Raw genomic sequence first — 57671 nt, 5'->3', positions numbered from 1 at the left:
GACAGTTTCTAATGGAAACGATTATGATAGGTCAGTTTGGCGGTATACTTGGAATTATTCTGGGAATAGCCATCGGAATTCTCATATCTTCTGTAGCTAATTTTAATTTCACCACACCCTGGCTGGCTATGTTTTCGGCTACCGCAGTAACGCTGATTGTAGCGATTATTGCAGGCCTCTTACCTGCAGTTAAAGCCGCAAAATTAGACCCGGTAGAATCGCTGCGCTACGAGTAATCTAAATTTGAATTTAGGAATGAGATTAGGTAAGCTAATCTACTTCAACAAATTTCTCAAACCACTTGTACAGATCGCCCTGTGTGATATTTGCACCTTGCCGTATTAAGACGAAAATATCATTGTTGCGATCATCAGAAAGCAGCTTACTCGAGGTGTACAGATTTACATCGTCTTTCATGAAATTTTCCTGAAGCCATTTGTAACCAGCAGCTGTGGTTATGTCGATGCTTTTATTTTCGACTTCAATAGAAATCATACTTATTTTAACAGCACCTACTTCAAAGAGAAACATATGCTGGGCCGAAAAATGCTCGAGATACTGCACTTTGCTTAAAACACCTTCCCAGATAAGATCGCTAAAGACGTCCAGTTCCTGCTCTGCAACCTCGGGCTTATCGCGTTTTATAGACTCCCACTCGTCTGCGGTGATTGACTGTGTTGCCAGAAAATTTATAAACTCCTGGTGCATTTCATCAAGTTGTTCTTTAGTAAGTCTGATGTATTTCATTACTGAATTTTTTAAATAAAAAAAGCTCCCGCGATAGCGGAAGCTTTTTAATATAATTCAAAAGTCTTAAGCTTCTGCTACAACGTCAAAAGTAAGATTTGTGATTACATCACGGTGAAAACGAAGACTGGCTTCGTATTGACCTAAACGCTTGATGTTACCACCAGCGATAGTGATGTATTTTCTATCGATTTGTACTCCTTCTTTAGCCAAAGCTTCAGCAAGGTCTGCATCTGTAACAGAACCGAAAAGTTTGTCAGCCTCACCTGCTTTAGCAGTAAGTTTAATTTCAAGACCGTTTGCTTTTTCAGCCTGTGCTTTTGCAGCATCGACAGCTTTCTTCTCCTTATAAGCGCGTTGCTTTAGGTTTTCTTCCAATACCTTTTTTGCAGAAGGAGTTGCCAAAATAGCAAAACCCTGAGGTATTAGATAGTTTCTACCGTAACCGTTCTTAACAGTTACTAAATCATCAACAAATCCTAGATTGTCGACGTCTTTTTTAAGAATAACTTCCATCTCTTATCTAGTTTTTATTTGTACAAGTCAGTTACGTAAGGCATAAGAGCCAGGTGACGTGCGCGTTTAACGGCAACACTCACTTTACGCTGATACTTTAAAGAAGTACCGGTAAGACGACGAGGTAACAATTTACCCTGCTCATTTACAAATGACGCCAACCAGTCTGCATCTTTATAATCAACATACTTAATACCTGAACGCTTAAAACGACAGTATTTTTTAGTTTTAGAGGTTTCAATATTTAACGGAGTTAAATATCTGATTTCCCCATCTTTTTTAGCTTTTGCTTGTTGCTCAATAGATGATGCCATAACTATGCTTTTTCTTTGTTTCTTTTTCTACGTTTTTCGGCCCACTCTACGGCATATTTGTCAAGCTTAACAGTTAAGAAACGCATAATGCGCTCGTCACGTCTAAGCTCAAGCTCAAATGTTGCAACTGCCTCACCGGGCACCTGGAATTCGAAAAGATGGTAAAAACCACTTTTCTTGTTTTGGATTGTGTAGGCTAATTTTTTAAGCCCCCAATCTTCTTTAGAAATCATCTTGGCACCGTTAGAAACAAGTAAATCTTCAAACTTCTTTACTGTTTCCTTTACCTGATCATCAGATAAAACGGGATTCAAAATGAAAACAGCTTCGTAATGATTCATATTTATAGTTTATTTAAAAGGAGTGCAAAAGTAGTCTAATTTATAGAAAATACAAAAGTTAGTTCATATAATTCGACCACTAACCTCCTCTTTTGACGTACGAATTATCATAAATGCAAAATAATCGATGAACTACACAAAAAAGTTGGTTTGTATGGTATTTCTAATTAGATTTGTCTGTATTAACATTTTTTTAAATAACAACATTGGAAGAACTTATACTTGACTGCGCTGTAGTTGATGATTCCAGCCTGCAACGGCTTGCCATCGTCAAGATGATTAAAGATCATCCTAACCTGAGACTGGCGGCTCAATACAACAATGCTATTGAGACCAAAAATGGTCTTTTGGAAACCAAGGTAGATCTGATCTTTCTCGATATTGAGATGCCTATACTTACAGGCTTTGATCTTCTGGATGATTTAGTACATAAACCACAAATTATATTTGTTACCGGAAAGACTAAATATGCCTATAAAGCATTTAATTACAATGCGATAGACTATTTAAGGAAGCCGCTTACCAAAGATCGTTTTTTAAACGCTGTGCATAAAGCGATAAACCTGCACCGTCTTAAAACCGAAGGAAATGTGGAGGATGATGATTATATCTTCGTAAAGAGTAATCTTAAGAAAAAGAAAGTGTTCCTCAATGACCTGAAGTTTATTGAAGCTTTGGGCGATTATGTGAAACTGGTTACTTATAATGAACCCATCATCGTTCTTTCTACCATGAAAGCTTTTGAATCTCAGTTACCCGCTGAGCGATTTATGCGTATACACAAATCGTATATCATTAATCTGGATAAGGTTGAAAAATACAACAGCCGAAACATAGAGATTGAAGGAGATAAAATTCCTTTAAGCAGACATAAGAAAACCAAACTGATGGAAGCCCTCTCAAACTAAAAGGTTCTCCCGTAAAGACTTAAAATCCCGCTTATTGTGGGATTTTTTATGCCTAGTAGTTATCTACATTCAGCATAATTTTCACACTGCGGAATTGAGCTATGCTCGAAAACGTAGTTCGCACTTTCAGGATTGCTTTTTTGGTTTTTTCAAGGCTTTGCTTTCGGGGTATTTTTACCAGAATGTTGCGATGGTATTCATTGCGTATACGTGAAATAGGTGGTGGTTCGGGGCCAAGAATCTGTTCCTGAAATACATTCTTAAGAGCTTGTCCCATCCAGATTGAAGCCTCTTCTATTTTTTGAAAATCACGATGTTTAAGGGTAATTTTTATCAAACGACAAAACGGCGGATACTTATAAATGTGCCGCTCTTCGAGCTGCTCGTGGTACATAGCCTCATAATCATTAACAGAAACCTGCTGCAAAATCTGATGATGTGGATTGTAACTCTGTATCAACACCTTGCCGCGCTTTTGGGTACGCCCTGCCCTTCCCGACACCTGCTGAATCAATTGAAAACTGCGCTCGTGCGCTCTAAAGTCCGGGATGTTAAGCATATTATCTGCATTTAAAATCCCCACCAGGGTAACATTCCTAAAATCGAGGCCTTTGGTAAGCATTTGTGTTCCTACAAGGATGTCTATTTCTCCCTGTTCAAATGCGGTTATTATCTTTTCAAAGCCAAATTTTCCCCGGGTGGTATCAGAATCCATCCTGCCAATATTATGATCCGGAAACAATTGACGCAATTCGCCTTCTACCTGCTCCGTCCCAAAACCCTTAGTATCCAGTTCAATGCTTCCGCAGGCCATACACTTCTCGAGCATGGCGATGTGATACCCACAATAATGACAGCGCAACTGCCCGCGGTGCTTGTGATAGGTAAGGCTCACATCACAATTGGGACACTGGGGCGCGTGACCACAGGTCTTACATTCGAGTACCGGAGAATAGCCCCTTCTATTCTGAAATAAAATAACCTGCTCTCCTTCCTGAAGAGCTTCCTGAATAGCCAAAATCAAATCTTCACTAAAATGACCGTTCATTTTTTTCTTACGATGACGATCCTGAATATCAATGATGGTATTTTCAGGCATTAAAATATTACCGTAACGCTGCTTAAGTTCTACCAAAGCGTACTTGCCTACAGATGCATTATAATAGGTTTCAAGAGAGGGCGTAGCCGAACCCAACAACACCTTCGCGCCTTGCTGATATGCCAGCACAATAGCGGCATCCCGCGCCTGATAACGGGGTGCAGGATCGTATTGCTTGTAGCTATTCTCGTGCTCCTCATCTACCACAACCAGCCCAAGATTGCTGAAAGGCAAAAACAATGCACTACGGGCACCCAGAATGAGCTGGGCTTTATCCTGTTTATTTAAAACATTATTCCAGACCTCTACGCGCTCGTGAACGGTATATTTTGAATGATAAACCGATAATTTATTACCAAAATATTCCTGGAGCCTCGAAACCAATTGGGTTGTAAGAGCAATCTCAGGCAATAAATAAAGTACCTGTTTTCCTTCATCGAGATAAGACTTTATGAGATTAACGTAAACTTCAGTCTTGCCTGAAGCTGTTACACCGTGCAGCAGGCATACGTCATGCTGCTCAAAGGAAGCATTGATAGCTGCTAATGCAGCGCTCTGCGCATCGTTAAGATTTTTTACCTGAGTATCATCTGCACCTTTATAGGATATGCGATCCTGTCGCAGTTCGAAGAGCTCAAAAATACCTTTATCTACAAGGGCTTTTAATTGCGCGGAGGAAGCCTGAGCCTGGGCCTGTAATTCTTTGGCCTTTAAAGGCTTTTTAGACCTTGCCTGCAACGAAAAATAAGTAAGTAGTAATTCCCGCTGCTTCGGCGCCCGATCTAGTTCATCTAGAGCCTCGTGCATTTTATCCTCGACCTTATAGGAATCTGCTAAACGAACATACTTGACCAGTTTGGGTCTGTAAGCTTCATAAATCTCCTGATCGAGGGCTACCAAACCTTTATCTATAATGGTATTGATGATGGGCAGAACTTTTTTTCTATCGAGTAACTGCATCACTTCGCTGATGCGCAATACGGTACGCCCCTCAAATGCCTGAAGAATTGCAAGGGCCTCCTCATCTTCCAGCTCGATGTCCTCGGGAATAGTTTGAACCAATCGCTTGATGATAGTCTCGCTTTCGAGGAGAAAAGCTCCCGGCAATGCTGCACGCATCACCTCCCCCAGAGTAGCCATATAATAGGTAGCCATCCACTTCCAGTAATTGAGCTGCTCAGGATTAATTACCGGGGTCTCATCGAGGATTTGCTCGATTTCTTTAGCCTCATAAATGCGGGGCTCTTCCTGATGTACGCGAATAGCAAGCGAGGTATAGATTTTGTTTTTACCAAAAGGAACAGCCAGGCGCATTCCCGGCTTAATAAAACTGTATTCAGCCTCGCTTATACTATAAGTAAATGCTTTCTCTACAGGAATTGGTAAAATTACGTCTACAAAATACACCGGGTAAAGATAAAAAAAAGGCTGTCTTCAGGATTGAAAACAGCCTTCTCTTTAATGTATTTTATAAGCTTACTGAACGCGCGTCCAGTACTGAGTTCTTCCTAAAAGAGAGAAACCAATATAGCCACGTACTTTAAGTTTGTTTGCATTTTCGAGTTCGATAAGACACTTGTATTCTTTTCCACTCTGTGGATCTAAGATTGTTCCACCATTATACTCATCGCCATCCTTTTCTAATCCATTCATGATGACCATACCCATAATCGGCTTGTTCTTGTTTGCGCCGTCACACTCGGTACATTTAGCATCCTGACGATCCTTGTTAAGGATTTCTACGATTTTTCCGTATACTTTTCCGTCTTTTTTGTAGATCTCGATGATTGATTTTGCTTCTCCGGTCTCATCATCAATTGACTTCCACTTACCGGTTACCTCCTGGGCAAAAAGCCCGGCTGTAGCAAACAAAGCAAACATTAAAAAAGCAGTTATTTTTTTCATATTTAATAATTAAGAGTTAAAGAAAATTCTAAAGTTTTATATTCTGTATAACAATTATACACTATTTTAAATTATTCTCAACGGCTTCATTTTGCTTTGCTAAAGATTTTTTTGAATCTCTTCGCCTTTTGAGTCTGTACATTGCTGCATTGAGTTCAAAACCCAGTAAAAGCAAATTGGAGTTGAGCCAAATGTAAACCATCAAAATAAGCAGGGCACCCAGCGAACCGTAGAGTTCGTTATAGGTTGAAAAGTTATTGATGTACAAGCCAAATAAATAGGTCGTCAGTATAAATAAAAACGTGGTCACTGTGGCTCCTATTGAGAAAAAATTCCAGTGCTTTCCTTCTTTGGTTCCGAAATAGTACAGATTGGCTACCACGCCATAGATTAAAATGAGCAATCCTAAAAAACTTCCCAACTGAGAAATTAACGTCAATGAACTCGTATCTGCTGCTTTATCCCTGTTTTTAAGTTCTTCCATCGAGAAAAGCTCCTGCAAATAAAATTGGAAATACAATATTCCTATTACTACAATTAACAACAACAGTGCCAACATTATAGAAACCCCTAAGGCCACAACATATTGCTTAAACAAATCCCGCTTCACTACGGTATGAAAGCTATATTCAAAGCCGGTAAAAATTGCGTTTACCCCGTTGGCCATAAGGAAGATGGCAAACACCAGGGTGAATGATAACAGACCCGCCCTTGGGTTTGCCGCGATATCAAGCAAAATGGGTTCGAAAAAATCCTGAGTCTGAGGAGGTAGCAGTCGATCTATAAAACTCAACAATTCTGTTTGAAACCCGTCGATGGGTACATAAGGAATGAGGTTCAGGATAAATAAGAAAAAAGGGAAAAGCGCCATAAAAAAGCTGTAGGCAATCGCACTGGCGCGGGTTGCAAAAGTGCCTTTAAGTATACCTACCGCGTACAACTCCCAAAAATCATAGAGCGATAAACCTTCAAAGCCGGGAATGATGACCGTTTTCGCCCATTTCACAACGGGCAATAAAAATTTTATGGTAAGCAGCTTGTCATCAAACTCGTCACTCATCTAGACTGCTTTAAGACTTAAATCCATATTGTAAACCGAATGGGTGAGCGCTCCGCTTGAGATATAGTCTACCCCACATTTTGCGTACTCAACCAGGGTTTCTTCATTGATCCCCCCACTTGATTCGGTGAGGCATTGATCACCTATAAGCTCAACTGCCTTACGGGTAGCTTCATAGTTAAAGTTATCGAGCAAAATGCGGTAAACCCCACCTGCTTTAAGGATTTCCTGTACTTCTTCAAGATCGCGGGCTTCCACAATAATTTTAAGATCCAGATTGTGGGTCTTTAGGTACGTTTGCGTTTTATGAATCGCTTTGATAATTCCACCTGCAAAATCAATATGATTATCCTTTAGCATCACCATATCGTACAGCGCAAAACGATGATTCTCCCCTCCTCCTATCTTAACTGCCATTTTTTCTAATGCCCTGAATCCCGGAGTGGTTTTTCGGGTATCTAGGATTTTGGTTCCTGTGTCTTTCAACAAATCGGCGTAATGTCTGGTTTTAGTGGCAATGGCACTCATACGCTGCATCGCGTTTAAAACTAAACGTTCGGCCTTTAAAATACTCTGAGAACTTCCATTTACGTGTAAAACGATATCACCTACGTTTACCAGACTACCATCTTCAATATGAATTTCTGTTTTTAAGTCTGAATCTACGTAAGCAAATACCTTTTGGGCGAAAGCAACCCCGGCAATCACCCCGGCTTCTTTAACCAACAACTTGGCTTTGCCAGTTGCCTCTTCAGGAATGCAGGCGAGCGAACTGTAATCACCGGGGCCTACATCTTCACGGATGGCGTTTTCAATTATTCTATCTATCTCTAAATCAAGTTGAGCTGCTGTAATCATTACCGGTATTCTATTTGTGCTAAGTTAGGGAAACGAGTCCTCAATTTACAACTCCGCTTTCTAATTTAGCCTACTCTCGCTTTTATTAGCTACGCCAAAAGCTAAAATACCTCGAGGATTGTCTTGATAAAGGCTTTGTTTGCTTTGGATGCCGCGCAGCCTTGCCCGAGAAAGTTTACTTGGCCTCCCAAAATTGAAAAATAGTATTTTTACCCAATGAACATTAAACTGCTTTGCATCGGTAAAACCGACGACCGCAATCTGGAAGAACTCATCGCTGTTTATACCAAACGGCTGAAGTTTTACGTGAATTTTGAATTTGAAATCATTCCCGATCTTAAAAAGACCAAAAACCTTTCGGAAGAACAACAAAAAGAAAAGGAAGGCGAACTTATTCTGAATAAACTGCAATCGCAAGACGAACTCATATTGCTTGATGAAAACGGAAAGGACTTTAGCAGTGTAAAGTTTGCCGATTATCTTCAGAAAAAAATGAACAGCGGGATTAAAACTCTGGTCTTTGTAATCGGCGGACCTTATGGTTTCTCTCCTCAGGTTTATGCCGCCGCCCGCGGAAAGGTATCTCTGTCAAAAATGACGTTTTCCCATCAAATGATTCGGCTTTTTATGACCGAGCAGGTGTATCGGGCGTTTACGATTTTACGGAATGAACCTTACCATCACCGGTAATTGCTATTTCTATTCCTATTGTTATTGAAGCCAAAAGTTTTGCAGGCAAAACAGTTATTGATTATTAGGTTATTTAAAACAATTTCAGCGCAATCGGAAAAGATCTGGTAAAAGTTGGGAGTCTCAGTGGGAAGTATGAGTAGGCAGTCGCAGTTGGCAGTCTAAGTAGGCAATTAGCAAAAATTAGATTCCAGTGGTTTAACCTTAAACTAACTCAATAACGCAATAACTCAATAACCCAATAACCCAATTAACTTATAACATTAAAATCAACCTTTCCGCTCAACTGGAACCCAGATTTCCTCCTCAGACTCGGGATGTTCGGGACCGTAGTACTTTTCTCCCAGGCGTTCAAAATGCGCGCGATCGTCAAGCTGGTAACCCGATTGTGGAAGCCAGGTACCGTAGATGTAATTGGAAGTTTCTACAAATTGTTTAACCGGCCCCACGTGCGTAAAAACAGCGTAAAGTCCGCCGGCCAAAACCTTAGTCTGCATTCCTTCAGGCACTATGTTGAAATTCTCAACCTCAACAGCTGCCCAGCGCTCAAACTCCGTCTCCCGGGTAAATTCTTCCACTTTAAACCCAATAGGATACACCTGCATCGAGTAAAACCCGGAATCTACACGATTGACAATTTCTTTATGACTGCTCATAAAATCCTTCCACAAAGCTGCGGTATTATCAAAGGAAAGTGTGGTGGTAATGCATTTGCCAATGAGTTTACGAGGTTCCACTTCGACGAGCTTGGGAGTCAATTTTTTAGATGGATTGGTCATAGCTGAAAAATACTGATTTTCTTTCAATTTCAAATTGTTCAATTGGGTCTACCATTGAGAACTAGTTTAAAACTTGGCCTTTCTTTAACCTAAAGACTGATTCTAAACTCCTAATATTGAATGAACAAAAAATCCATACTATGGAAGGCCACAAACTCATCAAACGCTTTTTCCTTTTTACCACAGCTATGCAAATAGGCTATTACGCCGTGAGATATGCTGATAAAAACAAAGACCTGATCAAAAAGAAGTACAAGGAACTGAAGGCTAAAAAAGCTTAATTACATCTTTTTAATCCCGTGCTCCAGCACTTGTTTAATCCCTTCCAGATTTTCTGAAAACTGCATCATTTGGGCTAAAACCTGCGCCATTTCATTAGCATTACCAAAGCCCTTGAGCTTGTTGTTTTTTACAAAAGTTTCTTTGATCGAAGACCAGCGTGCAAGCTCTTCCGCAGAGATTGATCCAATCAATTCTTTATATTTCAGCAAATTAGCTTCTGCCGAAGCGGTAAGCGTTTGCGACTCACTCTCGTAATGGGACAGCAATAAGGTCTGTAACTCTTTCTCATTCATAATTGGTACCACTTTGGCCACCAGCTTATTCATATCCCGGTATGAGCCCTGCAGTTTAAAGGCAGGCTCGGTACGGTATGCATCTTCCATCGCTGCAGATTTGATGTAGGCAGCATTTACTTTGAGCACCGTATCCCGAATTTTTAAAACCTTATCAAGTATCGAATTGTATTCTTCAAGTTCGCGATTGCTATGATTTCCTTTAAGCTGAAGCTCTTCATTTCCGGTTTCCAGGCGTTGAAGCAGCGTATATACATCGTCAAAATTCTTACTGCTTAGCTGTTGCAAAATTGGGTTTGCGGTAAGGGAATTTTCGATCAGACTCAATTTGAATAAATCTTCGGTATCCCCAATGATGTCTCCCAGGTTGTAAATATCTGCCCGGTTTGCGAGCATATCAGGAATCTGGAACTTCGCGCCGCTTTCGGTATACGGGTTACCCGCCATAATTACACAAAATTTCTTTCCGCGTAAATCGTAGGTTTTAGACTTTTCGCGATACACCCCTTCTATTTTACGGGTTCCGTCAGAAAGCGAAATAAATTTCTGTAAAAACTCCGGATTGCAATGCTGAATATCATCCAAATACAACATTACATTATTTCCCATTTCAAAAGCCAGATTGAGCTTTTTAAGTTCTTCTCGCGAAGCCGAATTGGTCGCCGCAGCCGGGTCTACTGAAGTCACCTCGTGCCCTATGGCCGGACCGTTAATTTTCATAAATACGAGTCCGAGTCGGTTTGCGATGTACTCCATCAGCGTGGTTTTACCATATCCCGGTGGCGAAATAAGCAACAGCATCCCCATTCTATCGGTTCGCGTGGTATCGCCCACCGTTCCCAATTGCTTGGCCAGATTATCCCCAAACAGTGGAAAATACACCTGATCAATTAATTTATTGCGTACGAAAGAAGTGAGGACTTTCGGTTTGAATTCCTCCAGTTTCAGTTCTTCCTTAAGGCGTTCGGTCACTTCGTGTTTCGCTTTGCGAAAAGCTTCAAAGGCTGCCACATCCTCATCAACAAAACGCGCTAAAGTCGCCGTAAACTGATGATAATTAAAGCTAAAACTACCTTCAGAAATGGTCTGGTGATCGCCTTTTAAACCGCTGATTTCTTCAAAAGCTGAAATCGCATTGATTTCTGAAACCGAATCGTCTTCAAAAAGAATCAGGCACACGACCTCATCCACGTACGAAAGTTTATTCTTCTGCTCGATCACCGATGCTTCCGTTTTGGCACGCACAAAAGCCGTCACCCACTGGCGTATCAGGGCAATTTTAGATTCAAAATCCGCCTGATTCTCATAGCTGTTTTTAAACCGAATATCGGCCTGTCTGTTTTTCAGATCATTTAGAAAAGCTTCCTTTAGATCAACAGCAACCGCACTTTGAGTAAATAAATCGTCACTTTGCAGTTCCGCAAACAGGTACGATGCGATTGCAGGACTCTGTTCCTGGTCAAAAAGCAGGCTGGTTTCTGCGAAATGGTTCAGTTTGTTGATCAGATAATCGAGAACAAAATCAGACTCCGGATTATCGGGAAAATACTGCAAAACTTCCCCGGAAGCTTTCAGCTTTAAATTGATCCTTTTTTGCTCTTCAGCTTCCAGACTATTCCAAAAATACTGAGCATTTGCCCGTATTTGCGGATTGTAGATCAACAAGCCTAAATTCTTATGCTTGTGTACCAAAACCTTCAGAATCTGTGCGGCATCCTGGTCGTGAACGCCCTTCACGTAACCCTCGCTGTAATTGGAATTACTCACGTGCTGTACGTATTCTAAAAGCTCTGCATCACTCGCATTATACAACTTGTCGAAAGCTTCGGTCTTAAATAATTTATAAGCCAAATAAGCTGCACGATACACGGTTTCGTTTTCAGAAACATATTCCTGATCCCATATCGGGCGGGAGTTGAGCAACACAGGATTATCCAGTTGCTGGTAAAAGTCGGTACCCGTAAGGTGATAGGCCAAAATTCCATCTTTGAGAACTATGGTAAGATCTAACGGCTGCCGGTTTACGCCAAATTTATGTTTCCCCAGCTTGATGATGTTTTCACCATCTTCATACAAATCCAATTTGTCTTTGAGCTTACGCAGGGCATCTTCGCGAGCCACTTTAAGCGCCGTCTCGAGTTCTTCGGCTTTACCGCTATCTTCAAGATCATTAAGTTGTACGATGATATCGCGCACCTTGTTAATCATAAGGTCGGAAGCAAAATACCCGTTGATCTCATCTGCCGAACCCAGACTTTGGGCACGTTTCACTACTCCTTTCAGAATGCGTTCTGAAGCATTTTGCAACGCAAGCGCTTTCTTATTACGCTTTTCGACTAAAGCATTTTTACGGGCTTCAAAGGCGGCATAAACTTCTTCACGCTTCTCGATAATGCGCGTTACAAACTCTTCAAAATCTGCAAATTTCCCTTCAAGCTCTTCAAGCTGAATCGAAATTTTATTCTGAAACTCGTCGCATTTCTCGGGGGTATTGGCAATATCCAGATAGTTGATGATACTTTGGTCAATCAACTTAAGCTGTGCAGCAAAATCAGCCTGTGCCTCAGCGCTTCCAAGGCTTTTCTTTTTGTTCTTTAAGGCCGCTTTAAGCTGATTGATCGTGGCAAAAATCAGCGAAATGTTATCGATGATCTGCGTGGCGTGTGCGGTGTCTTCAATTTCGAGATTGGTGACAATATCGATAAGCAACTCAAGGTCTGCTGCAATCTGGTTGACTTCGTCTTCCAGACCTTTAGCCTCAATAACTTTCTTAACCGAATCAAGCTTTTGCTGCTTTTCGGCAACCTGATTGTGATAGGGCTGCAGGGCTTTATCATCCAGTAAAAACTGAACGCAACGCCGCGAAATTTTCTGGGTTTGCTCGCCGATTTCGGTTTCCAGCGTATTGAGAAAATCGAGATCTACATAACGCACCTCCCGCAGACTGATGACCTTACCGCGCAAACTGCGCAACTGGGTGAGCAAGGCCACAAACTCGTTAATCGATTTAAACGAAGTGCTCTTGATTTTACCAAATAAAGCTTCGGCTTCCTTGCGAATTTCCTGCGTTTGCTGTGCAGCATGCCGACGCAGTTCGGTTACTTTTTCAAACTCATCAATAGCCGCATTTGCCGCTTTATTGATTTCGCGAAGCGGAAGGTCTAAGCGCTGCGTTTCGTCTTCATTGAGCCAGTAATACGCATCCTGAATGTCTTTGGCAGACTTGGCGATATCAGCGTACAAACCATCGTAATTATCTTCTTTATTGAGTAAGGTAATCAGCGCCTGAGACTCGGCCATTGCCTTTACAATATCTTTGTTCCCGATTTTGTAAAGTAAGGTATCAGTATGCTGTGAGGGCATATAATCGCCTTTCAGAAAAGGTGTTTGCCAGATCTGAACGACATGGTGCTTGGTCTGGTTTTCTTCGGCGGTAAAATAGCAGAGTTCGCCATGTTCCAAAAGCGTGAAACCGCTACAAACAATAGGTGTTTTAATTTCCTGACTGATGATGTTATACGACATCAGCTTGTACAGCCCCTTTCCGGGTTCGTAAAACACGTACATAAAGTCTTCGCCGTTGGGCGAACTTATTTTCTGCTGAAACTTTAAATTGGTGAGTCCGTCATCAAAGACTTTGTATTCGCCGGTTTGCAGGTAATAGCCATCGGGGAAAATGATTCCCTGATCGTCCGGAAGCAAAACAGCTGCGACGCCAATGCTCTGTATCTTGTGTACGGCTTTTATCTTGTGGTTGTACACAAAATAGCGTGAAGCTTCCTGAAAAGGCTTGATTTCTATGGCGATAAGATTCCCCAAATTTGCATAACGGTATTGCCCGTCATCAAGCGTCTGGTCAAAATGTTCTACCGGCTCTGAGAAAATGCCTTTTCCGTCTTCGGTGTTGTCTTCAATTTTAATGGTGAGATCACCGCCGATGGTTTCCACAAAAACCCGATCTAAAATCGAAACGTGTGAATGCACACCATAGCGGTGCATATCGCGGGTAACTTCCTGCCATTTAAACTCGTGCTGCGGCGGAAAACGATACTCGTGATCGCTGCGGTTATCTACATATTCCAGCTGATTTTCATTGATCAGCCATTTAAAAGTTTTGATATCACTTACGCTTTCGCTCAGCTGAAAAACCATATGCAAATAGTTCCCTATGATCGCGAAGCGCGAAAAAATGGTATTGCGATAATACTTATAGAGGTTTGCGAAATCGGTTTTAAAGGTATCATCCTCCAGCAACTCGAGGCTTATGGGATCAAAGCGGTTTTCAGTAAAGGTGTACATACTGAACACGTCTGAAAGTTTGATCTCTGTACGCAGGCCAAAATGCACGTTGTACCCAAAAATGCAAGTATTTCCCAGCGACACGATATCCCGGGCAATACAGTTATTTTCAGTATTGATACGGTCGTTGGCGATCAGCTTGGTTTCAAGCGAACCGAAAACCTTTTTTCGGGACTCGTTTAAAGCCGTAAGTTTCTGCTGAAGCTCTTTCTTTTGCTTTTGCAAACGCCCGCGAATGATGGCGTAGGTTCCGCCATCAAGGGTGTCCTGATTCGGAGTTTCAGTAGGGTTATTTATAGATTTTGACGTTTCTGCCATTTTAAATCTTACTTTTTTAAGTAATTAATAGTACTCTCAAATAGAGTAACTAACTAAATAGGTCTTCCACCCCCGACGCATCGGAGCAAACTGACGAACATTGTCACACTGAGCTTGTCGAATTGCAATTTCAAACTTAACCTAACGAGTCATCTTGTGATGCTGAACTTGTTGAAGTGTTGTGTCACGCTGAGCCTGTCGAAGCGCTTCCGTCTAAATCAAAGCCTGTTTCTACTTTTCAATTCTATTACCGAACTGGGTGTAATTCTTCGAAAACAAAATCAAATTTTCCCAATTCCCTTCAATGAGAGCTATTTTCTTTCTCCTACTCCAGCCCTTTATTTTCTTCTCCCATAAAATAGCCTGATCTGCCTTATTAAAGCTTTCACTCCAAACTAACTCGACAGATCTGCGTTTAAATGTATAGGAATCAGATCTGAGCCCCGAGTTATGCTGATCGACACGTAAATCCAAATTACTGGACACACCGGTGTAAAAGCTATCATCGCTACATTTTAAGATATAAACGAAATAGGTTTTCATTTGATGTTTAGTGGTTCTATAGGTCTTCGACAAGCTCAGACTGACATTTGATTTCCTTTTTTGACTCTACGACCCCCGAAGCTTCGGGGCAGACTGACATTACAATGAGTTCGCATTTTTCAAGTCTTCGACAAGCTCAGACTGACAATTGAGTCACGCTGAGCCTGTCGAAGCTTTACTTCAACTTCTTGCTGTCAATACCCAGCCCTTTTGCGAGGTTAAACAAATTGCTGAACAAAGTTTGCTCCTCGCTGTCGTGAGATTGCTCTTTGAGGTGCATCAAGAGGTTTGCAATAGTCAGATTCTTGATATCTTCCGAAGAAACGCCGTATTTATCAGCAAACTCCTTTACTTTTTCAAGCAGATTGCCTTTGACGTCGTCACTGCCCAGAATCGCATTTTTCACATCCTGAATATTGGTGCTGTTTGCAACCAGACGATCATAGCCTTTGGCTCTGGTAATCTGACCAATAATCTGATCAAAGAACATGGTCTCACCACCTACAATATCAATCTTCGCGGCTTTAAGCGCATCACCTATCACCTGTGCCTGAGCATCAGCAATATCTTTCTGTATGTTGATGTGTGCTAAATCTACCTGAAGTTCTTTATCCAGACGCAGTTTGAACTCTTCGTGTTCTTTACCTACACCATCCAGTTTCTTCATCGCATTGGCCTTCTCTTCGATTCCGGCAGCATCAGCCATCGCTTTCTCTTTGATCACCGCTGCTTCTGCAAGACCATCTTTGCGTTTGGCTTCGGCTTTAGCTTCCATACCGGCAGCTTCGGCTTTCATTTTCTTCTCGATGATTGAAGCTTCTACAATCCCCTGGCGCTCGTTAGCATCTGCCTTAGCGTGCATTACCTGAGCTTCAGACATACCTACTGTCGCTTCTTCTTTCGCCTGTGCTTCGGCTAAAATCTTACGTGCCTGAGCTTCTTTTTCTGAAGCTTCCTTATGAGCAAGTGCTTCGATGTTGATCTCTTCAGCCTTCTGTTTTGCGGCTTCTTTTTGCGCCTCTGCAGCTTTTATGGTTTTGATCAGATCTTCCTGAGCGTTGGCTTCGGCAATCGTGATTTTAACCTGCTTCTCCCGGTCTGCGGTCTTGAATGCCTGAATATCTTTCATGCTCTCCTGCTCTTCTACCACGCCTTTTTCGAGCATTACCCGGTCGCGAATCACATCCTGAATATTTTTCTTCTCTACTTCAACCACCTTCTCTTTCTCGATCTGAGCCAGAGTTACCACGCGCTCTCTTTCGGTAGCCTCGAGTAAACGGTCTTTTTCAACACGCTCGGTTTCTACCACATCGGTACGCATCTTGTTTTTAGCAGCCACAATAATCTGGCGCTCCATATTCTCTTCAGCTACCTTAACTTTTTCCTGTGTGGCAATACGCGCAGTTTCTGACTTTAATCGCTCTTCTTCAGCCACTTTCAGCGTTTCAGCCTCTTCACGCGCCTTGATGTTAGCAATCTCCCGTTTTTGCTGCTCTTCCTTTTCAGCTAATTGCTTGTCGAGTTCTAAAATAGCTTCGCGGGCTTCCACATCCTGCTTGCGGATGGTTTTCTCCTCATCGCGCTTAATCAGGTTTGCCTTTACATTCTGGGCTGCTGTGAGCTCCGTAATTTTCTTGATCCCTTCCGCATCCAGAATATTATCGGGTTTTAGATGAGTGACCGGAGTCTGTTCCAGAAAGTCGATCGCACAATCTTCGAGGGTATAGCCGTTAAGGTCTGTACCAATGATATCAACGATCTCATCGCGGAATTCACGGCGGGCCTCATACAATTCAATAAACTGAAACTTTTTACCTACCGTTTTCAGGGCTTCGGAAAATTTAGCCTCAAAAAGATCCTCAAGGGTTTCTATGCGGGAAGCACGGGCAACACCGATGGTCTGCGCCACTTTTTTGATATAGGCCACATCGTTGTTAACACGAACGAAGAATGCCACCTTGATATCTGCCCGCATATTGTCTTTACAAATAAGGCCTTCAACGCCCAGGCGTTCAATCTGGATTTTCTTGACCGAAACGTCCATTATTTCAACTCTGTGGAAAACCGGAACAACGTATAGTCCTTTGTCTGTAGCCACTTTAGTACCCCCAAAACCGGTACGAATAAGGGCCTGACCCTGATGGACTTTTTTGTAAAACATCGCGATGATCGCGAAATAAACGATGACCAGGAACAAGAGTATTCCTAATCCAATTCCAATAATTGGTAAAACTTGATTCATTTTTGATTGATTTATTTAGTCGTTATAATTCTCTACTAAGTAATAATTATGATCTGCAGATTGTTTAATGATCAACACGGTGCTGCCGTAAGTCAGTGGTTCGCCGGTAAGGGATTTTACGTAAACAGACATCGCGTTACCGTCTGCCAGTACTTCGGCGTTACCCATTTTTTCACCTGCAATTGAGGAAAGCAATGTGGCTTTTCGGCCCAAAAAGTCTATCGCCACATCACCATCTTTATTTAAATGCCTGAAGAAGCCTTTAAACGGAGCGGTAAAAAGTTTGTTGACGATTAATGCCGGAAAGAAAGCCACAAGCATAATGACAAAGCCAAATACATTGTCATACGTAAACGTAAGAGCGGTCGTCAGCGTGGTCATTAACCACCAGATGAAAATCCAGCAGGTAAAGGTGAACATAAACGGAAGCCCTACAAAGTTGAAATAGATCAAAAAAATCTGCCAGGCTTTTAAAGGCTTACGGCGTTTCCCTATTACTTGCTCTTTGTTTACTTCGACATTTGAAACATCTTCAAAGTCCATATTGCCTCCTTCCAGACCGGTATCAAGGTCGACATCGGCATCAACGTCGACATCCACATCAATATCTAGGTCAAAGTCGATACCGCCTATCATCGTGACGATCCAGTAAAGGATCAAAATGATGAGTAAGATGGTGAGGACGATATTTACCTCCGAAAAAAGTACTTCTGTAAGCGTTGCGTTCACGGTTATCCCTGTTTTTCTGAGTCGTTAAGACCTAATTGTGCTTTTAATTTTTCGAGTTCGTCTTCAGCTTTTGCCGTGCTGGTATCAGCCGCCTTGTCTAACTCATCATCGATTGACTTCGACGCATTGGCAATATCGCCGTAAGCTTCGGCAAGTGCTTCTTCCTGTGCGACTTTTTCCTTCATTCGCTCCAGCATGGAGACAGTACCGGTGCTATCCAGCTCGGCCATTTGTTTATTCAGGCTTTTAGTAGCGTTGCTCACTTTTACCCGGGCCTTAAGCGTTTTAAGCTCATTTTCCCATTTGCTGATGTTTGCTTTGATATTCTGAATGTTTTTCTGCAACTGGGCCACATTGTTGTCAAATTTCTCCGATTCGGTTTTAGCCTGAGCGACCTGCTTTTCGGACTCTTCCTTTTTAAGGAGGGCTTCTTTAGCAAGACGGTCAGCCTCTGCGGCATCCATTTGTTTATTGTGCGCCTTTTTAAGAATCACAATGGCTTTGCTTTGATAATCTTCGGCCTTGTTTTGAAATTCTTCCTGGTCGTTTTTGGCACGTATGGCCAAAGCCTTCACCTGAGCTAAAGCCTCCAGGCTTTTATCGAGGTCGTGCTTCATATCGCGAATACCCTGTTCGGTTAATTTGATCGGGTCTTCCATATTATCAATTGCAGCATTGGCTTCTGCCTCTCCTATTTTAAATAAGCGTCTAAAAATGTTCATGAGTTCTAGGTTTTAATATTTTGAAAATTCAATGATTTTATCTGAGTATTCACTCATCAGCAGACTTAAGGAGTTTAGCGAACCTTCGAGTTCATTCAAATCCATATTTTCAATCTGTAAGGTGTCTCTAAAAATGACTTTTTCGCCCGTCTCGTTGAGTACAAAAGCCCCATGAATGACATCGCGATTCTTTTGAAGCAGACTTTTAAAGATTTTTTCTGACTGGTTGTTGATCTTAAAGATGAACTGTTCCATAATTAAAATGGGCGGAGCAACACCCAATATGAGATTTTTGATACCCGAAGATTCTTTCTGTACGACCAGAATACCATCCTGCGGATTCTCGAAGGTTATATTAAAGTCTAACTCCAGTAAAAAGTTCTTGGTAATTGAAAAATGATCTTTCATCGGCTTTTGGTTAGCGAGGTGTTAAAATTTTCTAAAGTTTAATAATACAAAATCTAAACAATAAATGTTTAAACTACAGGAAATATTAGCGTCAATAATGCGTGAATTAATACTACCATAAGTGTTTGTTTTTAAATTGATGTTTTGTTTGAACTACAACACGTGATCAGGGTGTCTACTAAAAAAATTAGCTGAATTGAATTCGTTTCGCTAATTTTGTTAGATAAATTTACAAATAAAAATCTTATTTGCAAATAATATTAGCAATATATGTCATTTTTCGGAAAAAACATCAGAAAGATTCGTAGCGTAAAAACCTTAAGCCAGCAGGCATTTGCAGAGCTATTTGACTTAAAACGAGGCACTTTGGGGGCTTATGAAGAAGGCCGAAGCGAACCAAAAATCGAAACCATCATCACTATTGCTAATTATTTTAGCATCCCCATAGATGATTTGCTAACGCGGGAACTTACCGTAAACGAATTGCTCAAATTTAAAAGTTCGTTGACTGAACAGTTTGAAGTCGTTGCTACAGAACGTTTTCCTTCAATACCCTGTATAACAGATACCAATGCTTCAGATTATGTGCAGTTTTGTGAAAAAGAAAGCTTTATTGATGATATGGTTAGTTTGGCCCTGCCTGTAGAATCGGAAGCTGAATTGCGGGGATATGTTATTCAAAGTCTCGAAATGAGCAATCAGGATCAGGGCTTGTTTCCTAAAGATCTGGTTATAGGAGAGCGGGTTAAACCTACCAAGCTTGATAAATTAAGACGTGGTGAAATGGTGCTTGTAGTGACCAAAAGTCAACTGATTTTAAGACGCCTCTACCTACAGGGTGATGTATTGGTCCTCAGAGCCGATCATAAAAACGTGCAGGAAATCACGATTAACCGCACTGATGTATGCGAGCTGTGGCGCATAATAGCGGTTTTTCAAAAACGAGTACCGGAAGTCACAAATGGTATCGAAGAAAAACTACTGAAGCTTGAAGAGGAATTTGCTAAGCTACGCGGGAGAATTTGAAAATCCATCTTCGATCTTATACTTAAACTGATTCTTGCCAAAGATGGAAGCATAGGTTTGTCTCCAGATCAGGACATCTCTGTCATCCATTGATTTGCAGATAAGAACTTTGTGATCTAGAAAAACAGTTCGAGGCCAAGCGAGAAAAGGAATGGGAGGTCTATTACTCATTTTAAAAGGATTTCTTTTCATACTCATTGAATCTGGCGTACTTAATTCGATTAGAATTAAATTTTGTGATTCACAGTATTTTATAGCATCCAGTAAATGATCAGAATAATAAAAATAAAGAGCGCCAAAAAACCGAACGCCCATATAGACTAGCAGGAGTAGAAATCCTAAAACAAAAAGTATACTAATGGTTTCCTGAAGCATATTTTCTAACTCCGGCCAAATTTAGATCACTCTGCTAACTCCAATTCGAGCTGTTCAAGCCTGTACGCTTCACGCAATTGTCGGCGCTGTTGTTTTATGGTAAGTGTACTCCCGTCGTGACTCCATCCCGGAGGTCCAAAAATATACATCCATTTGTCTCTGAATTTGGGTGACTTTTTAGTGTCGTTCCAAATGTCTTTATACTCGTGGGTAAGAATAATTAACGGATTATAGCTGTTTGGAGCGTGCGTAACCCCGTATTCGATATCAATGTCCTCGTCGAGTTCCTTAAAGGTCCCAAAAACCCGGTCGAAAATATTGAGGAATCCACCGTGATTTTTATCCATATACTCCAAATTGCGGGCGTGATGCACCTGATGCATCGTATGGGTATTAAATACTTTATCAATGACACCCAGTTTTGGCACATATTGCGAATGCAGCTGAAACTGCCACAACGCTTCAATCCCCAGGCAGACCACTAACATTTCGGGTGGAAAACCGATAGCGACAATCCACACATAAAATAAAGGTTTGTAGAAAATGGTAAACCAGCCGTTACGCACGGCGGTTCCTAAATTGAAATTGTCTGACGAGTGGTGTACGATATGTGCGGCCCAGAAAAAACGGACCATATGATTCTGCCGGTGAAACCAGTAATACGAAAAATCATCTGCAATCTGGCACAAAATCCATACATACCAGGCATAGCCAAAGGATTCCCAGCCCATAATATTTTGCCGAACGCCATCAACCATTGGGTTGAATAATTCATACACCCAGCTAAAAAGCAGAATAACGGTTATGGTTTTTATAAGCGGCGCAATTAGCGTTGATCCCACGCCCATAGTAAGGCTGGCAGCAAGATCCTTCCAATTATAAATGTGGTCGTGATCGCTATGCTTACTGTAGGTGAGCTCGACTAAAATTAATCCTAAAAAACAGGGAACTCCGTAAATTAACGGGTTTGTGAAATCCATAAAGTGGGCTTAGACCCTAAACTTACCGAATACGCAGCACAATCCCATCGTAATCAGCCAGAAATCTTAAAATTTTGTGAAAAATTAATACTCCTGTTTAACAAATCCTCAAACAGCTTTGAAATACATTACTCAGAAAATAATAACCCTGTTTGATAATTAGTGTTTTTACTAAACTAAAGCTTCTTAGCTTCTTCCCAGAATACATCCATCTCGCCCAGTGTCATATCCCGTAAATCTTTATTGTTTTCTTTTGCCTTAGATTCCAGATATTGAAAGCGCTTGATAAACTTTTTATTTGTGCGCTCGAGCGCGCTCTCGGGATCTACTTTTAAAAAGCGGGCGTAGTTAATCATCGAGAATAAAACATCGCCAAATTCGGCCTCAATTTTTTCCGGATCCTGAGCGTTTACTTCTTCCTGCAGTTCGGCGAGTTCTTCCTGTAACTTTTCAAAAACCTGTTGGGGTTCTTCCCAGTCAAAGCCTACACCGGCCACTTTATCCTGAATGCGACTGGCCTTAACCAGTGCAGGTAAGGATTTTGGCACGCCTTCGAGCACCGATTTCTTTCCTTCTTTCAGTTTTAAATTTTCCCAATTGCGCTTTACATCTTCTTCATTTCCTACCTCTACATCGCCGTAAATATGCGGATGTCTCGAAATAAGCTTTTCGCAGATTCCGTTAGCAACATCTGCGATATCAAAATCGCCGGTCTCGCTGCCTATTTTAGCATAAAACACAATGTGCAACAGCAAGTCACCCAACTCCTTTTTAACCTCATCGAGATCATTATCCAGAATCGCATCTCCCAGCTCGTAGGTTTCTTCAATAGTGAGATGCCGTAAAGTCTGCATGGTTTGTTTGCGATCCCAGGGGCACTGCTCGCGCAATTCATTCATTATGGTGAGCAGGCGGTCTATCGCTTGCAGTTGGTCTTCTCTTGTATTCATTTTTTAGAAAATTAAGGCCTAAACACCTATTAAACTATAAAGTTAGGCATCCTGCCACATTAACACTGATCCTTAGCAAATCAATTTAAATCCTGATTTGATTTCAAAAAAAAAACCACAATCTGAATATTCAAATTGTGGTTTTTCATGCGTTTCAAACGCTTATTTCTTGCGGGCTGCGGTACTTTTTGCAGTGCCTCCTTTTTTAGCGGAAGAGGATTTGGGTGCAGCCTTGGTTGCTGCAGGCTTTGCCTTTTCACCTTTAGGAGCTGCTTTAGCCGCAGGCTTTTCTTTTGGTTCTTCGGCTACCGGCTCTTCTGCTTTCTGAGCAGGAAGCAAATCGTTTTCCTGTAGTAAATTATACCATTGAATCACTTTCTTGATGTCACTTGCGTACACGCGGTCTTCATCAAAATTTGGAAGAATTTCGAAGAAATACGCCTCCAATTCATCCTTAGACCCCTTATGATCAATGGCTTTACCACCGTTTTCCTTTTCAGCTATTTTAGCAAAAACCTCACGCAAGGGAGTTTCACCATCCAAAGTATAAATAGAAATTTCTGAAAGCACACTCACGTTGTGACGCAGGCCTACCGGCATTTTCTTACCGTCTGTAAGGGATTCTGCAATGAAACCGGTGCGGGTTTGTGCACGCAAATGGTATAAACCGGGTTTACCAGAAATTGAAACTATTTTATCTAAACTCATACGTTTTATTTAGCCGTTAAAAACGGGATTACTATGTTAATGCTATTTTGAATAAGGGGGCAAATATCTAGGGTCTTTTTTAATTTTCAAAATAAATAAAGCACCCCTGTCTGATTTTAACTATCGCAGCTTAATGTCTGGGAAACGCATACGGTAATCTGCATTGACCTTACCCTTGCTGATGTTACCCAGTTTATTTTTGATAATGCGTTTTTTAAGGCTGCTAAGTTTGTCTGTAAACAATACACCTTCAATGTGATCGTACTCGTGCTGAATCACGCGGGCCAGCAAACCATCAAATTCTTCTACGTGCTCATTAAAATCGGCATCCTGGTATTTGATCTTGATATTCGGGCATCTGAAGACCTCTTCATTGACACCGGGAATACTCAGGCAACCCTCGTTAAATGCCCATTCATCACCGGTTTCTTCTAAAATCTCCGGATTGATAAAAGCTTGCTTAAAGCTTTTTAATCGTTGTTGCTCGGCCTCGCTTAAATCTTCATCATCAGCAAACGGGGTGGCATCTACTACAAACAATCGTATCGAACGCCCAATTTGCGGTGCTGCCAGGCCTACACCGCTGGCACCATACATGGTCTCAAACATATTTTCGATCAACGCATCAAGACCGGGATAATCTGGTGTTATGGGCTCTGCTTTTTTTCTAAGTACGGGATCTCCGTAAGCCACTATAGGTAAAATCATATCTACTGGTTACTTTTTAAAACCCAAAAAAGGGCGCTTCAGGCTTATTGATTGTACAAATAAGATTGAAGTATAATGGTCGCACTTATTTCGTCAAGAAGTGCTTTGTTTTTACGTTGTTTCTTTTTCATCCCGCCATCGAGCATCGACTGTGCTGCCATTTTAGAAGTAAACCGCTCATCCACACGTTTGATTGGAATGCTGGTTATTTTTTCTAAGCTTTCGCGAAATTTCTGAATGTTTGCTTCCACATCAGAAGCTACATTATTGAGGCGTTTTGGTTCCCCTAAAATAATCAAAGCCACATCTTCGGCTTCTAAATACTTTTTTAAAAATGGAAGCAATTCTGACGTATTTACAGTGGTCAAACCCGAAGCGATAAGCTGTAACTCATCGGTCACGGCAATGCCGGTGCGTTTGGTACCATAATCTAATGCCAGAATGCGAGCCATGTAATTTTTTGGCAAAAGTAAGGTATTCAACTAAGATGAACCAAAAACTCGGCTGCTATGAGCCAAAATTAAATAGAACTGCCGTGTTCATTTAATGTATCTAAACTTCTGGAGGCGATCTTGGGTTTTTCAAAACTGCTGGGTTATCTTTAACCCCGCAAAGTAATCTACCTCGGGGCAAGACCACGAGGCATTCTTTAAAACTAAATTTTTAATTTCGAGGCAAGCCCCAGAGGAAGTATACCTTTGGCGTTGCCAATAAAAAGTAAACCAACCTTACAACATGCAACAGGTAAAAAATCTTATTGAAGCAGCGTGGGATGATCGCTCGTTATTACAGGACAAAGTCACTCAGGATGCAATACGCGAAGTGATTGAACTTTTAGACGGAGGCACCCTTCGCGTTGCAGAACCCGATGGTGATGACTGGAAGGTAAACGAATGGGTTAAGAAAGCCGTAGTACTCTACTTCCCTATTCAAAAGATGGAAAAACTGGAAGTGGGTATTTTTGAATACCACGATAAAATGCCGCTTAAACGCGGGTACCAGGATAAAGGAATACGCGTGGTACCTCACGCTGTAGCCCGTCACGGAGCCTACATTTCTAAAGGAGTGATCTTAATGCCCAGTTATGTAAACATCGGGGCTTATGTAGATGAAGGTACGATGGTTGACACCTGGGCGACAGTAGGTAGTTGTGCACAAATAGGTAAAAATGTGCACCTCTCGGGTGGTGTGGGTATAGGCGGAGTTTTAGAGCCTTTACAGGCTGCACCCGTAATTATAGGTGACAACGCATTTATTGGATCGCGTTGTATCGTCGTTGAAGGTGTACGCGTAGGCAAAGAAGCCGTTTTGGGTGCTAATGTGGTGCTTACCGCTTCAACTAAAATCATTGACGTAACCGGTGACGAGCCTAAAGAAACCAAAGGATACGTTCCACCGCGCTCTGTGGTTATTCCGGGGAGTTATACTAAGAAATTTGCTGCCGGTGAGTATCAGGTGCCTTGTGCGCTGATCATTGGTACCCGTAAAGAAAGTACCGATAAGAAAACCTCACTTAACGACGCGTTACGTGAGTACGATGTGGCGGTGTAATTTCGTTTAGATGAAAATTTTGGTAATTCAGCAAAAGATGATAGGTGACGTTTTAACGTCATCTATCCTTTTTGAGGCTATTCGTAAAGTACACCCAGATGCAGAATTACATTACCTTATCAAACCACATACGTTTGCTGTGGTTCAAAACAATCCCAATATTGACCAAATTATTTTTGATCAAACAGACGCGAATGGAGATTCCATTTCCTTTTTAAAATTTGCTACTAGAATTCGAAATGAGAACTACGATTGGGTGTTTGATGTATATTCTAAGTTAGGCAGCGCCCTGCTAAGCTTATTAAGTGGAGCTCCACGCAGAGTGGGTCTCAAAAAATCCTATACAAAAATTGCCTACAATTGCTTAATCAAGCCTTCTTCTACAAATTCACATTCTATTCCAATGGCGTATTACAATAGATTAGAATTTTTGGAACCAATGGGCATAAATCCTGATTTCAGCTTAAAACCAAAAATTAATCTATCACCCAAAGAAAAAACTGTCATCCAGTCTCAATTATTAAAAGAAGGAATTGACCTTTCTCAAGGAAGGTATATTATGGTTAACTGTTTGGGTAGTGGTCCTGCAAAGACTTACCCTTTATCGTACATGGCAAGCTTACTGGACAAAATCGTAAGCGAAAATGCCAATTTAAAATTGTTTCTCAATTACATTCCCAGTCAGGAAGAGGAAGTAAAAAAGCTCAAATCCTATTGTCGCCCTGAAACTTTAGAACAGGTTATGGATTTTTATGCCAAAGACTTACGTAGTTTTATTACACTTACCTCATTTTGTGAAGCAGTAATGGGTAATGAAGGTGGTGCCATAAATATTGGTAAAGCATTAAACCTGAAAACCTATGCAATTTTCAGTCCGTCGATTAAAACAAGTTCCTGGGCTCATCAATCGAGTAAACGAGATGGTTATACTCATCTATCTCGCTACGCACCAGAACTTTTTGAAGGAAAGAAAACCAAAGAAATTAAAGAAAATACCCGAACGCTTTATCTAGAGTTTAAACCCGAATTGTTTGAGGACGAGTTACTTCAGTTTTTAAATTGAAGCCCAAAATATTGAGATAACGCATCCCACTGCTTCCGATTTCGGTCCTGGTCTACATTTTCCGATTTTAAGGAAATCTTTTGAGTCCCAATAATGGGTATTGCTCCTTTCACTTTTGGTAAAGCCTGCCTTACAGACCGACCTTCTTTCAAGGCTATCGCTTTAAACCATAAATCATCGGCCTTGGGAGCCAATTCTAAAAACAAGTCTTCATTCTGTACCTGCTCCGAAAAAACTCGGGGAGGATACAATACCCCTTCCGCACCAATAGGTAAAAATCGCTCGGGATTGCAAGCCGCATCAAGATTCCATCTTTTATAAGCCAATGCATTTCCAGCCTTATCTGTTTTAATGCAACGTATGCGGTGAGCTACAATCTGTTGTGGATTTTCTAAATGAGACTCATAAAGTGCATCAAGCCATCCTTGCCTGTAAATCACATCATCATCGCAGGTTACAACAGGCTTATCTGGAAAAGCTTCTAAACTATGAATCAGTTTTTTATGTGAGCAGTATAAATGCGAATCTCTGATCTCAAAAATACTGCCGGTGAGATTTTTCAAATTATCGGGAAGCTCCTTTCTATGTTCCTTGGTTATCCATAAAACAATTTTTTCGGGCTTTCTTTGCTGTCTCAAAACACTACGAATAACGATATCCAGCGTTTTAAAACGCGACGGTATTGCCGTTAAGGAAACTACTAATGGTAAACTATCGGCATCAGGCTCCTTCAATTTCTTTTTGGACAATGATTTTAAGTACAAACTAGAGCCAATTGAAACTGGTAATTCTTTGATCTTCATAGACTATTGTTCAATACCATAAGGCGTGAAAGTAAGCTTCTCCTCTCGGGTCTTTTTCCGAATATTAGCGTTTTTGCTTAAAGATTCGGGTGTTTTATAACCTCTTGGGTGATCAAGATGAAGACAAATGGCAGAATAACGTATTTGTTTTGACTTAATACCTGAGTTTATAAGGCGTTCTCCCAATTCCCGATCCTGACCGCCATATTGCATGCGTTCATCAAAACCGTTAACAGCAAGTATATCCTTTTTCCAGCCACTGCTGTTGTGACCATTCCAGGTTGCTTTAGTAGGAGTCAAATAGTTCAATAAACTCGCAAAAGAACCACTAGCCTTAAACTTGATATTTTTGAATTGGGATTTTAACCCCTGGGATTTTAACCATTTAATATCAAAACACCGTTGTTGTTCAATATCTTTTTGTGTGATTGCCTTTGAAATAGATATAGGTAATTTTGAGTAGCCGCCACTCAAGAAATAGCCTTCTTCTTTATACGCTAAATGTGTACTGATAAAATCGCTCTTCGGAATGCAATCGCCGTCGCTCATCAAGATATAATCTGACTTGCAGGCGAGAATAGCCTTATTGAGTATTCTGGACTTTTGAAAACCGTCATCTTCTTGCCAGACGTGTTGAATAGGAGCCGGAAACCAATTTTGAAATGCCTGAAGCGTGTCACGTGTTTCTGAATCTGAACCATCGTCTGCAACAACAATCTCAAAATCAAGGAAATCCTGAACGGCATAACCCCAAAGGGTTTTTTTTAACCATTCAACAGAATTGTAGGTACTTATAATTACAGAAATTGTAGGCATATTCAACTATAAAAGCAAAGTTACACTTAATTAATCAAAAAGTTTATAGATTTGGTTTCTTACAGTATATGGAAAAACTTACAGCCATAATCCCGGTTTTTAATGAGCAAGATACTATTGAGAGGGCTATTGTAAGTGTATTATTTGCAGATGAAATCTTAATTGTAGATTCGTTTAGTACAGATCGTACGTTATCAATTGCAGAGAGGTACGATGTCAAAATCATTCAACGAAATTATGAGTATTCTGCTTCTCAGAAGAACTGGGCTATTCCCCAAGCTTCAAATAACTGGATCTTAATCCTGGATGCAGATGAGGTTATAGGTTCTTCTTTAAGAGAAGAAATTCAATCTATTTTATATAACAAGTCGTCTAAGACTGGTTATTGGATTTACCGTAACAATCATTTTATGAACCAGACTATCAAATACTCTGGTTGGCAAAATGATAAGGTTGTACGCCTTTTTCAGCGGGATTTATGCAGGTATGAGGACAAAAGGGTTCACGCAGAAATAATTACTTCGGGCGAATTGGGCTTCCTTAACTCAAGGATTGATCATTTTACCTATAAGTCCTTAAACCATTACGTAGAAAAACTCAATCGATATGCTGCCTTACAGGCTATAGATTACGATAAGATTACAGGTAAAATCACAGCCTATCACTTGCTTTTAAAACCATTATGGCGTTTTTTGAAACATTTTATAATTCAAAAAGGCTATAGAGACGGAGTCGCCGGAACGGTGATTTGTTTTTTGCAGGCCTATGCTGTGGTCATGCGGTATGCTAATCTTTACCTCTTGAGAAAGAAAAACTAGTTTTTCCAGAATTTTAGTTTTTTCTTCAAAGCTCTTTTTTTTCTAAAGCGTTCCTGAAAATTCTGGGTTTCCTGCCACATGAATTTTTCAGTGTTTACGGGATCGTAATTCCCCAGGCGAGCATATTCTTTCGCCATAATGTGCACCATATGGCGATGCGGCGTAAGACGGTTAAAATTTTTCATACGCGTTTCAAAATCCATTGTTTTGAATTCCATTCTATTTAAATCAACCAGATAGAAATCATAATTCGCACCATTTTTTACAATCAGGGTATTACCGGGAGAATGGTCTAAAAAATGAATTCCTTTTTCGTGCATCTCAAAGGTAAATCGTGTAAAAGCTTTCAAAATTTCTTCCCATTCTGGATAATCGGGGTCTTGAACCAATGTTCTGTAGGTAAGATCTGCCTCTAAATGATTCGACACGTAATAACTTTTGCCAAAAAGTACTCCTCCATCCTGAATTGCATAAGCAATAGGATGTGGGGTACCAATCCCTCTGTTTAATAATTCCTGAGCAAAATCAAAAGAACGCTGGGCTTTTGATCTTCTCAAATATTTATAAGCAAACCGGTTAATTAAATTAGGTACACCAAATGCTTTGATGGCAACTGGCTTACCTTCGAGCTTAAAAATCTTGATTTGATTGCGCGATCCATCTGAAAGCATTTTGCCTTTTTTATCAAAATGAAGAATCAAGTCTTTTATTTTTAAAAGGCTATTTTTGGCGGAAGTATGAGTAGTAATTTTCATGCTTTAAAGTAGGTAGCAAAATTAAGTTTTAAATTTTCTTGAACTAACTCATGATATAACTATATCGCTATTTTAGCTTTAATACCCAAATACACCTGATCTTAAGTGTAATTTTAGCTCCAGAGAATCATAGGGTATTTAGATATCGCCAATAAAACAATTGAAACTAATTTGTAAGTCAAGAAGAACGATGCAAGTGTTTTTAGAATCTCATAATTTAAAAAACCCATATTCTGGTTTTGGGCAGTTTAACTATCACCTTGTTAAAGCCTTTGCAGAGTTGAATGACCCGGAAATACGTTTTACGCTGCACGCAAAAAAAACAGAGGCGTTCAAAAGAGAGTTCGGCGATACTTTTGATTACCGAAAATACCATTCACTCACCCGATATCCTATACTCCGCATTCGCAAAAAATACGACCTCTGGCATTCCTTAAATCAGAACACTAAAATTGAACCGCGTTTTGAGATTCCCTATGTACTTACTATTCACGATGTGCACTTTGCCGAAGGGCCTGACAGCAAAGATAAAACCGCTAGAATTAAACGCTTTGAAGCAAAACTTAAAAGAGCTGATGCTTTGGTTTACATTTCAAAATTTGCACGTAAGGCCACGCACCAATATTTTGAAACCTCAGATAAATCTGAGCATGTCATCTACAACGGAAACCCATTGCTTGATACCACTATTCCTGAAAATTTTGTAGTCTCAACAGTTCCCCAGAAACCCTACCTTTTTACCATTGGAGAATTCACTTCCCGAAAAAATTTTCATACATTAATTAATATGCTTAAGCATTTACCTGATTTTGAGCTGATCATTGCAGGAAACTCTGACCGCCCGTATACAGAAAAAATAAAGAAAACAATTGCAGAAAACAAACTAGAAAACCGAGTACATATCCCGGGTAAAATTTCAGAAACTGAAAAGAAATACCACCTAAAAAATTGTGCTGCATTTGTTTTTCCATCATTAAAAGAAGGTTTTGGGATTCCTGTGATCGAAGCCTTAAGCTATGGTACTGCGGTAATTACTTCGAACAACACCTCTCTTCCCGAAGTTGGCAGCACTTATGCTACTTATTGGGAACATTATGAGCCAAAATATATGGCTGAAAAAGTTTTAGAAGCAATGAACCGTTTCAACAACAAAGAGTTAGTTGAGAAGAGCATAACGCATGCTAACTCTTTTAGTTGGAAAAATACCGCAGAGCAATACCTCAACGTGTATAACAATATACTTCCATCTTTATGAAAGAGATTGCGGTAATCTTAATTAATTATAACACCTCTACATATACTTTGCAATGTGTTGAAAAAGTATTTGAAAAAACAAATTCAAAAATTTCAATTGAAGTAATTGTAGTTGACAATAATTCTGATAAAAAAGACTATATCAACCTCTGCAAAAATCTAAAAGACATAGAAAATGTTAAGTTGATAAAGAGTGAGGTCAATACCGGTTTTGGCGGCGGAAATAACTTGGGCTTTTCAAATTCTAATTCAAAATATGTTCTTTTCCTGAATAACGACGCTTTTTTAATGAATGATTGTATTGAAATTTGTCGTGACTTACTAGAAAAGAATATACATATAGGACTGTTGGGCGCACAAAATTATGATCAGCACAATAAACCTGTAAGATCATTTGATCACAATAAAGGGTTTCGTAAAATGATTTTTGGAAGAAGTTTTTTAACCTGGATGAATGCATTAGAATACCCCGATGTCAAAAAAGAGTATTTTGATCCTATAGCTGTAAATTGGATAAGTGGAGCCTTTATGTTTATGCGTTCTGAAGATTTTCGCAAAATTGGCTGCTTTGACTCAAACATCTTTTTATACTTCGAAGAAATGGATTTGGCCTTTCGCTTGAAAAAACTCTGTAAAGAAACTTTTTTGGTACCAAATGCTAAAATAATCCACATTCAAGGACAAAGTACCTCTAGAAATAAAAGACTTTCAGAGGAGGGCCTTATTTCTTTTCTTCACGTAGTGAGAAAGAATTATGGCTTCTTGAAAAACCTTTTATTCCGCTTTTATTTTATAATTACAATTACAATAAAACCAAAAAAATGGTGCTATTATAAAATTCTATTTTCAGTAAATCCCAAAAAGTATTCCCTGAGACCGTAATAAGTCTGAAAATAAAAAAATTATGCCTAAAAAAAAATACGATCAGCGCATTATTGATGAAGTCAATGAATCACTCACCATTCTCAAACGCGGCGGACTCCTGCTCTACCCTACCGATACCGTTTGGGGAATAGGTTGTGACGCCACCAATGCCGAGGCTGTAGATAAGGTTTACGAGCTAAAAAAACGTCCGGAAAGCAAGGCGTTAATCTGTCTGGTTAGCGACCTTAAAATGCTCAGACAATATGTAGAAGATATTCCGGAGGTGGCCTATAACATTTTAAAATATGCAGGCCAGCCCACCACAATTGTCTATGACAATCCCATTCGCATAGCAGAGAATTTGGTTGCCGAAGATAACACCCTGGGAATTCGCATCGTGCAGGATGAATTTTGCCAGGCCTTGATTCGTAAACTGGGCAAACCGCTGGTTTCTACCTCTGCAAACCTAAGTGGTGAACCCACCCCAATGCGCTATCCTGAAATAAGCTCTGCGGTTTTGGAAGGAGTGGACTATGTCGTAAATTTGCAGCGCAAACACAAATCGACCAAATCTTCGACCGTAATACGCCTAAGCAGCGATGGTCAGGTGAAGATTTTACGCAAATAGAAGTACATGGCCCTTTTAAAATTTCCGGAAGCTCTAGAGTTAAACATCTTTGAGGTAATTGCTCAGGCTTCGGAAGAGCTCAATCTGGAATCCTACGTTATTGGTGGTTACGTTCGCGATTTTCTGCTGAAACGCGGTGATGCCAAAGATATAGATATTGTCGCAGTAGGAAGTGGAATTGAGCTGGCACAAAAAGTGGCTTCCCTGCTTCCGCATAAACCCAAAGTTCAGGTATTTAAAACCTACGGAACCGCGATGTTGCGTGATGGAGATACCGAAATTGAATTTGTTGGTGCCCGTAAAGAATCCTATTCTGAAGACAGCCGTAATCCTACCGTAGAAAACGGAAGCCTTGAAGACGATCAAAACCGAAGGGATTTTACCATTAACGCTTTGGCACTAAGCTTAAATAAAGAAAGCTTCGGTAACCTGCTTGACCCGTTTAATGGAATTATTGACCTGGAGCGCGAAATCATCAGGACACCTTTAGATCCTGATATTACCTACAGCGACGATCCTCTGCGTATGATGCGCGCCATTCGTTTTGCTTCTCAGCTTAACTTTACTATCGAGCGCAAGTCACTGGAGGCCATAAGTGCAAACAACCAACGTATCGAAATCATCACCAATGAGCGCATTGTTGATGAGTTGCATAAAATTATGCTTAGCGATAAGCCTTCAACGGGCTTTTTGTTGCTAGAAAAAACCGGTTTGCTTCGGTACATCCTACCCGAACTCACGGCTTTAAAAGGTATTGAAGAAAAGGAAGGTCAAAAGCATAAAGACAACTTTTACCACACGCTTGAAGTCGTTGACAATATTTCTGAAAACACAGAGGATCTCTGGCTGCGTTGGGCCGCCTTGCTGCACGACATCGGTAAAGCCCCAACCAAGCGTTTTGATAAAAAAGTGGGCTGGACGTTTCACGGACACGAATTTGTAGGTTCAAAAATGGTCTTTAAACTGTTTAAGAGACTGAAAATGCCCCTGAACGAAAAAATGAAATTCGTTCAGAAGATGGTTTTGATGAGCTCGCGACCCATCGTAATTGCTGAAGATTTTGTGACCGATAGCGCGGTGCGACGTCTTATCTTTGATGCAGGAGAGTATCTGGAAGATTTAATGACGCTTTGCGAAGCAGACATCACCACAAAAAACCCAAAACGGTATAAGCGATACCATAATAATTTTAAAACCGTTCGTAATAAAATTGAAGAAGTTGAAGAGCGTGATCACGTGCGTAATTTTCAGCCGCCGGTAAGTGGTGAGGAAATTATGGAAACTTTTAATCTGAAGCCCTCCCGCGAAATTGGTATTATCAAAGAAGCGATTAAGGAAGCTATTTTAGAAGGAGAAATACCCAATGAATACGATGCAGCATACGCCTTTATGCTTGAAAAGGGTGCGGAGCTTGGTCTTATGGTTAATGGTTAGAAAATAACCAATAAAAAATAACAATAGTAATAACAATAAATCCAGTGTACAAAAAATCGATTTTCATCTCGCTTGTTCTCATTTACCTGGTAATTATTGCTGGCGCTGTGGTGCGTATGACCGGCAGCGGAATGGGTTGCCCCGACTGGCCAAAGTGTTTCGGCTACATCATTCCTCCTACTAATGAAGCCGAATTAATCTGGACTCCTGAAAAATCCTATAATAAAGGTCAGGTTATTATTGTTGATGAAACCCTGCGCGTCGCAAAAAATGATTTCACCACCGGTAACAAATTTAATCCTCAAAACTGGAGTGGTTACGACAAACACAGCTATGCCATTTTCAATCCCTGGCATACGTGGATTGAATATATAAACCGCCTCCTGGGAGCACTTGCCGGACTTTCATTTCTGGTAACTTTGGGCATGGCCATATTCAAAGAGCGCAAGTTCAAACGTATTTTTCTATCGCTTTTAGCCGTAGGACTCATCGGTTTTCAGGGATGGATTGGTGCCACCGTAGTTTACTCGGTACTCTCACCCGTTCGCATCACCATTCATATGGTAATTGCGCTGCTCATCGTTGCCCTGTTGATTTATATGCTTATTGAAGCGAGTCCATATAGCAAAAGCTTCAAGTTTGATAAGGCGTTTAAAAACGGGATGATTTTCGCTGTGATTTTAACACTGATTCAGATCGTTTTGGGTACACAGGTCAGGCAACACATTGATGAAACCATCGATGTGGTGGGCTATGAAGCTAAAGAACTTTGGCTCCAAAACCCGGTTGTTATCTTTTACATACACCGATCTTTTTCCATTTTGGTTTTACTGCTAAATGCATGGTTATTCATTCGCAACAAGCGCTTCATTTTGGGACATAAAAACCTAAAATGGGTTATACTCTTAATTCTGGCCGAGGTTTTTACCGGTGTGCTAATGAACTATTTTGAATTTCCATTTTTAACACAACCGCTACATCTGGTAATCGCCTCTATATTATTTGGTTTTCAGTTTTATATATTGCTCACAGCATTTAAAGAAAAAGAAGCGCTCTCAAGCACATCTTTACAGTAAATTGTATCTTTGTCGGCCTAAAAATTGAGACCATGATTTACCGTTTTCGAGTCATCTTAGACACTCAGGAAGATATTTTCAGAGATATTGAAATTGAACAAACTGCTACCTGTGAGGATTTTCACAACACCATAACCCAGAGTTTTGGGTTTGACGGCACCGAAATGGCATCCTTTTACATCAGTGACGACGAATGGCGCCAGGGAGAAGAAATCGCTCTTTTTGATATGAGCGAATCTGAAAATCCGCTTCGGGCGATGAGTGAAACCCTGTTGCAGGATGTATTTTCTGAAGATCAAACCCGTATGATTTACGTCTATGACTTCTTTAATCTGTGGACGTTTTTCGTAGAACTCGCAGAAATAACCGAAGCAAATGACGGACAGTCCTATCCTAATCTGATGTTTGCCCACGGGCAAATTCCTGCACAGGCCCCGGAAGCTGATTTTTCAGGTGATGAGGATGATTTTAATGATGATCCTTTTGCTGATGAGGACGATGATTATGACATCGAGGATTATGAAGGCCTTGACTTTGACGAAAACTGGAATTAAATAGATTTTAGACACCGGATCTAAGATTTAAGACTTAATCTTATATCTCCCGTCTCACATCTAAAATCTCAAATCTTACATCTAAACAATGATCAACTTATATTCGGCTCAGATTGAGTCTCTTTCCATACATCGCGTAGGTAATAAAAGTCGTTCTGAAGGCGCATTTCTGTCTAAAGAACGCTACCAGCTTAACGATGAGATTACCCCGCTTATCAAAGAGTTTTTCTTTAAGCCGTTCCGTGATAAAGAAGAAAACTACTATCAATTTGTTCACGAGAGCGATCTGGAGTTTCACGAGTTATCTAACCTTGTAAAATCTATTTTTGAGAATCCATCGCGCTCTCACGAGGTTTCTGTCGATATCGCAAAACTACTTTACGAGCAGTCTGAACATCCACACATCAAACCGGGTGAGGTTTATGTCGCGCATATTGAAAATGTGATGCTCGACAATGAAAAAGTGGATGCTGTTGGCGTTTTTAAATCGGAATTGAAACAGGATTTCCTGCAATTTAAGGAAGGCGAAAGCAACCTGAACATGCATTTGGAGCAGGGAGTAAGCCTGAACAAACTGGACAAAGGCTGCTTAATCTTCAATAAAAATGCTGAAGAAGGTTATAAAATTCTTTCCATCGATTCTAACCGTTACGACGCTAAATATTGGCTTGATAGTTTCCTGGGTGTTGATATTTTGGCCGATGAAAACTTTCACACCAAAAAGTATTTAAAATTCTGTCAGGACTTTGCTAAAGATGTGGTGTTACCGGCGGAAGACAAAAAAGAAGAAGTGATGTTTATGAACCGCGCGGTGAATCATTTCGCCAAAAATGACGAGTTTATTGAGCAAAACTTTATGAATGAGGTGATGGAAAACCCGGCGCTGATTCCAGAATTCAACAATTACAAGCTGGAGAAAGCTCCTAAATATAAAATTGAGGACCTCACCTCCTTCCCTATTTCAAACACAGCTGTTACCGCTGCGCGAAAGAAAATCAAAAGCGTGATCGAACTCGATACCAATATTCAGATAAAACTCGATTTTATCAATCCCGAAAGCGCTGAGAAATTTGTGGAAAAAGGCTGGGATGAAGAGCGCCAGATGTATTATTACCTGGTGTATTTCAATAAAGAGCGAAAATCTTAAAACTTAATACACACTCATTCTGAGTTATTTGTCAGTCTGAGCCTGTCGAAGACCATTCACAAAAAAACTTCGACAGGCTCAGTTTGACACTTTTTTATTCAAGTATTTTTGAGTTTTCAGCCCTTCAGGAGGTTTAAAATCAGAATAAACAAGCGGGCAAAAATAAAGGTTACCAGACCAAAAACAGTAGTCAGGAAAGCCACTTTCAATCCGCCGGCCATCATACCCTGAGACACATCTCCCATACTTTCAACTACATCAAAGGCTTCGATAAGGCCTATGACACTGCCCAAAATTCCCCAGCTTAGGATAAACAGACTGATGTTGCTGATTAAAACAATGGTTTGGGCTTTATCAGCTTTGCTCAACAATTGGCGCACAAACAGCGCGACAATCACGATAAATACAATAACGATTGGCCACATAAAAAACGGACCACCTTCCTGAATTCGGTCTAGTAACATACTTTGGTTTTTTTAAAGATTACCTTTCAAAACTAACCCGAATAAAGGTAGCCGATTTTTATTTGCGACGGCTAACTAGTTTTTATCGGGATTCAACACTATAGATGACCCGGTCAAAAACCCCGTAAAAACAGTCATTCGTCTCAAAACGCTTTGGGTTTCGGGCTTTTTTAGCATCTTGCAGCTATGGATTTGCTGAAGTTTAACCAGACTAAACTCTTTGCCTCGCATTTTTTATTGTGGGTAGGCGTCTGGTTTTTCTATGTGTATTTCTTTAGCTATAATACTACCAACACGCTTTACGTAACCTGGTTTTCAAGCATTCTATTACCTATAACGATGCTCACCACCTACACCACGGTTTATTACCTAATCCCAAGGTATTTGATGAATCGCAAATACTGGCTTTTTGGTTTGTACAGTACCTATGTTGTCATTTTCACTGCTTTTCTCACTACGGTGACGATGATAGGCAGCTTTATTTTTATCTCCAATCTACAGGTCGAAAATACGCCGGTGATGAGCCGCAATCTGGTGTTTATCCTGATACTGATCTATCTGGTTGTGGGTTTGGTAAGCTTTGTCTATATCCTCAATCACAATTTCAACACGCTTTCGCAAAATAAAAATCTGGAGAATAAAATCCTCGATGCGCAGCTGCATCTTAAAGATCAGGAACTGCACTACCTGAAAAAGCAAATCCATCCCCACTTTTTGTTTAATGCACTCAATACCATTTACGGTTTTGCTTTAAAACAATCCTTGCAAACCCCTGATATCATTCTAAAACTGTCAAATCTGCTCGATTACATCCTGTATCAGGTCACCGAGAAAGAAGTTTTTCTCAAACAGGAACTCGATCACATTGAAGAGTACATAAGTCTGGAGCAGATCCGTTTTCAGGATACGCTTGAGGTTACTATTGCTAAAAATGATTTTGACGAAAACATTCGGGTACCGCCCATGCTTTTTCTTCCGTTTGTGGAAAATGCGTTTAAACACGGGGCTATTGTAGACGGAAAACTTCAGATTCATATGAAATTTGAAGTTACCAAAACACAGTTATTCTTTAAGATTGAAAACACCACGCGAAATGAGGAAACCGAGATTGAAACAGCCAGGATCGGCCTTACAAACATCCGGAAGCGACTCGAATTGCTGTATCCCAATCACTATGATTTGCAGGTAAAAACGCCCAAAAACAGCTATGTGGTAACTTTAAAAATCAGCTTACATGACTGAAAAACTCCTGGCATTAATCGTTGACGACGAACCAGCCGCACGTGAAATTCTAAGAACACACCTGCAGCGCATTCCTGAAGTAGCGATACAGGGGGAATTTAAAAATGCCATCGACGCGCTCTCGTTTTTAAAAAATAACCCAGCAGATCTGGTTTTTCTTGACATCAATATGCCCGAAGTTACCGGTCTTTCGTTTGCCAAACTTGTTCAAAAAGAACTTCAGGTTATTTTCACCACCGCCCATCGGGAATATGCGGTTGAAGGCTTCGAATTGCAGGCCGTAGATTACCTGCTTAAACCCATTTCGTTTGAACGTTTGGTTCAGGCCGTTTACAAATGCACCGGCAGGCAATCTGAAAAACAAAGCCCGGAAAAGCCTTTAGTGCTTGATAAAACTGCAAATCCTTTTGTATTTGTGCGATCTGATCGTAAGATGATTAAGATTGATTTTGATGAAATTATCTATGTGGAAAGTCTCAGCGATTATATCAAAATCCATACGCAAACCGAAACGCACGTCACCCGTGAGACCATTTCCAATTTTGAGTCTAAATTACCTCCCGATCAGTTTTTACGCATTCACCGCTCTTTTATTATTTCGGCTTCAGCTATTAAAGCCTATACGGCAGAACACATCGAGATCGAAGGTGAGACCTTGCCCATAAGCCGCAGTTACCGCGACACGGTGGTTCAATTTTTAGCCAAATACGACTAAACCACTCTGCACTAAAAGTGCAGAGGTTTATTTTACTGGGGACTGAAAGTCCCCTTTCTTATTCCAATATAAAATTGGAATTATCAGTACCATCGCGACGATGATGTTCTAAATAGTCATTGACCATCTTGTCGGTCACATGGCCTGTGCTCCATACTCCATAACCACTCGCCCAAAAATGTTGATCCCAGTAACGCTCCTTAAGCTTTGGAAACTCTTGTTGCAACTTGCGAGAAGACCTCCCCTTTAGTTGCTTTACAATATAGCTAACATTGGTCTTAGGGGCATATTCTATATGCATATGGACGTGATCGGAACTAACTACTCCTTTCATTATCTCTATCCCCTCTGCTTCACAAATTTGTATCAAAAGCTCTCGACAACGAATCTGAACATCTCCACGTAAAACTTTATATCGGTACTTGGTAACCCAAACAATATGACAGGTCAACCTGCTCACAGTATGAGAGCCTCTTCTTAAAGTATTGCTCATAGTGCCAAATTATAGATTTTTTCGCAATACTAAAGTTCTGCAATAAATTGCAGGGTTTTAAACCCTTACCTGAGACCAATAAATAATAAACCTCACAGGTCTTGGAGACCTGTGAGGTTTAGAAAACGACTTAAAAGCTTTGGTCTTAAATTAAGCCAATTCCTTAATCTGCTCCTGATAGGTTTTAATACGGTCGCGCAATTTAGCTGCTTCCATAAAATCCAGTTCTTTGGCTGCTGCTTCCATTTTTTTACGGGTGTCGCGTATGAGTTTTTCCAGATTGGGTTTGCTCATATAAGCTGTGTCCGGTTCGGCAGCCACATTGGTAAGTTCTTCGGCCTCAAACTTGAATTTCTCTTTCTTGGCCAAAGCGCTTTCCAGTGATTTTTTGATTGCCACAGGTTTCAGTCCGTGTTTCTCGTTGTATGCGATTTGTTTCTGCCTTCTATACTCAGAATCGTCAATGGTTTCCTGCATACTCTTCGTAATCTTGTCGGCATACATTATGGCAAGACCGTTGATATTTCGCGCAGCGCGACCAATGGTCTGCGTCAGCGAACGGTTACTTCTCAGAAATCCTTCCTTATCGGCATCTAAAATAGCTACAAGGGAAACTTCCGGTAAATCCAGACCTTCCCGCAGGAGGTTAACACCTACCAACACGTCAAATATACCTTTCCGCAGGTCAGACATAATTTCCACACGCTCCAGAGTGTCTACATCAGAGTGAATATATCGGGTTCTGATATCTACACGAGTCAGGTATTTCGTTAATTCTTCCGCCATACGCTTGGTTAAGGTAGTAACCAGCGTACGCTCGTCTTTATCCACCCGCTTCTGGATTTCTTCAATCAAATCATCTATCTGATTCAGACTGGGGCGAACCTCTACGATTGGATCCAGCAATCCTGTAGGACGTATGATCTGCTCCACGTAGGTTCCTTCAGACTTTTGCAACTCATAATCCGCAGGTGTTGCACTCACATAAATCACCTGATTTTGCAAAGCCTCAAATTCTTCAAATTTTAACGGCCGGTTATCCATCGCCGCAGGCAGTCTGAATCCGTATTCCACCAGGTTTTCCTTACGGCTTCGGTCACCCCCATACATCGCGCTCACCTGAGACACGGTTACGTGACTTTCGTCCACGACCATCAAATAGTCATCGGGGAAATAATCAAGCAGGCAGAACGGCCTGGTGCCGGGTTCCCTTCCGTCCAGATAGCGCGAGTAATTCTCAATCCCGCTGCAATAACCCAATTCGCGTATCATTTCCAGATCAAAGTTGGTGCGTTCCTCAAGTCTTTTGGCCTCCAAATGCTTCCCAATTTCCTTGAAATACTCCACCTGCTTTACCATATCAAAACCGATCTGATCAATCGCATTCTGCAATCTGTCAGGACTTGTCACAAACATATTGGCCGGGTAAATATTGAGGCGGTCGTATTTCTCTAAAATCTCGTTGGTTGTGACATCAAAAGCTTCAATATCTTCGATCTCATCACCAAAGAAATGTACGCGAAACGCGTGATCATCATATCCCGGAAAAATATCAACCGTATCTCCTTTTATGCGGAAATTTCCCCGATTGAATTCGCCGGTAGTACGGCTGTAGAGACTTTGTACGAGACGCTTAAGCAACATCGTACGCGAAATCACCATATCCTTTTCGATAGAAATCACGTTTTTCTGAAATTCCACCGGGTTTCCGATACCATACAAACAGGAAACGGAAGCCACTACGATAATATCGCGACGGCCGCTCAAAAGCGAGGAAGTGGTACTCAAACGCAGTTTTTCGATCTCTTCATTGATCGAAAGATCTTTTTCTATATACGTTCCTGAAGTGGGGATATAGGCTTCCGGCTGATAATAATCGTAATAGGAAACGAAATACTCCACCGCATTGTTCGGAAAAAAAGCCTTGAACTCACTGTATAATTGGGCAGCAAGCGTTTTGTTATGAGCCAGTACCAAAGTGGGTTTCTGCACTTCCTGCAAAACGTTGGCAACGGTAAAAGTCTTACCGCTACCGGTAACTCCCAAAAGCGTTTGATAACGTTCGCCGGAATCAATGCCCTGCACCAGTTGTTTGATGGCAGAAGGCTGATCGCCGGTAGGTTTAAATTCGGATTGTATATTGAATTTCAAGATGCTGAATTTTTAAAAATTAGTAAGCCGCAGGGCGAAAACCTTACATAAAGCCTGAAAAAACATAGTATTTTACAAGCCGTTTAAAATTACGCACTTTAGCTTTTTAAAGCCGAAAAGAAATACTAAAAGATGATGTAGCGATTATCGCTTCAGGGTAAAATGCGATTTGAATTCCCGGCCATCCTCAAGCAGAATCCGAAACCAGTAGTCATCTGCCGGAAGATTCTCACCGCCAAATGTACCATCCCATCCGGAAGAGGTTGGGTCCAGTTCTTTTAGCAGTTTTCCAAAGCGGTTAAAAACGCGCACCGAAGTTCCCGGCTGCACGAGATCGCTAATTCCCTTTACATTCCAGTAATCGTGGTAACCGTCTCCATTCGGAGTAAAAAACTTGGGAAAACCAATAATGCTGAATTCCTGCTCCACGATGCCACAGCCCTCTTTAGACCGAATGTAGACCGTATGAAAACCGGGCTGTAATCCTTCAAAAGTACCGTCCTCCTGATAAGGCCCGAGCGGATCATCCAGAGCTAGTTCGTACTCCCCATTCCCCGAGAAAGAGATAATGGCAATATTGTTTTCGGTAGCATCAGTCACCTCTATATTATCAATGGTAGCGAGTTCTTTTTCTTCAATTAAGAAGCTTTCCTCGCGAAAACATCCTGTAGCCAGATTGGTCACGCGCAGCGTATGCTCACCGGTTAAATTCGTTGACAACTCCGGTGTGGTCTGCCCTTCCGGCATCCATTCGTAGCTGTAATTCTGTGAGGGGTCCAGTTCAGAATAATCAGGACTAAAGGTTTGCAATGCCGGAAAATTTGTAGCGCAGTAAAACTGACTTTGTGGAAGGCTGAATTGAGGTCTGGCCAATACCCGAAGATTGACCGGACTAATAGCAAAACAGGCATTGTTATTCTCTACACGGGCGAAAATTTCCTGCTCGTAAGCCTGTATATTGCTGTATAGATCAGGAAGAAGCTCGTCCTCATCTTCGAGGAGTGCTCCACGCTCTGATAAATAGTAGTTGACATCTAAGGTTCCACTACTCGTACCCAAAACCTGATCATCAGCCAGACTTAAATCAAACTCAGCAAAACCGGTATCTCCCAAATCACACTGCTCAATTGAGGCACTCGAAGCCTGAGTAGAGCTTACTTCCAAAGTAAAGGAATTTACAGTTGCACAACCCGCCGGACTAAAAATGCGCGCCCATAATACTTCAGTTGGGGAAGTATTCTCGTAGCCAAAAGGGTCAATGGGGTTAAGGTCATTTGTCGCATCACTCTGCGTATAGTGATAGGTAACATCAAATCCTTCAAGACCGTCTGTAAGTTGATCACGAGCCTGATCTAAATTGAAAATACTCAAACCATCAGCGGTTTCAGAATCCTCACACTGCACAAGCCTAACATTAGGCACAGCACGCTGGTACGGGTAATAGGTTACTTCAGCTATACCTACTTTTTCGCAGCTGCCGTCATTTAAATCCAATACAAACTTATAGGTTTCTGTATAAGGTAAGGTGACACCAGCCGGTTGGCGTATGGTTAATCGAAAATCAGTAGCGTTGCGCAATTCATTATCGTTACGATACCAGGAATAACTCGCCCCCATAACAGGCTGATATTGCAGCGTATAGGTATCCCCGTCACAAAGTGGAAGCTGCCGGGAACTGATATCATTTTGGATAATGTCAAGTTCATTAAATAAAGACTGATTAAATGGTGGTAATCCCTGGTGACTCACTCCTGTTTCCAAAAAAATCGCACGATCTCTGTAAATAGCTGCGGTACCGGCCTCGTTGGGAGCATCAATAACTCCTAAATACGAGGAACCATCCTGATATCCCCTGCTCAGGGTACGGTAAATTTTACCATCCGGAGCAAGTTGCAAACTACCTCTAAACAGATTTTGCTGATCAAGCAATACCTGGCTTGCACTGATATCAGTGGCCTGAGTGTCATATTGAATTAAAGAAGAAAAATGACTTTGAGGTGGTTCACTGGGGTTTTCATTATTTGAACTGTGGCAGTATAGATAGCGGTTGTTAGGCGAAAATTCGATCCCATAGGCTGCATAGTTAAACCCATCTATGACCAGTCTTCTCGAGTTCGAAACCCTTCCGGTTAGCGAATTGAAATCAGCCAGATAAAGACCTTCCCCATTATTGGCACAGGCAAGTTTGGTTCCGTCTGGTGAGAACTTTAAGTTTCCTCTGGGGTCTCCCACCGAAAATCCGGCAGCAGATCGAACCGGAGTGGTTTGGAGTCCGTTTTGACTTAACTCATAAGCATAAAATGTGTCTAAAAGTCCTAGGTTTCCGTTAGAAGAAGAAAGCATAACAATCCATACGCTATTGTCTGTACAACTCTTGATTACAGCGCTTAACTTTTCGGCACCATAAGCTAGAAGATTGACATTTTTTCGTATGACTATACCCTGGGGATCCTGATTGAAATCAACTACCGAATAATTTATACCTTCGTTTACCTCTCCCTCCTGAGTGACAGTATCTACTGTAAAAATGTAATAAATCCCGGGAGTATCGGGCTGGGAAATGATAATGGCAGATTGTGTACTCGAAGGATCTCCCAACAAGCCATTGCCGTTAGGCATGATACTGTGATCGGCTCGGTAAACCGTAATACCATCGGTATAAAAAAGCAGATTTCCGTTTTCACTAGAAATACTGGCACATCCTTCTAAAGTATAAAGACTACCATCAGTAAGCGGTCTGGGACTACCGGTGCTGAAGTTTAAACCTGCTCCATAACCAAAATACCAGTTATTGGCTTGTCCCTGAGAAAATACATTTCCGCACGCAAATAGGATACAGACGCCTAATAAGGTAAACCACGACGGTAATCTTCTCAATTTCAAGTTTTACAATTTTCAGGTAAGTTACGTTTTAAGTATCAAAACCTAAAAACCTCTGGATGAAATTGCGTATAATTCAGACCAAATAAACACTACAGATCGCGCTTCTTCAATAAAGCATAAGAACCGTATATAAAAATAAAAATCCACACCGAAACAATGGCTACTTCATACCAGTGTACCGCATAATCTATAGCGATATCTGCCTGAAGCTGATTGGCCGCTGTTTCGATAAAACTAAGGCGCTGAAAGGGTAAATTAATCAGATTTTTCATAGACTCCAGCGGAAAGAATTGCACCACAGCATCTGCAAGGTTTTCAGAAATCTTCCAGCGTAAAATACCGTAGGTAATGTTTTCAAAAATCCACCATACAAACAAGAAGCCCAACGCAAAAGCAGATCGTTTAACCAGGACTCCCAGAAACAAGCAGAACGAAAAGAATCCTACCAGTTTTAGAAAATAGGCAAACAGGAATTCCATTTCCCGGGTGACGATGCTGAACTCGGTATAATCTGAAAATGAATAGCCTAAAATCAGCGTCATAATCAGAATGAAAAGCGTAGAGAGTAAGGAGAAAGCGACAACGGTGTAAAATTTGGAAAGAATAAATTCCTTTTTACTAAGACCGTCAATAAGGTTTTGTTTTAAGGTTCGGTTGCTGTATTCGTTAGAAATCATTGAGACAATCACAATTGCCAGAAAAAACTTTAAAGTCGCAGCAATCCAGGTATTAAAATGCCAGATAAATGGAAAATTAAAAATCCCCTGGTCAGCAATACGCACCTGGATATCGCCAATATTGAACTCGATCGAAGCGATCAAAGCGATAAAGGATAGAATTACAAAATACGCAATACTAAGCACCTTTGAAGAACGGCTGTGTTTCAGTTTATAGAATTCTATAGTAAGTAATCGTAACATAAGGTTGCTTAGTTAAGTTTAGCGGTAAGTTGTAAAAATTGTTCTTCGAGGCTTTCTTTTCGCATCACCAGATGAGAAAGAATAATTCCTTTCTCAAAGAGGTAGCTGTTTAATGCTTCGGCCGATAGCGGATTTTTAAGAAATGCCGTAACCAGACCATTTTCATCCTTTAAGGAAGCAAAATCAGGATGGGCTTCAAGCGCATGAAGAAGCTCCTGATGCTTTTCGCAACGCAATTCAAAGAAACCGTGACTGGCATTGAGTTCATCTACCGGACCGGCATACAACTTCACTCCTTTGCGTATGATCACCACATGCGAACACACTTTTTCAACCTCATCAAGCAAGTGAGAAGCCAGAAGAATCGTTGTTCCACCTGATGCGATTTTCTTAATGATCTCCCGAATCTGATGAATTCCCTGTGGGTCTAGCCCGTTTGTGGGTTCGTCGAGAATTAGTATTTCGGGATCATTTAACAAAGCCGAAGCGATAGCGAGGCGTTGCTTCATCCCCAGCGAAAATGTGCTAAACCTGCTGTCCTTACGATCGAGCAGATGTACGGTCTCAAGCTTTTCTTCAATTTTTGAAGGATCAATTCCCTTAATTGTGCAAACCAGCTTTAGATTCTGGGCAGCGGTCATATACGGGTAAAAATTAGGCCGCTCGATGATTGCACCCACCTTTTTAAGCGCGTTGTGCGTGGTATCACTCCCGTCAAACCATTTAAAATCGCCCGAAGTCGCATTTACCACATTGAGCACCATACCCAGCGTGGTTGATTTTCCACTACCATTAGGTCCCAGAATACCGTAAACATTACCTTTTTCGATGGTAAAACTAAGATCGTTTACCGCCTTTACCCTGCCGTAATGTTTTGTAAGATTATTTAAAGTAAGAATTGTCTCCAAAAGCGTATTTTTAGAATTAACGTACATCAACAAGACGGTGAGTGGCTGGTTTTGTTACATAAGCTTCTTACCTTTATGCGAAATCGCACCACAATGGAAGAAAAATTAATGTCCAAAAAAAAACCTTCTTACCCTATAAGTGAGAAGCTTAAAGAATATTTGACCAAATACAACCGGGAGATTAAAATCCCCGTGTTTTATGATGATTTACTGCGTTTTTCGGGCGGAATCAATATCTACGATAAGAATGATAACGACACGTTATGGATTAGTGTGTACTATCCGGAACACGAGCGCGATGAGATTGAAGAAAGCCTGAAGCGGGTTTATGCCATTCTGCATTCTGACGGGAGCGAAAGCATTTTACCCTTCCTCAAGGTCGCCTCTATTGACTATTGTACGTTTGGGAACTCAAAGCCCTTCCGCATAAAGATCAACAATATTTTTAATGACAATTACACCTACTTCTACGTGAAAAAAGCTGATGCCAGTCGCATCTACGGCCTTGATCTGGAGCACATTCTATCTCCCAACCGTATTAACTTTTTGGTTTACAAAGACACGCTTATTGAAGAACACATTCACGGTATTCCCGGTGATGTTTTTATAGCAGAATACCTTCCGCATTGTGATGATGTGGGCAAAGCGCAGCTGGCTAAAGAGTTTGTAAAGTTTAATGAGCGTTGTATGATCTTATTGCTGGGCGATATGCGTTCATACAATTATGTCGTCATCCCCACGCACGACTTTGATCACATCAAATACAAAATACGGGCGATAGACTTTGATCAGCAGGCTTATGAGGGAAATTATAAAGTATATAAACCGCATATATTTAAAGAGAATTTTAAAATGGTTGAATTGGTCTCTAACAGATTGCGGGACAATTCTATAGAACAATACCGGGAAGAAGAACGTGCGGTACTCGCAAAACGGATCATCACTTCAAAAAACCGTCTACGTCGCTTATTAAAATGTATGTCTAAAGACACGATTTCTACCGAAGAGAATCTAAAATCGTTAAAAAAACAACTGTACGATTACACGCACGATATGAAATTTAAGCGCGCAGATTCCATGGGTCAGATTGTTAAGACCGCACTCGACTTCGTTAAGCGTAATTATGAAGATGTGAGTATGAAGCGCATCATTGACGCCAGATATTAATTAAAAAGGGAGGTTTGAAAACCTCCCTTTTTAATTTAGTAGAAAATCGATTTAAAAGGTTCTTCGAGTGTGGTCGTCTTAGAGAAGTTTTCGGCGGTTTTTATTAGCGCCAGATGCGAATAGGCTTGCGGGAAATTCCCCAGCAAACGCTTGGTTTCAAAATCAATATCCTCACTGAATAATCCCAGATGGTTACTGTACGAAAGCAACTGATCAAAGTATTTTTTGGCTTTATCACACTCCCCTATTTTATACAAACTATCGATAAGCCAGAAGGTACAGATGGTAAACGAACTGCTGGGCTCCCCAAAATCATCCTTATTTTTATAACGATACATGAGTCCGTCTTTGCACAACTCACGTTCGGTTGCACGTACCGTTGATACATAGCGGTGATCTGTAGCGTCGAGAAAGCCATATTGCTCCATCAGTAAGGTTGAAGCGTCGAGATCTTTTGAGCCGTAGGCCTGCGTATAGGCCTGTACTTCCTCATTCCAGGCGTTAGCGCAGATGTCTTCAAAAATCTCCTGACGCAAGTCTTTCCAATGCTCGGTATCCCGGGTATTTGAAATCACATCGGCAATTTTGACCGCACGATCTACCGCGACCCAGCAGAGTAATTTTGAAAATGTAAAGTGCTTGTCTTCGGTACGCAATTCCCAGATGCCTTTATCAGGCTCCTTCCAGTGTTGTTCTACAATCTTAACGATGCCGCGAACGATGGTCCAAAGCGCTTCACTGTTTTCAAGACTGGTTTCAAATTTCACAAACTGATGGTAAATAACTTCCATCAATATCCCGTAAATGTCGTTCTGCCGCTGCGTATAAGCCGCATTACCCACACGCACAGGTTTTGATCCCTCATAGCCTTCCAGATGATCAAGCGTGCGTTCGGTCAGGGTTTTTTCGCCGTTAATACCATACATGATCTGTATTTTCTCATCCTTATCGGGAATGGTATCAATAATAAACTGTAAAAATTTACGGGCAGATTTGGTGTGTCCCAGTCCTGCAATTACACGAATCACCATAGAGGCGTCGCGCACCCAACAGAAGCGGTAATCCCAGTTGCGCTCTTCGCCTATAGCTTCGGGCAAAGAGGTTGTTGCTGCAGCCAGTACGGCTCCAGATTTTTCATACGTGAGTGCTTTCAAAACTAAAGCGCTACGCATAATTTCATTTTGATAATTGGGGTATTTGGTAGTCGCGTCACTCCAGTTCATCCAGTACACCTTGGTGCGCTGAAATTTGAGATAGGCCCGATCCAGACTTTGCGGAACCAGCTTTTCGTGATACGACAACAGCAAATACACGTTACCCGTCATCTCAACCGATTCGCGATTCAGGATTTTTTGATTTTCAATATTGCTGTACAAATAAACAGAGTCGTACTTGCCTTCTTCCGTAGAGCTTTCGAGATACCCGCCTTTATCTTCCGTAATCGTTTCACAACCGGCATACTCGAGTTTAGGATCGTAAATAATTTTAAATACCGGCTTGCCTTTCACCAATCTAATAAAACGGATTACATCAGGTGGCGCATAGAACTTTCCGCCCCGCTTCTCATAACGCGGCATAAAATCAAAGACTTCAAAAGCATTGCTACCGTCATCAAACATCGTACGCAAGATGTTAGTCTGCCACATATACTTTTGCGTGATGGTATAGTCGTCATCAACCTCAAACCCCAGCGAGCCTCCTTTTTGGGTATCCAGTAATTTTGCAAAAACCGAAGGAGCGTCAAATTTGGGCAAACAGCACCAATCTATAGAGCCTTTATCAGAAATGAGGGCAGCACTCCTGCAATTCCCTATAATACCGTAGTTTAAATTATTCATATAACGTTTGAAATTCTAAAGTTCTATTAAACGGGTGGCGTAACCGCTTAGTTTTTCCGAAATTTAAGCATTAACAAAAAATCTAACCCGCCATTAACTCTTTTTATGAGCAAAACGATCATAATATCTAACAGACTTCCCCTCCAGTTAAAAATCGAAAACCACAAAATTGAAGCCACCCCCAGTGTGGGCGGTCTTGCTACCGGCATGAAATCGGTACACCGCGATGGCAATGGCGTTTGGATTGGCTGGACCGGACTTACCGAAGAAGAAATTCCCGCAGATCTGGTTGACGATGTGGTTGAAGCCACGATTCAGGAGCAGTGCGTTCCGGTTTCCTTAAATCAGGATGACATAGATGGCTTTTACTACGGCTTCTCCAACCGTACCATCTGGCCGCTGTTTCACTATTTTATTGAATATGCCGAATTTGAAAAAGAGAGCTGGCAGAGTTATAAAAGGGTAAATGAGAAATATGCCGAAGTGGTACTCGACAATATTGAAGAAGGCGATACGGTGTGGGTTCACGATTACCAGCTGATGCTTTTGCCGGCATTGATTAAAAAAGAACGGCCCGATGTGCAGATTGGGTTTTTCCTGCATATTCCCTTCCCTTCTTATGAGGTATTCCGAATCCTTCCGTGGCGGGAAGAAATTTTAAAAGGATTATTAGGTTCAGACCTTATAGGCTTTCATACCTACGATTATCAACGTCACTTTTTAAGTTCGGTTTCCCGAATTCTCAGACATGAGGTCAGTTTTAACGAGATTACGCTAAAAGATCGAATGATCACGGTGAACTCGTTCCCAATGGGAATTGACTACAAAAAGTTTGCAGACGCAGCTGAAAAACACGACACGGCAAAAAACCAGTCCGAATTGCAGCGACGCCTGGATTTGCATATCGATTCTACGCCCGATGCCAAGATGATCCTGTCTATAGACCGTCTGGATTACAGTAAGGGAATCGCAAACCGCATCAGGGCTTATGAATACTTTCTGGAGAAATACCCGCAGTTTAAAGAAAAAGTACGCCTGGTAATGCTTGCAGTACCTTCGCGTTCTAACGTTCCGCAGTATCAATTGCTCAAAAAGGAAGTAGATGAACTCGTGGGGCGTATCAATGGAAAGTTTGCTTCGGTAAGCTGGACGCCCATCTGGTATTTTTACCGCTCAATGCCTTTTGAAAATCTTATAGACCTGTACACCACCTGTGAAGTGGCGTTGCTTACACCTATTAGGGATGGAATGAATCTGGTCGCCAAAGAATATATTGCTACGCGAACTAATAAAACCGGGGTTTTGATTTTAAGTGAAATGGCCGGAGCTGCACAGGAAATGAGCGAGGCGGTCATAATCAATCCGAATAATTTTGAAGAAATTGCCGATGCGCTGAAGCTGGCCATAGAAATGCCGGAAGACGAACAAATTAAACGTAATAAATTCCTCCAAAAAAGACTGAAGCGCTACAATGTTGAAAAATGGGCCGAAGACTTTATGAATGCACTCTATGAAACCACACACAAGTCTGATATCGTCGAAGCGGTACGTATGCAGCGTGAGCGGGAAGATCAAATGCTGGAAGATTATAAAAAAGCCAAGAAACGTATTTTGTTCCTCGATTACGACGGGACTTTAAGAGCTTTTGTAAACAATCCGGATGATGCGAGTCCCGACGATGAACTCATTGAATTGGTGCGCAAAATAGAAAGTCAGGAAAACACCGAAGTGGTTATCATCAGCGGTCGTGACCGGCATACACTGGGCGAATGGTGGCAGGATGTGCCTATCACGCTCATTGCCGAACACGGAGTCTGGAAACGTCCTATTGGCGGAGAATGGGCAGTAACCGAAGCATTGAGAAACGACTGGATGGAAACCGTAAAACCCATTCTGGAGAAATTTGTAGACCGTACCGCCGGTACTTTTATTGAAGAAAAAAATTACTCTCTGGCCTGGCACTATCGCAATGCCGACCCCGATTTGGGTGAAAAACGCGCCAGCGAACTTTCAACCGTTTTAAAAGAACTTTCGGCCAATAATGAACTCGGTGTGCTGGATGGTAATAAAGTGTTGGAGATTAAAGACAGTACCATTCACAAAGGCAAGGCCGCGACCAAGCATATTTTTGATAAAAACTACGATTTCAAATTCGCTATTGGCGACGATTGGACCGATGAATACATGTTTCAGGATTTACCGGAAGATACCTACAGTATTAAAGTGGGACTTCAAAAAACGGCAGCCCGTTTTTATGTGGATGACACAGACCGCGTACGCGATCTCCTGAAACGCTTTGCAGATAATTAATTTTCAACGTTCTTTATATTCCCTTTAAAAAATATATGAAAAGGATTTTTCCCCTAGTATTCGTTGCACTTGGTATTTACAGTGTCCAGGCTCAGAACAATGTTCCCTCGGAAACCGATTTACGCATCTACGGAATTATCAATTCGGTATCGGCAGATCGTATAGAAAAAGATGTACGGGCGCTGGCCGGGTTTGGAACCCGTAATACTTTTAGTGATACCCTGAGCGATACGCGTGGTATTGGCGCGGCGCGGCGTTACATTAAGGCTGAATTTGATAAGACCTCAGAAGCCTGTGGGGACTGTCTGGATGTTTTTTATCAAAAGGATCTGGTTACTCCAGATATGGGCAATCGCATCCCAAAAGAAGCCTATGTGGTTAACGTAGTGGCTATTCAGAAGGGAACCAAATATCCCAACCGCTACATCATTATGAGTGGGGATATTGACACACGAGCCAGCAATACGATGGATTTTGAGACCGATGCTCCCGGAGCTAATGATAATGCCAGCGGAATGGCCGGCACGATGGAAGCAGCACGCGTACTTTCAAAGTACGAATTTGAAAACAGCATTATCTATGTAGGGCTTTCGGGCGAGGAACAGGGACTCTTTGGAGGTAAGGGACTCGCCGAATATGCGGTAAAACAAGGCTGGGATATCATCGGGGTTCTAAATAATGATATGATTGGTAATATTGAAGGCGTTGACGGCGTGATAAGCAACCGGGATTTTAGAATTTTTTCGGAAGCTATAACCGCTAAGGAAGAAACCGATAGAGAACGCAATGCCCGTCGCTTTTACGGAGGCGAGGTAGATGGCATTTCACGACAACTCGCGCGTTACGTTTATGGCAACGTCAAAAAATACATGCCCGAGATGAACCCGATGATGATCTATCGTCTGGATCGTTTTGGACGCGGTGGACATCACCGTCCTTTTAATGATCTCGGCTTCGCCGGAATACGCATTATGGAAGCGCACGAAAATTATACCCAACAGCATCAGGATATTCGTACCGAAGATGGTATAAATTATGGCGACGTGGTAGAACATGTGAACTTCCCGTATGCTGCAAAACTTACTTCAGTAAACGCAATCAATCTGGCGAGTCTGGCCTGGGCTCCACCTGCTCCGGAAACAGTACAAATTGGCGGAATTGTAGAAGCCGATGTAAAGCTGAAATGGACAAAAGTAGACGGCGCGGTAGGGTATAAAGTGTACTGGAGAGATACCACCTCTCCTACCTGGGATTACAGTCGCTATGTAGGAGATGTTGAAGAAACCAGCTTAGAAGGGATTGTTATTGATAATTACTTCTTTGGAGTTTCGGCTGTTGGAGCAAACGGTCACGAAAGTCTGGTTGTTTTCCCGAATCAAATTATGCGCTAAAAAATTGCAAAACAAGGACAAATGTCATAATTTTACGGAAATTTGTCACTGATGAGCGATTTGCATAAACGTTTAGACGAGGAAATTAATTCCTACTATTCTGAGATTTATACTCAGGAAGGCACTGTAAATGAGTCGGCAATGGCTTATAGTACTTTTCTGGATAGTCCTATGCGCGTGGTTCACGCCATAAACAGCGGTGTTCCCTATCGTATTTTTAAACTCATCCAAGAAGAGTCTCCCTTTGATGATGAGGACTGGGCAAATTTTTTAAATATTTCAAAACGCTCTTTAGATCGCTTTAAGGCCGCAGGTGATCACATTTTTAAACCTGCACACGCCGAGAAAATTTTTGAATTGGCAGAAGTCACCCAGTTAGGAGCTCAGGTATTTGATTCCCGTAAGCAATTTTACGACTGGCTCAACACGCCCAGCTTTTCGCTTGGTAATTTTAAGCCCATAGATCTGCTAAGCAATTCTTTCGGCAAAAATCTGGTTCTAGACGAGCTACACCATATAGATCAGGGTATTTTTGCTTAATGATTGTTTACCGTTTATCCCGTGAAAAATATGCAGACAGCCTTTCGGGTAAAGGGGCTGCATTACGCGGCGCACGGTGGAATAGCAAAGGTGTCGAAATCCTGTACACGGCCCAAAGCAGGGCTTTAGCGCTTGCAGAAATAGCCGTGCATTTGAGTCTTTCGGCTTTGCCAAAAGATTTCATGATGCTTGAAATTGATATTCCGGACTCCCTGGCTATCAAAAACCTTCCTGATTCTGAATTACCGGAATTCTGGAACGATTTTCCCTATAACCTAAACACGCAGCAATTTGGCGATCAGTTTATTTCTGATGGCAAATTTGCAATTTTAAAAGTACCTTCGGCAGTCGTACAAGGTGACTTTAATTATTTAATCAATCTGAATCATCCCGATGCAAAAGACATTAAAATTCAATCTCAAACACATTTTCCGCTTGACAAACGCCTCTTCCATTAGCTGTGCAGGGCTTTTGGTTTTCAGCCTGCTAAACTTTAGCTGTGCCGAAGCGCAATCCCTTAAAAAAGAATTCAGCAAGCAGGACACCTTAAAGGGAAGTATCACTCCGGAGCGTGCCTGGTGGGACCTGAATCATTATGATTTGAAAGTTGACATCAATCCTGAAGACGAATTTATTTCCGGAAGCAACACCGTTACCTACACGGTTTTAGAACCTAACGAAAAAATTCAGATTGATTTGCAGGAGCCTATGAAACTCCTTAGTGCAACTCAAGATGGTAAAGAGCTGGAAATTGATAAGCAGGGTCTGGCACATTTTATTTCGCTTAAAGAAAAACAAAAGAAAGGCAAGCAGTATGAGTTACTCTTAAAATTTGAAGGTAAGCCTCGCGTTGGAGCCCGTTTGCCCTGGGATGGCGGATGGACCTGGCAAAAAGATGCTCAGGGCAAAACCTTTGCCGCTAATGCCAATCAGGGTATTGGTGCTTCTATCTGGTGGCCAAACAAAGATATTCCCTACGATGAGGCAGACAGTCTTGACCTCTACATTACCGTCCCAAAAGATATTATGGGTGTAGGTAATGGTCGTTTGGTTGATTCGTCTTCGACTGAAATAGAATCTACCTATCATTGGTCAGTGAAAAACCCTATAAACAACTACGCTGTGAGCGCAGATCTTGCAGATTATGCGCATTTTTCAGATACCTATGAAGGCGAAAACGGAACGCTTGACCTCAACTTTTACGTGCTGAAGGAAAATCTGGAGAAAGCAAAAAGTCATTTTAAAGATGTACCTCGTATGCTTCAGGCGTTTGAGCATTGGTTTGGCCCCTACCCGTTTTATGAGGATGGCTACAAACTGGTTGAAGTGCCTTATTTGGGTATGGAACACCAAAGCAATGTCACCTACGGTAATAAATATGAAAATGGTTATTTAGGCCGCGATCTGTCAGGATCCGGATGGGGATTGAAGTTTGATTTCATTATTATTCACGAAAGCGGACACGAGTGGTTTGCCAATAATATCACCAACAGAGACGTGGCCGATATGTGGGTGCACGAAGGCTTTACCGCCTATTCTGAAAACCTGTTCCTGGATTATCACTACGGCAAAGAAGCTGCTGCTGATTATGTGATAGGTACACGCAATGCTATACGCAACGACCGCCCCATTATCGGGATTTATGGCGTAGACTATGAAGGTAGTGGTGATATGTATTATAAGGGTGCAAATGTTTTACACACCGTACGCCAGCTTATTGAGGATGATGAAAAATGGCGCGAAATTCTACGCGGCTTAAACAAAGAGTTCTATCACAAAACCGTGACCTCAGCACAAGTTGAACAGTACATTAGTGACCAAAGCGGGATTGATTTAACCCAATTCTGGGATCAATATTTACGTACGACTCAAATACCCTTATTGCAATACGAAATAGAGGGCAAAACACTCAAATTTAGATACCTAGATATCGTTGATGGTTTTGATATGCCTGTAAAAATTCAGGTAAATGATAGCGAAAGCTGGATTTATCCCACTGCTGAATGGAAAACTGAAGAATTCAAAAACACTATTGAAGACGTAGCAGTAGACCGTAATTTTTATATAGAAAGCAAAAAAGTCAATTAGTACATGTCTAAAAGGCCTTTACATTATTTTAAAAATGCAGCAGAATGGAGAACCTGGTTGCACGAAAATCACGCAAGTAGTGAAGGCATTGAATTGATTTTTTATAGAGTAGATAGTGAAGAAGAAAGTATGCGTTGGGAAGAAGCGGTGCAGGTTGCTATTTGCTACGGTTGGATAGATAGTACCGTTAGAAAAATTGACGATAAACGCAGAAAGCAATATTTCTGTAAGCGCAACCCAAATAGCGGCTGGAGTGCGATTAATAAGGATTATGTCACCCAACTTACCGAAGCCGGATTTATGCACAGCAGTGGGCTTGAAGCTATTGAAACTGCAAAACAAAACGGTTCGTGGTCTTTACTGGACGATGTCGAAAACGGTGTTATTCCTGATGATTTAAGAGAAGCTTTTGATAAAAACCCGGAGGCGCTATATAATTATAATTCGTTTGCAAAAGGGTATCGCAAAAATTACCTGTATTGGCTCAATCAGGCTAAGCGGGAGGAAACCCGTCAAAAACGGGTTGAAGAAATTGTGATGCTTTGCGCTCAAAATAAAAAGCAGCGCGGCTAAAGCCATTGGGACTTTTTAACATTTTAGATTGTTTCTAAACTCTAAAAGTTGCTTATTTGCACAAATTATAGTCCCTTGTATTACAGACATTTACTCCCACTAGTACTTTACCTGATGTTCCAAAACTCAGGTAAAGCTCAAGACCAATCAAAAAATCACCTGTATTCACGTTTTTTTACGACCGAATTAAACGCAGGCGTCACCTCTCCTTCCAATTATAAATTTCCGGAGACCGATCTGCAAAAATCGCTTTACCTCAGCCTGGGTAATACCAACGCCGATAACGAAGACGAGTGGGCATACCGGCTCAACCGACCCAAAACAGGCGTCAGTCTGGGGCTTATCGACTTGGGTAATCCCGAAGCTTTAGGCTACGGGATTTCGGTGCTTCCGTTTGCTGAGTTTCAATTGCTACCGGAAACATTTAATGATCTTAATGTACAGGTAGGTACCGGTGCCTCCTATTTTACCGAAACTTATGACCTTGAAACCAATAAATACAATAGGGCGATCAGTACACACCTCAACTGGAATTTCAAACTTTTTATGTATTACGGGCTTACGCCAAACAGCAAAGTAAACTGGCGTTTGGGGCTCGGATACATCCACAATTCAAACGGCCATACCCGCCTTCCAAACCAGGGTTTGAATTCTTTTATGGGTGGAATTTCGGCACAGCTTAATTATGCCACGATTGAAGAGTCCCAAAAACAGACAGATTCTACAAGCTTTAAGCGCTCTACCTACAATTATCTGAACGCCGAAACCGGACTGGGAATACGCGTTTTAGCTCCCCTATTCAATACGCAAAAGCCGGTGTATAATCTTAATCTCGCATACGGAAAAGTCATTAACAACACCTTTAAAATCGGCGTGGGTGCCTACTACAGATATTATAAAGACTATCAGGATTTTATTGAATCTGATAACAGGCTTACTCAGGAAAACTATCCCGAATTTAAGAATAATCCCTACGGTTATGCCACCAATCTTGGTGTATTTGGGTCCGGTGAATTGTTGATGAATCACGTGGGCTTTGAGGTAAATGTTGGCCTGAATATTTACAAACCGTTTTATGCGCTCGATTACCGCATCAATAAATCCTACTCTTATATCATTCAGTATGAGGAGCCTCCAACCGAACTGGCCTATAAAAATCTGGACTGGTATTACGAATTTAAACGTACCGTTTCGGCACGTATGGGCCTTAAATACTACCTCTGGTCAACAGCAAAACCGCGAAGGAATAATGTGTACCTGGGTGGACACATCAATGCCAATTTAGGTCAGGCAGATTTTACCGAAATCAGTCTGGGTTACGTATATAACTTCAATTTTAAGTAAAACGAAAACCTTCAGTATAAAAAAAGCCCGCTTCAGAATTGAAGCGGGCTTTTGCTTTGAAATTATTTACAGCTATTCTTT

56 protein-coding genes (2 of these 56 cut by a window edge) are annotated in these 57671 nt (G+C 41.2%); 25 read left to right on the top strand and 31 right to left on the bottom strand.

The features are described 5' to 3' along the window. Nucleotides 1-236, top strand: partial view of an ABC transporter permease gene (locus ACSSS3_RS14575; RefSeq protein ID WP_442845244.1) — the end only. It extends 1006 nt beyond the left edge of the window; the window shows 236 of its 1242 coding nt (coding positions 1007-1242); the start codon falls outside the window, past its left edge; it ends in the stop codon at nt 234-236. A gap of 34 nt (nt 237-270) precedes the next feature. Here ACSSS3_RS14575 and ACSSS3_RS14570 read toward each other — a convergent pair whose 3' ends face one another. The 4 genes from ACSSS3_RS14570 to rpsF form a co-directional block, all read right to left on the bottom strand. Further along, the gene (locus tag ACSSS3_RS14570; protein ID WP_442845243.1) at nt 271-747 is read right to left on the bottom strand and encodes a DUF6495 family protein; all 477 of its coding nucleotides are present in this window, start codon (nt 745-747) and stop codon (nt 271-273) included. 66 nt (nt 748-813) lie between these two features. Further along, nucleotides 814-1263 carry a 50S ribosomal protein L9 gene (rplI, locus tag ACSSS3_RS14565; RefSeq protein ID WP_228228211.1) on the bottom strand — a complete coding sequence of 150 codons (450 nt, stop codon included), beginning with the start codon at nt 1261-1263 and terminating at the stop codon, nt 814-816. A gap of 14 nt (nt 1264-1277) precedes the next feature. Continuing rightward, nucleotides 1278-1577 carry a 30S ribosomal protein S18 gene (rpsR, locus tag ACSSS3_RS14560; RefSeq protein WP_009780627.1) on the bottom strand — a complete coding sequence of 100 codons (300 nt, stop codon included), beginning with the start codon at nt 1575-1577 and terminating at the stop codon, nt 1278-1280. Between the two features lie 2 nt (nt 1578-1579). After that, nucleotides 1580-1918 carry a 30S ribosomal protein S6 gene (gene rpsF / locus ACSSS3_RS14555; RefSeq protein ID WP_228228212.1) on the bottom strand — a complete coding sequence of 113 codons (339 nt, stop codon included), beginning with the start codon at nt 1916-1918 and terminating at the stop codon, nt 1580-1582. A 206-nt stretch (nt 1919-2124) separates the two neighbouring features. On the opposite strand from rpsF, the gene ACSSS3_RS14550 reads away from it, so the two are divergent. Next, nucleotides 2125-2826, top strand: coding sequence for a LytR/AlgR family response regulator transcription factor (locus ACSSS3_RS14550; protein ID WP_228228213.1), 702 nt, complete (start codon nt 2125-2127; stop codon nt 2824-2826). A gap of 52 nt (nt 2827-2878) precedes the next feature. On the opposite strand, the gene priA is transcribed toward ACSSS3_RS14550, so the two are convergent. The 4 genes from priA to nadC all read right to left on the bottom strand — a co-directional run bounded on the left by priA (nt 2879) and on the right by nadC (nt 7748). Further along, nucleotides 2879-5332 (bottom strand): replication restart helicase PriA, encoded by a 2454-nt coding sequence (gene priA / locus ACSSS3_RS14545; RefSeq protein ID WP_442845242.1) that lies wholly within the window; start codon nt 5330-5332, stop codon nt 2879-2881. A 69-nt stretch (nt 5333-5401) separates the two neighbouring features. Further along, entirely contained in the window at nt 5402-5830 is a 429-nt protein-coding gene (locus ACSSS3_RS14540; protein ID WP_228228215.1) for a DUF2147 domain-containing protein, read from the bottom strand. A gap of 61 nt (nt 5831-5891) precedes the next feature. Next, nucleotides 5892-6890: a YihY/virulence factor BrkB family protein gene (locus ACSSS3_RS14535; RefSeq protein ID WP_442845241.1), complete on the bottom strand. Its 999-nt coding sequence runs from the start codon at nt 6888-6890 to the stop codon at nt 5892-5894. Beyond that, a complete protein-coding gene (nadC, locus tag ACSSS3_RS14530) occupies nt 6891-7748 on the bottom strand; it encodes a carboxylating nicotinate-nucleotide diphosphorylase (protein WP_442845240.1) in 858 nt (285 codons plus the stop codon). 216 nt (nt 7749-7964) lie between these two features. On the opposite strand from nadC, the gene rlmH reads away from it, so the two are divergent. Then, nucleotides 7965-8438: a 23S rRNA (pseudouridine(1915)-N(3))-methyltransferase RlmH gene (gene rlmH / locus ACSSS3_RS14525; RefSeq protein ID WP_442845239.1), complete on the top strand. Its 474-nt coding sequence runs from the start codon at nt 7965-7967 to the stop codon at nt 8436-8438. Nucleotides 8439-8707: 269 nt separating this feature from the next. On the opposite strand, the gene ACSSS3_RS14520 is transcribed toward rlmH, so the two are convergent. Next, entirely contained in the window at nt 8708-9217 is a 510-nt protein-coding gene (locus ACSSS3_RS14520) for a GyrI-like domain-containing protein (protein ID WP_442845238.1), read from the bottom strand. Nucleotides 9218-9357: 140 nt separating this feature from the next. On the opposite strand from ACSSS3_RS14520, the gene ACSSS3_RS14515 reads away from it, so the two are divergent. Further along, nucleotides 9358-9498, top strand: coding sequence for a hypothetical protein (locus ACSSS3_RS14515; protein WP_442845237.1), 141 nt, complete (start codon nt 9358-9360; stop codon nt 9496-9498). On the opposite strand, the gene ACSSS3_RS14510 is transcribed toward ACSSS3_RS14515, so the two are convergent. The 6 genes from ACSSS3_RS14510 to ACSSS3_RS14485 all read right to left on the bottom strand — a co-directional run bounded on the left by ACSSS3_RS14510 (nt 9499) and on the right by ACSSS3_RS14485 (nt 19053). Then, on the bottom strand, nt 9499-14409 hold the full coding sequence (locus tag ACSSS3_RS14510; RefSeq protein ID WP_442845236.1) for a DNA repair ATPase: 4911 nt from the start codon (nt 14407-14409) through the stop codon (nt 9499-9501). Nucleotides 14410-14640: 231 nt separating this feature from the next. Beyond that, nucleotides 14641-14952, bottom strand: a complete 312-nt coding sequence (locus tag ACSSS3_RS14505) for a GIY-YIG nuclease family protein (protein WP_442845235.1) — start codon at nt 14950-14952, stop codon at nt 14641-14643. Nucleotides 14953-15127: 175 nt separating this feature from the next. Next, nucleotides 15128-17194: a flotillin family protein gene (locus tag ACSSS3_RS14500; RefSeq protein ID WP_442845234.1), complete on the bottom strand. Its 2067-nt coding sequence runs from the start codon at nt 17192-17194 to the stop codon at nt 15128-15130. Between the two features lie 15 nt (nt 17195-17209). Continuing rightward, nucleotides 17210-17923 (bottom strand): hypothetical protein, encoded by a 714-nt coding sequence (locus tag ACSSS3_RS14495; RefSeq protein WP_442845233.1) that lies wholly within the window; start codon nt 17921-17923, stop codon nt 17210-17212. Nucleotides 17924-17925: 2 nt separating this feature from the next. Then, nucleotides 17926-18645 carry a PspA/IM30 family protein gene (locus ACSSS3_RS14490; protein ID WP_442845232.1) on the bottom strand — a complete coding sequence of 240 codons (720 nt, stop codon included), beginning with the start codon at nt 18643-18645 and terminating at the stop codon, nt 17926-17928. Nucleotides 18646-18657: 12 nt separating this feature from the next. Then, complete coding sequence (locus ACSSS3_RS14485) at nt 18658-19053, bottom strand: YbjN domain-containing protein (protein WP_228228225.1); 396 nt, start codon at nt 19051-19053, stop codon at nt 18658-18660. A 270-nt stretch (nt 19054-19323) separates the two neighbouring features. Here ACSSS3_RS14485 and ACSSS3_RS14480 point away from each other — a divergent pair, with 270 nt between their 5' ends. Continuing rightward, on the top strand, nt 19324-20079 hold the full coding sequence (locus tag ACSSS3_RS14480) for a helix-turn-helix domain-containing protein (RefSeq protein WP_442845231.1): 756 nt from the start codon (nt 19324-19326) through the stop codon (nt 20077-20079). Between the two features lie 401 nt (nt 20080-20480). On the opposite strand, the gene ACSSS3_RS14475 is transcribed toward ACSSS3_RS14480, so the two are convergent. From ACSSS3_RS14475 to ruvX, 5 genes are all read right to left on the bottom strand, one after another. Further along, entirely contained in the window at nt 20481-21434 is a 954-nt protein-coding gene (locus ACSSS3_RS14475) for a sterol desaturase family protein (protein WP_442845230.1), read from the bottom strand. Nucleotides 21435-21610: 176 nt separating this feature from the next. Then, nucleotides 21611-22384 carry a nucleoside triphosphate pyrophosphohydrolase gene (gene mazG, locus ACSSS3_RS14470; protein ID WP_442845229.1) on the bottom strand — a complete coding sequence of 258 codons (774 nt, stop codon included), beginning with the start codon at nt 22382-22384 and terminating at the stop codon, nt 21611-21613. 162 nt (nt 22385-22546) lie between these two features. After that, nucleotides 22547-23092, bottom strand: coding sequence for a DUF5606 family protein (locus ACSSS3_RS14465; RefSeq protein WP_442845228.1), 546 nt, complete (start codon nt 23090-23092; stop codon nt 22547-22549). A gap of 120 nt (nt 23093-23212) precedes the next feature. Beyond that, nucleotides 23213-23800 (bottom strand): peptide deformylase, encoded by a 588-nt coding sequence (gene def / locus ACSSS3_RS14460; RefSeq protein WP_442845227.1) that lies wholly within the window; start codon nt 23798-23800, stop codon nt 23213-23215. Nucleotides 23801-23844: 44 nt separating this feature from the next. Beyond that, nucleotides 23845-24252: a Holliday junction resolvase RuvX gene (gene ruvX / locus ACSSS3_RS14455; protein ID WP_228228231.1), complete on the bottom strand. Its 408-nt coding sequence runs from the start codon at nt 24250-24252 to the stop codon at nt 23845-23847. A gap of 283 nt (nt 24253-24535) precedes the next feature. Here ruvX and ACSSS3_RS14450 point away from each other — a divergent pair, with 283 nt between their 5' ends. Continuing rightward, nucleotides 24536-25351, top strand: a complete 816-nt coding sequence (locus ACSSS3_RS14450) for a 2,3,4,5-tetrahydropyridine-2,6-dicarboxylate N-succinyltransferase (RefSeq protein ID WP_228228232.1) — start codon at nt 24536-24538, stop codon at nt 25349-25351. A gap of 10 nt (nt 25352-25361) precedes the next feature. Continuing rightward, nucleotides 25362-26414 carry a glycosyltransferase family 9 protein gene (locus ACSSS3_RS14445; RefSeq protein WP_442845226.1) on the top strand — a complete coding sequence of 351 codons (1053 nt, stop codon included), beginning with the start codon at nt 25362-25364 and terminating at the stop codon, nt 26412-26414. On the opposite strand, the gene ACSSS3_RS14440 is transcribed toward ACSSS3_RS14445, so the two are convergent. After that, on the bottom strand, nt 26399-27217 hold the full coding sequence (locus tag ACSSS3_RS14440) for a glycosyl transferase (protein WP_442845225.1): 819 nt from the start codon (nt 27215-27217) through the stop codon (nt 26399-26401). The genes ACSSS3_RS14445 and ACSSS3_RS14440 overlap by 16 nt on opposite strands. A gap of 3 nt (nt 27218-27220) precedes the next feature. Beyond that, nucleotides 27221-28033, bottom strand: a complete 813-nt coding sequence (locus tag ACSSS3_RS14435) for a glycosyltransferase family 2 protein (protein ID WP_442845224.1) — start codon at nt 28031-28033, stop codon at nt 27221-27223. 68 nt (nt 28034-28101) lie between these two features. Here ACSSS3_RS14435 and ACSSS3_RS14430 point away from each other — a divergent pair, with 68 nt between their 5' ends. Then, nucleotides 28102-28851, top strand: a complete 750-nt coding sequence (locus ACSSS3_RS14430) for a glycosyltransferase family 2 protein (protein WP_442845223.1) — start codon at nt 28102-28104, stop codon at nt 28849-28851. Here the strand turns inward: ACSSS3_RS14430 and ACSSS3_RS14425 are convergent. Continuing rightward, a complete protein-coding gene (locus tag ACSSS3_RS14425) occupies nt 28848-29606 on the bottom strand; it encodes a lipopolysaccharide kinase InaA family protein (RefSeq protein ID WP_442845222.1) in 759 nt (252 codons plus the stop codon). The two genes, ACSSS3_RS14430 and ACSSS3_RS14425, sit on opposite strands and share 4 nt — an antisense overlap. Before the next feature lie 190 nt (nt 29607-29796). Here ACSSS3_RS14425 and ACSSS3_RS14420 point away from each other — a divergent pair, with 190 nt between their 5' ends. From ACSSS3_RS14420 to ACSSS3_RS14390, 7 genes are all read left to right on the top strand, one after another. Continuing rightward, nucleotides 29797-30861 carry a glycosyltransferase family 4 protein gene (locus ACSSS3_RS14420; protein ID WP_442845221.1) on the top strand — a complete coding sequence of 355 codons (1065 nt, stop codon included), beginning with the start codon at nt 29797-29799 and terminating at the stop codon, nt 30859-30861. Beyond that, nucleotides 30858-31742, top strand: coding sequence for a glycosyltransferase (locus ACSSS3_RS14415; RefSeq protein WP_442845220.1), 885 nt, complete (start codon nt 30858-30860; stop codon nt 31740-31742). Before ACSSS3_RS14420 ends, ACSSS3_RS14415 begins: the two co-directional genes overlap by 4 nt. Before the next feature lie 22 nt (nt 31743-31764). Then, nucleotides 31765-32352, top strand: coding sequence for an L-threonylcarbamoyladenylate synthase (locus ACSSS3_RS14410; protein ID WP_442845219.1), 588 nt, complete (start codon nt 31765-31767; stop codon nt 32350-32352). 6 nt (nt 32353-32358) lie between these two features. Continuing rightward, nucleotides 32359-33786, top strand: a complete 1428-nt coding sequence (locus ACSSS3_RS14405; RefSeq protein WP_442845218.1) for a CCA tRNA nucleotidyltransferase — start codon at nt 32359-32361, stop codon at nt 33784-33786. Between the two features lie 44 nt (nt 33787-33830). After that, on the top strand, nt 33831-34862 hold the full coding sequence (locus tag ACSSS3_RS14400) for a COX15/CtaA family protein (protein ID WP_442845217.1): 1032 nt from the start codon (nt 33831-33833) through the stop codon (nt 34860-34862). 32 nt (nt 34863-34894) lie between these two features. Continuing rightward, complete coding sequence (locus ACSSS3_RS14395; RefSeq protein ID WP_442845216.1) at nt 34895-35416, top strand: IS1096 element passenger TnpR family protein; 522 nt, start codon at nt 34895-34897, stop codon at nt 35414-35416. 88 nt (nt 35417-35504) lie between these two features. Further along, the gene (locus ACSSS3_RS14390) at nt 35505-36563 is read left to right on the top strand and encodes a nucleoid-associated protein (RefSeq protein WP_442845215.1); all 1059 of its coding nucleotides are present in this window, start codon (nt 35505-35507) and stop codon (nt 36561-36563) included. Between the two features lie 116 nt (nt 36564-36679). Here ACSSS3_RS14390 and ACSSS3_RS14385 read toward each other — a convergent pair whose 3' ends face one another. Further along, nucleotides 36680-37027 (bottom strand): MotA/TolQ/ExbB proton channel family protein, encoded by a 348-nt coding sequence (locus ACSSS3_RS14385; protein WP_442845214.1) that lies wholly within the window; start codon nt 37025-37027, stop codon nt 36680-36682. Nucleotides 37028-37213: 186 nt separating this feature from the next. Between ACSSS3_RS14385 and ACSSS3_RS14380 the strand changes: the two genes are divergently transcribed. Both ACSSS3_RS14380 and ACSSS3_RS14375 read left to right on the top strand, forming a co-directional pair. Then, nucleotides 37214-38269 (top strand): sensor histidine kinase, encoded by a 1056-nt coding sequence (locus ACSSS3_RS14380; RefSeq protein ID WP_442845213.1) that lies wholly within the window; start codon nt 37214-37216, stop codon nt 38267-38269. Further along, nucleotides 38262-38984 carry a LytR/AlgR family response regulator transcription factor gene (locus tag ACSSS3_RS14375; protein WP_442845212.1) on the top strand — a complete coding sequence of 241 codons (723 nt, stop codon included), beginning with the start codon at nt 38262-38264 and terminating at the stop codon, nt 38982-38984. The genes ACSSS3_RS14380 and ACSSS3_RS14375 overlap by 8 nt, the downstream gene beginning before the upstream one ends. A gap of 58 nt (nt 38985-39042) precedes the next feature. Here the strand turns inward: ACSSS3_RS14375 and tnpA are convergent, their stop codons facing one another. The 5 genes from tnpA to ACSSS3_RS14350 all read right to left on the bottom strand — a co-directional run bounded on the left by tnpA (nt 39043) and on the right by ACSSS3_RS14350 (nt 46339). Further along, the gene (gene tnpA, locus ACSSS3_RS14370; protein WP_442845211.1) at nt 39043-39477 is read right to left on the bottom strand and encodes an IS200/IS605 family transposase; all 435 of its coding nucleotides are present in this window, start codon (nt 39475-39477) and stop codon (nt 39043-39045) included. A 150-nt stretch (nt 39478-39627) separates the two neighbouring features. Continuing rightward, a complete protein-coding gene (gene uvrB / locus ACSSS3_RS14365) occupies nt 39628-41628 on the bottom strand; it encodes an excinuclease ABC subunit UvrB (protein ID WP_442845210.1) in 2001 nt (666 codons plus the stop codon). A 144-nt stretch (nt 41629-41772) separates the two neighbouring features. After that, nucleotides 41773-44505, bottom strand: a complete 2733-nt coding sequence (locus ACSSS3_RS14360; RefSeq protein WP_442845209.1) for a T9SS type B sorting domain-containing protein — start codon at nt 44503-44505, stop codon at nt 41773-41775. Between the two features lie 95 nt (nt 44506-44600). Beyond that, entirely contained in the window at nt 44601-45431 is an 831-nt protein-coding gene (locus tag ACSSS3_RS14355) for an ABC transporter permease (protein WP_442845208.1), read from the bottom strand. A gap of 8 nt (nt 45432-45439) precedes the next feature. Beyond that, on the bottom strand, nt 45440-46339 hold the full coding sequence (locus ACSSS3_RS14350; protein ID WP_442845207.1) for an ABC transporter ATP-binding protein: 900 nt from the start codon (nt 46337-46339) through the stop codon (nt 45440-45442). Nucleotides 46340-46432: 93 nt separating this feature from the next. Here ACSSS3_RS14350 and ACSSS3_RS14345 point away from each other — a divergent pair, with 93 nt between their 5' ends. After that, nucleotides 46433-47506: a hypothetical protein gene (locus ACSSS3_RS14345; protein WP_228228252.1), complete on the top strand. Its 1074-nt coding sequence runs from the start codon at nt 46433-46435 to the stop codon at nt 47504-47506. A 35-nt stretch (nt 47507-47541) separates the two neighbouring features. Here ACSSS3_RS14345 and ACSSS3_RS14340 read toward each other — a convergent pair whose 3' ends face one another. Next, nucleotides 47542-49344, bottom strand: a complete 1803-nt coding sequence (locus tag ACSSS3_RS14340; protein ID WP_442845206.1) for a glycoside hydrolase family 15 protein — start codon at nt 49342-49344, stop codon at nt 47542-47544. A 105-nt stretch (nt 49345-49449) separates the two neighbouring features. Here ACSSS3_RS14340 and ACSSS3_RS14335 point away from each other — a divergent pair, with 105 nt between their 5' ends. From ACSSS3_RS14335 to ACSSS3_RS14305, 7 genes are all read left to right on the top strand, one after another. Further along, nucleotides 49450-51654, top strand: a complete 2205-nt coding sequence (locus ACSSS3_RS14335) for a bifunctional alpha,alpha-trehalose-phosphate synthase (UDP-forming)/trehalose-phosphatase (RefSeq protein WP_442845205.1) — start codon at nt 49450-49452, stop codon at nt 51652-51654. A 35-nt stretch (nt 51655-51689) separates the two neighbouring features. Beyond that, complete coding sequence (locus ACSSS3_RS14330; RefSeq protein WP_442845204.1) at nt 51690-53045, top strand: M28 family peptidase; 1356 nt, start codon at nt 51690-51692, stop codon at nt 53043-53045. A 51-nt stretch (nt 53046-53096) separates the two neighbouring features. Beyond that, nucleotides 53097-53585, top strand: a complete 489-nt coding sequence (gene parS / locus ACSSS3_RS14325; protein ID WP_442845203.1) for a type II RES/Xre toxin-antitoxin system antitoxin — start codon at nt 53097-53099, stop codon at nt 53583-53585. After that, nucleotides 53585-54043: an RES family NAD+ phosphorylase gene (locus ACSSS3_RS14320; protein ID WP_442845202.1), complete on the top strand. Its 459-nt coding sequence runs from the start codon at nt 53585-53587 to the stop codon at nt 54041-54043. Before parS ends, ACSSS3_RS14320 begins: the two co-directional genes overlap by 1 nt. Further along, nucleotides 53979-55673, top strand: coding sequence for a M1 family metallopeptidase (locus ACSSS3_RS14315; RefSeq protein WP_442845201.1), 1695 nt, complete (start codon nt 53979-53981; stop codon nt 55671-55673). Before ACSSS3_RS14320 ends, ACSSS3_RS14315 begins: the two co-directional genes overlap by 65 nt. A gap of 3 nt (nt 55674-55676) precedes the next feature. Beyond that, nucleotides 55677-56246 carry a YdeI/OmpD-associated family protein gene (locus ACSSS3_RS14310; RefSeq protein WP_442845200.1) on the top strand — a complete coding sequence of 190 codons (570 nt, stop codon included), beginning with the start codon at nt 55677-55679 and terminating at the stop codon, nt 56244-56246. Between the two features lie 114 nt (nt 56247-56360). Beyond that, a complete protein-coding gene (locus tag ACSSS3_RS14305; protein ID WP_442845199.1) occupies nt 56361-57590 on the top strand; it encodes an acyloxyacyl hydrolase in 1230 nt (409 codons plus the stop codon). Nucleotides 57591-57662: 72 nt separating this feature from the next. On the opposite strand, the gene ACSSS3_RS14300 is transcribed toward ACSSS3_RS14305, so the two are convergent. Further along, a protein-coding gene (locus ACSSS3_RS14300; RefSeq protein ID WP_442845198.1) for an aldose epimerase family protein crosses the window boundary here: on the bottom strand, nt 57663-57671 show its 3' end. 1176 nt of this gene lie beyond the right edge of the window; only the last 9 of its 1185 coding nucleotides appear in the window; the start codon falls outside the window, past its right edge; its stop codon occupies nt 57663-57665.

Source organism: Leeuwenhoekiella sp. H156 (genome assembly GCF_052218455.1).
Taxonomy (GTDB): Bacteria; Bacteroidota; Bacteroidia; order Flavobacteriales; family Flavobacteriaceae; genus Leeuwenhoekiella; species Leeuwenhoekiella parthenopeia.
The sequence above is the reverse complement of the archived record's forward strand: the minus strand, read 5'-3'. Positions and strand labels throughout refer to the sequence as shown.

Excerpts from the sequence above, each read along its gene's own strand:
- ACSSS3_RS14570 (WP_442845243.1), bottom strand. The coding sequence starts at position 747 with ATGAAATACATCAGACTTACTAAAGAACAACTTGATGAAATGCACCAG.
- ACSSS3_RS14450 (WP_228228232.1), top strand. The coding sequence starts at position 24,536 with ATGCAACAGGTAAAAAATCTTATTGAAGCAGCGTGGGATGATCGCTCG.
- ACSSS3_RS14385 (WP_442845214.1), bottom strand. The coding sequence starts at position 37,027 with ATGTTACTAGACCGAATTCAGGAAGGTGGTCCGTTTTTTATGTGGCCA.
- ACSSS3_RS14475 (WP_442845230.1), bottom strand. The coding sequence starts at position 21,434 with ATGGATTTCACAAACCCGTTAATTTACGGAGTTCCCTGTTTTTTAGGA.
- ACSSS3_RS14485 (WP_228228225.1), bottom strand. The coding sequence starts at position 19,053 with ATGAAAGATCATTTTTCAATTACCAAGAACTTTTTACTGGAGTTAGAC.
- ACSSS3_RS14330 (WP_442845204.1), top strand. The coding sequence starts at position 51,690 with ATGAAAAGGATTTTTCCCCTAGTATTCGTTGCACTTGGTATTTACAGT.
- ACSSS3_RS14500 (WP_442845234.1), bottom strand. The coding sequence starts at position 17,194 with ATGAATCAAGTTTTACCAATTATTGGAATTGGATTAGGAATACTCTTG.
- ACSSS3_RS14430 (WP_442845223.1), top strand. The coding sequence starts at position 28,102 with ATGGAAAAACTTACAGCCATAATCCCGGTTTTTAATGAGCAAGATACT.
- def (WP_442845227.1), bottom strand. The coding sequence starts at position 23,800 with ATGATTTTACCTATAGTGGCTTACGGAGATCCCGTACTTAGAAAAAAA.
- ACSSS3_RS14345 (WP_228228252.1), top strand. The coding sequence starts at position 46,433 with ATGGAAGAAAAATTAATGTCCAAAAAAAAACCTTCTTACCCTATAAGT.
- ACSSS3_RS14420 (WP_442845221.1), top strand. The coding sequence starts at position 29,797 with ATGCAAGTGTTTTTAGAATCTCATAATTTAAAAAACCCATATTCTGGT.
- ACSSS3_RS14490 (WP_442845232.1), bottom strand. The coding sequence starts at position 18,645 with ATGAACATTTTTAGACGCTTATTTAAAATAGGAGAGGCAGAAGCCAAT.
- ACSSS3_RS14440 (WP_442845225.1), bottom strand. The coding sequence starts at position 27,217 with ATGAAGATCAAAGAATTACCAGTTTCAATTGGCTCTAGTTTGTACTTA.
- ACSSS3_RS14335 (WP_442845205.1), top strand. The coding sequence starts at position 49,450 with ATGAGCAAAACGATCATAATATCTAACAGACTTCCCCTCCAGTTAAAA.
- ACSSS3_RS14415 (WP_442845220.1), top strand. The coding sequence starts at position 30,858 with ATGAAAGAGATTGCGGTAATCTTAATTAATTATAACACCTCTACATAT.
- rlmH (WP_442845239.1), top strand. The coding sequence starts at position 7,965 with ATGAACATTAAACTGCTTTGCATCGGTAAAACCGACGACCGCAATCTG.
- ACSSS3_RS14540 (WP_228228215.1), bottom strand. The coding sequence starts at position 5,830 with ATGAAAAAAATAACTGCTTTTTTAATGTTTGCTTTGTTTGCTACAGCC.
- ACSSS3_RS14320 (WP_442845202.1), top strand. The coding sequence starts at position 53,585 with ATGATTGTTTACCGTTTATCCCGTGAAAAATATGCAGACAGCCTTTCG.
- tnpA (WP_442845211.1), bottom strand. The coding sequence starts at position 39,477 with ATGAGCAATACTTTAAGAAGAGGCTCTCATACTGTGAGCAGGTTGACC.
- ACSSS3_RS14380 (WP_442845213.1), top strand. The coding sequence starts at position 37,214 with ATGGATTTGCTGAAGTTTAACCAGACTAAACTCTTTGCCTCGCATTTT.
- ACSSS3_RS14390 (WP_442845215.1), top strand. The coding sequence starts at position 35,505 with ATGATCAACTTATATTCGGCTCAGATTGAGTCTCTTTCCATACATCGC.
- ACSSS3_RS14520 (WP_442845238.1), bottom strand. The coding sequence starts at position 9,217 with ATGACCAATCCATCTAAAAAATTGACTCCCAAGCTCGTCGAAGTGGAA.
- ACSSS3_RS14405 (WP_442845218.1), top strand. The coding sequence starts at position 32,359 with ATGGCCCTTTTAAAATTTCCGGAAGCTCTAGAGTTAAACATCTTTGAG.
- ACSSS3_RS14480 (WP_442845231.1), top strand. The coding sequence starts at position 19,324 with ATGTCATTTTTCGGAAAAAACATCAGAAAGATTCGTAGCGTAAAAACC.
- ACSSS3_RS14435 (WP_442845224.1), bottom strand. The coding sequence starts at position 28,033 with ATGCCTACAATTTCTGTAATTATAAGTACCTACAATTCTGTTGAATGG.
- ACSSS3_RS14445 (WP_442845226.1), top strand. The coding sequence starts at position 25,362 with ATGAAAATTTTGGTAATTCAGCAAAAGATGATAGGTGACGTTTTAACG.
- ACSSS3_RS14355 (WP_442845208.1), bottom strand. The coding sequence starts at position 45,431 with ATGTTACGATTACTTACTATAGAATTCTATAAACTGAAACACAGCCGT.
- nadC (WP_442845240.1), bottom strand. The coding sequence starts at position 7,748 with ATGATTACAGCAGCTCAACTTGATTTAGAGATAGATAGAATAATTGAA.
- ACSSS3_RS14515 (WP_442845237.1), top strand. The coding sequence starts at position 9,358 with ATGGAAGGCCACAAACTCATCAAACGCTTTTTCCTTTTTACCACAGCT.
- ACSSS3_RS14310 (WP_442845200.1), top strand. The coding sequence starts at position 55,677 with ATGTCTAAAAGGCCTTTACATTATTTTAAAAATGCAGCAGAATGGAGA.
- ACSSS3_RS14505 (WP_442845235.1), bottom strand. The coding sequence starts at position 14,952 with ATGAAAACCTATTTCGTTTATATCTTAAAATGTAGCGATGATAGCTTT.
- ACSSS3_RS14535 (WP_442845241.1), bottom strand. The coding sequence starts at position 6,890 with ATGAGTGACGAGTTTGATGACAAGCTGCTTACCATAAAATTTTTATTG.
- ACSSS3_RS14340 (WP_442845206.1), bottom strand. The coding sequence starts at position 49,344 with ATGAATAATTTAAACTACGGTATTATAGGGAATTGCAGGAGTGCTGCC.
- ACSSS3_RS14395 (WP_442845216.1), top strand. The coding sequence starts at position 34,895 with ATGATTTACCGTTTTCGAGTCATCTTAGACACTCAGGAAGATATTTTC.
- ACSSS3_RS14305 (WP_442845199.1), top strand. The coding sequence starts at position 56,361 with ATGTTCCAAAACTCAGGTAAAGCTCAAGACCAATCAAAAAATCACCTG.
- ACSSS3_RS14410 (WP_442845219.1), top strand. The coding sequence starts at position 31,765 with ATGCCTAAAAAAAAATACGATCAGCGCATTATTGATGAAGTCAATGAA.
- rpsR (WP_009780627.1), bottom strand. The coding sequence starts at position 1,577 with ATGGCATCATCTATTGAGCAACAAGCAAAAGCTAAAAAAGATGGGGAA.
- mazG (WP_442845229.1), bottom strand. The coding sequence starts at position 22,384 with ATGAATACAAGAGAAGACCAACTGCAAGCGATAGACCGCCTGCTCACC.
- parS (WP_442845203.1), top strand. The coding sequence starts at position 53,097 with ATGAGCGATTTGCATAAACGTTTAGACGAGGAAATTAATTCCTACTAT.
- ACSSS3_RS14375 (WP_442845212.1), top strand. The coding sequence starts at position 38,262 with ATGACTGAAAAACTCCTGGCATTAATCGTTGACGACGAACCAGCCGCA.
- ACSSS3_RS14510 (WP_442845236.1), bottom strand. The coding sequence starts at position 14,409 with ATGGCAGAAACGTCAAAATCTATAAATAACCCTACTGAAACTCCGAAT.
- ACSSS3_RS14465 (WP_442845228.1), bottom strand. The coding sequence starts at position 23,092 with ATGAGTTTAGATAAAATAGTTTCAATTTCTGGTAAACCCGGTTTATAC.
- rpsF (WP_228228212.1), bottom strand. The coding sequence starts at position 1,918 with ATGAATCATTACGAAGCTGTTTTCATTTTGAATCCCGTTTTATCTGAT.
- ACSSS3_RS14425 (WP_442845222.1), bottom strand. The coding sequence starts at position 29,606 with ATGAAAATTACTACTCATACTTCCGCCAAAAATAGCCTTTTAAAAATA.
- rplI (WP_228228211.1), bottom strand. The coding sequence starts at position 1,263 with ATGGAAGTTATTCTTAAAAAAGACGTCGACAATCTAGGATTTGTTGAT.
- ruvX (WP_228228231.1), bottom strand. The coding sequence starts at position 24,252 with ATGGCTCGCATTCTGGCATTAGATTATGGTACCAAACGCACCGGCATT.
- ACSSS3_RS14315 (WP_442845201.1), top strand. The coding sequence starts at position 53,979 with ATGCAAAAGACATTAAAATTCAATCTCAAACACATTTTCCGCTTGACA.